This is a genomic window from Spirosoma sp. SC4-14, from assembly GCF_037201965.1.
Classification (GTDB): Bacteria; Bacteroidota; Bacteroidia; order Cytophagales; family Spirosomataceae; genus Spirosoma.
The window spans coordinates 3,594,726-3,652,131 of sequence record NZ_CP147518.1 but is presented as its reverse complement, the minus strand read 5'-3'; the positions used below and the strand labels follow the sequence as shown (position 1 = coordinate 3,652,131).

Sequence of the window (57,406 nt, the reverse complement as noted above, 5' to 3'; positions counted from 1 at the left end):
TTCAGTAGCGCATTTAACTCGCTGGCCGAATTCCGAATCTGATCGGCTAGGGCTTTCTTTTCGTCGTTTGTCATGGACTATAGCTCTCTAGTTATTGTATCTAGAATGCGAATGGACAATCGGACAGGCTTTTTATTTTCGTGTAGCCATTCACCGGGCGTGTCGTCTTGAGAAATGTCAATCAACAAATGGTTGTAGTGGGCTTCTTCAAGCAATGCGTTTAACTCAGCCAAATGATTGCGAATCTTGGCAGCCAGTTGTGCTCGTTGATTAGGGTTCATAAGGCTAGGGTAGAATAGCGTTTAACTTTTGTTCTTCTGCCATTTTTGCCATTCTCCCCTTTTCCTCCAGTTCGACAAGATTGGTTACTAAGGACTCAATATCTTTAACTGAAGGTGTTGTGCGTCCCTTAAACCAGTTGTGTAGAGTATTCTCAGATCTCCCCATTTTTTCGGCTACAGCTTTGATGCCGCCTGGCACTTTCAAGCACCGTTCGCGGACCTTTTCAAGCCGTTGGATTAATGTCTGTTGCGTCATATTGCTGGACTTAGTTTATATTGCGGTTGGTGTTGAGGTAATGATAATTGTTTGTATCAAAATTATGATACTAATATCAAAAAGTCAATACCTGTATCAAAAATACCTCCTCAAAAGTGTCATTTTATTAGTTCCGTGCCATTATGACGTATCAACATTTTCCATATGACGTATCAAAAACCCGATTTTACCTGCTAGGAATAATGACTCCGTTTCAACGTCTTGAGATAATTGCGAGAGAGGAGAAAAGAAGCGAACGCCAGATCGTGGAAATGTCTGGTCGGAATCCTTCAATTGTATCAGCTTTGAGAAATGGCAAAAAGGCCTTCACTGAAGAATTGGCTAAAGCTATTGAAGATAAGTTCGGGTATAGAAAGGAGTGGATTTTAACAGGCGAAGGAGAGAGGAAAGTAGAAGAGCCAATTATATATAATGCCCCCTATCATAATGATCGCGCAAAACTTAAGGGTATAAGGATTGCCGATAATGTCGATTTAGTACCAATTCTGAAGACCCCTCTCTATGCCAGAACAGGATACGGCTATGCAGCATACCCAACCAGACCCCCCGAAGAGCAGGAATGGGAGTTCATACCGCCCTATAAACTTTATCCCGGTATTAAGCCTGAAGATCATACGATTGTAACCATTAATGGCGATAGCATGGAGCCACGATTAAAAGCAGGATTCGAAATGTTAGCCTATAGATTACCTGATGGGGAGTTGCCTAGAGTTGGCAAGATTGTAATGTTGGATTATCGTGATGAGTTAATTATAAAAAGCCTTGTTAAGGTTGATTGGGATAATAAAGAAATAACGGTCGAATCAGATAATACGCGTGAACAAAGAATTATCAAGATGGAGGAAATTCGTCGCGTTTTTCATGTATATGACTATCATAAAGGATTACTATGATAAATTAACTCTACTTTTTTCTTAAATATTTCATAGTTCTATGTTTAATTCCATTGAAATAAATAGTTATCGCAATATAGAATTACTGCAAATTAAAAATTTGAGTAACGTTAATTTATTTGTTGGAAAAAATAATACTGGAAAAACATCTATATTAGAAGCTATATCAATTGCAGCCCTTAGTACAAAAGCAGTAGGAGATTATAATATTCTACTTGGTTGGATATTTAAGCTGATAAACAATAGAGAGGGAGACTTTTTTATTAATTTAAATCAATCATCCAGAAATGTTGTACTTTTTAACAAGGCAGCATTCGCCTCGGTAATGCATAAGAGAAAAAGTCACCCGTTTTCAAGATTAAGAATTAATGCAACCGATGAAACCTTAATAAATGAACCGTTTTATAAAAGAGTTTATGTAGATATTTATTTTACTGTTATATACGATAAAGATTTTGTTGTAAAGGATGAAAATGGAAATACCAAAATGGTTAAAGGTAAACATTCTCTTAATCCAGATCTTATTGAAACTTTAAACTTAGAAGGAACATACGGCCAAGCAACCGATATAGTTTACTACACTTCAAATGGATATGGTTTCCCAATTTATTTTGACAGAGACTATAGGGCACAAGTTCAGATCTCTGAAATTTTCGCTGCCCAAAATAAAGTTTTTTATATACGATCAAATGTTAATAATGAAAAAAATAATGCTATACTACACGAAAATATTGCATTTGATGACCAATTAAAGAAGTCAGTTACTGAGGCATTACAACTCATTGACCCCACTGTACAGCAATTTGCATTTCAAACAAATGAATTTGGGCAAAGATTAGGGATGGCCAAAGTGGTAAATGAAGAAATGCCTATCCCAATTAGTAGTATGGGAGACGGAATCAATAGAATATTGACTATAATTCTTGCTCTTGTAAACTGTAAAGATGGGTTCTTATTAATTGATGAGTTTGAAAATGGATTACATTTTTCTGTACAGGAAAACCTATGGAAAATCATTTTTTCACTTTCAATAAAACTGAATGTTCAAGTATTTGTAACAACACATAGTTCAGATACAATTCACTCATTTTCTAAGGTGTTATCCAATTTACCGCAAGGAAAACATCCTGCCAAAGCAATACGTATACAAAGGAGTGATGACAAACTATATTCAATAGAGTATAGCACTGAAGAACTTGAAACGTCAGCCAAATTCAATATAGAAATTCGCTGATATGATACTTGAAGAAAAATTCAATGCTAAGCTTCTTGTTGAAGGGCATAATGATCAGCACGTAGCATGGGCTATTTGTAGGCAACATCATATAGCGGAAACGTTTGATGTAATTGATTGTAAAAGCATTAGTAACCTTAAACAAATGTTTTCAGTTTATTTGAAGCAAGGGACTAATACTGCGGTAGGAATTATCATTGACGCCGATCAAAATCTTGACGCCAGATGGGCAAGTATATCCGGAATCCTTATTGACTCAGGTTATATGGTACCTACTACATTGCCTAACAGCGGACTGATTCTTCCTGCTCATACCATATTTCCTGTAGTAGGCATTTGGATTATGCCTGATAATACATCAATAGGTATGCTGGAAGACTTTATAACAAATCTTATTCCTGATACTGATCCACTAAAAGCCTATGTCAATGTGGCTTTGAATACACTGGAGCAAACTGGTCACCATCGCTATAATGTCATACACCGTTCAAAAGCGTATGTACATACCTTTTTATCGTGGCAGGAAGATCCAGGTACCCCAATGGGGCAGGCCATCACCAAGCATTATTTGGATCACAACGCAGCACAGTGTATAAACTTTATTGATTGGCTTAACGCATTGTTTAATCCCAACGTGGCCTAGCTCATGAGTAAACCGGCTCTAAAAGAGTTCCAATCACTTGCCATTCACCTATTGACTACATTGCCTATTAAGTAAAAAAACAAAATTATGGGATTTCGCTACCGTCCACGCATTAAGATAGGCAATGCCACATTTGGGAAAACAGGAGTATCCTTTCGGACAGGGATACCTGGTCTGACTTTTCGACATGACTATAAACGTTCGTCAAAATCACGCTCAGCCCCAATAATAGAATCAGAACCATCACCACCAACAGTAGTTAAGGCAGTTCTGAATACGATTGGCTTTGTTTTCATGTTGACGCTTGCAGCCTTCTTTTGGTCCGCTATAGCAGGGGCAATATTCAATGATACTATTGGTCGTATAATGGGAATCGGTATTATCGGCTTTATGTGCTGGGTAACTGTAAAACCTGGAATAGAAGGTTATAGAACTGGTGAATACAAGGGGAGATATCTAAGCGATCACCACAGAACGATTATTGGGGTTGAGTCAGGCATAAAGACTTTATTTAGCCTGGCTCTAGGCTTAGCAATCTTATTCGTTCTCAGATAAAAACATTTTATGTATAATTTTTCTAATTGAAAAATTGACTTTTTTAATTAGAAAACGATCACTAACTATATTATTATGTCGAAGGATAAAGAAATAGCTGGTCTTTTTAATGAAAAGCTCAATGAGTTAGCATCGGCGCGGCTTGCGGAATTAGTTAAAGAGCGAATTATGGAACAGGATCCAACTATAGATTGGACTAAAATAAGAACAATAGCTGATTTAAAGACTCAGGATTTTCATTTTGAGACCGATGACTCCGAAACTGAAGATAAATTACAGAGCGCTATAAATAAGCTAAAGGAGAATTCGACCGAGGGTTAATCAAGTATCTACATCGGTCTGTATTTAAAGTAGTGTTTAAAAGTAAACGTTATTTATTTCAGTATCCTACAATCCTATTTTAATGAAGAAGCCTAAACCTATTGACGATGCTATAGCCGTTCATTTTTATGAACAGGTATTGCCTGCTTATCAGGAATACTTAACCGCAATAGATAGAGGAGAAGGAGGAGGCATAAAGATAATGGGCCCAGCAAAAGTTTTAACAGAGTATTTATTTCATCTCAGAGATAGACTTGAGCCTTATCATCAGGAAAAAACATTTACACGCAAAAAGGTTGCGTTGCTTTTCCCTGAATTTGATCTGATTGGCGATATCGCAAATGCGATGAAGCACGGTCAACTGACTTTTAATCCCAATAAGCAAATTGAAGATATAACGTCAATTCAGGAGAAGTTTGTTACCGTATTCTTTCGCAATTCGCCACAACCAATGTATGGCTATAGCCAGCTTCGCATCTTAGTAACCTTATTGACAGGGGAAGTAAAAGATCTATTAGAAATATGCATAAATGTTCTTAACTTTTGGGCTGACTATTTAAAAGCTAATGGATTTATCAAATACACACATCGATTCACTTATAAAGGAGATGACGTATTAGATAGAATACAAGTAACCTCTTTCAAGAGCCTTAGAATAAATGTTCATTTTCCTGGAGACTTTAATGTATATATATCAGAGAGGAGCTACAGTTTTAAATCTAAAAAATGGCTTCCATATCGATAGCAATCTGATCCAAGGCTTCCAATTCCTGATTTGAAAATACTACTATCGAACTATCAGAATCGCTAGAACATTCACTGACAAAATTTATTCCTTCTACATAGGTGATGACAGCCATATATTTGGTTAACAGTAATTTGTAGTCTATTTGCTGGTTGAAATTTATATGTTCCATGTGGGATAAGGGTTAAGCAAATTTCTATAAAATTTATCTTTGGGTAAATATAATGACCGCTTTTAACACATCCATCGCTGGAATAAACCATTATGCTGGTCCTTACATACTAGATTCGATCTCTATCGATGAACCGCTCACTCTGGTTCGGGAGCCAGATAACTCTGTTGACCCAGACGCCGTTCAGATTTTTTACAAGAAACACAAGTTGGGCTATATACCGGCTTATCGGGCCCAGACTATAGCACGAATAATTGACAGGGGAGGCTATGTAGCGGCTAAACTTATACGAAGTGGCTCTGATGGAAAGCATTTGTATGCCGCAATCCGTGTGTTTGAATCTGAGCTGCCTACCTCGACTCCTAACGCTGCGAGCTCTAAGAGCGGCTGTATGGGGGCTTTGTTATTCACAATCATACTGATTACTTCTACGGCCTTCTGGTTAATTACAGGCTAGTTATTCACCTTTACCCTCAGTCTCCTATAAAGAGCAAAGACTACTTCTTCCAACCGGTCGAGCACTCCGCCTGCCGTATTAAATGCGCACCGGACTGATCGGTATATTGGTAAAGAGGCAATCTTTTAGCAGTAATAAACAAACATGCACATGAAGAGACTAGTTTACCTTGCCCTATTACTTTTCCCATCTGCTTTACTGGCGCAAACGGTTAATGGTGTACCGCTAAAGAACATCAACGTCGAATACGTACAGATCGTCGGTACGTCGAAGCTATTGAGCAACAAACTGACCATTGAGATTGATTTTGGCCAGGAGAATAGCTACTGGTCCCAGCGGGATACTCAACTCCGGGATGCCAATGACAAGTTGCTGACGTTTAACTCCATGATCGATGCGTTGAATTTCATGACCAGCCACGGATATGAATTCATACAGGCCTATGCTTTCAGCGTTAGTAGCCAGAACGTTTACCACTATCTGCTCAGGAAGAGAAGAGGATAGTAATAGCATTGGGAAAGGAGCCACTTTTCGTAAGCACAAAAAACAATTTCTAAATTGCCTTGTAGTGGCTACAGGAGATGTAGCCTTCTACAACTTTGTCCAGGTGATTGTTGGTAAGACGGTAGGAATCAGGCCAACTGAGGATATGTTTACCAATTCCAGTCAGGCTTTCATCAACGTATTAGAACACCTCAAACCAGATTAGTCGTTGTGCTCGGTACACAACTAAGTGGACACTTAAGTAAGCACAGGAATGAATTTGCGCCCTTAATAACTAATATAGAATTCTGCCAATGGACTCACCCGTCGGCTAGGCGTCATTTCAAAGTCCAGTTGGCCAGAGATGCGTTTGTACGCACAGAGCAGAAATGGCGTTAAGGAAACGTATACACATAAAAGTAATGTCTACCGAATAATAGATTATGGTATTTACTTTTTGGTACTAGCACCTATTAATAAGTAAAATAGAAGTTACTTAGACTTTGCTCTATATCTCAACCACACCTTTATGGACGTTCTCATCTTTACCTTTCTGGGTATAGTCGCCCTTGTTATACTGGTCAACGTACAACGTGGCCGCAAAGAAGCCGAACTGAAAGCCATTTATGATGATGCGCTTCGAAGCGGCAACAAAAGTCGTGCACTAGCCGCTGGTCGCGCGTACTACTCTCATCTCCGCAAAGGAAAGCTAACGATCTACGACGAACAGGCCATTACCAATGATCTGAGTACGATGTAATATTGATTCACATTATCCGATCATTTCCTATTTAATCTCAAAAATCAATTAATACCGTAATGAAGTACCTTTCTCTATTTGTGATTGGCCTTTTCTTGTCAAGTTGTGGCGGCTTTATTCCCAATGAAATTCAAAACGGTAAAGTACTAGGGGTAATGCCACTACAGTACGGCCGCGTTAGTTATCAAACATCCAACCGGCTACCTAGTGAGCGAGAGGATATCTTCCGGCAAGCTCGTCGGTGGGCGGCTTTTCATGTAGGCAACCCATCTCATGCCCTGGCTATCAGTGACAATTTAATAGGCGATATTATTGCTACCGGGCGCATTGACAAACAGTACATTAAAACGAGAAGCGGCCCGCAGTTAATACCAGCACTGGATTATGCAGCCAGTATAGAATGCTACGATCGCTATTACCGGGTGACACTGACCAACTTTCGTTATGATCTGGGTCCGCAGGGGTCTTATGGGGTTGAGCTGCGACCTAAGGGTATGAACAAAAACCGGGTTAAGCAACAGTTGGAGATTATCCATGAACAGGTGAATCAGATCATAAATAGCCTTCAGGAGTTCATTGACGCTGAGGCTAAACGAACCCAATAATCGAGGGTCAGGACGACTACTTGATCGATTAAGTCTTACATGAAAAAACGACCCAGATAGATTTTTCATACCTAAACCATGCTAAACTAAAAATTGAAATTATGTCACCAAAGAATTACTTGGATGCAAACAAATATTTAAAGGAAGCAAAAAAACTTTCTTATGAAAAATTGCTAGAGTACACCCAACATGAAGCTAATGTCGCTATACGGCTTATTGAAATTTCATGCCCTAAAAACACTACTGATCCTGAAAATAATACCGATTTAAATATTGCTTTAATGGCAGAAGGTTATTTACACTTTATCAGTAACTCATACACATACTTTTCAGAACGGGTACGACCTGCTAATTGGAAACCTGAATTGTTCAATTTTTTAAAACCTATAGTTGAACACTTGGTCGAGTCTGGAGAATGGCCGAAGAAAATGCTTTATGATTTTAATAATTAGACGCCGAAAGAAATGACCGAAGAAGAATATAGCAACATGAAAACAGATTTAGAATCTAAAGGTTGTGTCTTTTTTGAAAATGTAGAAGTCCCAAAAGGTAAAGTTGCTGTGGCCATACCTTTTTCAGCACTTAAGGATACGCCGGGTGTTGTAGCGCCTATTTTGCCAAGCATTTCCGTGCCCGAACTGCGAAAAATGTTAGAGCAATATAATATTTCGGTAAAGCCGATGGAAATTTTCATTACAGGTGATAATAAGGCATGGATGCCTGAAGATAGTTATCTTGTATATTTTACTTTGCCTGATAAAGAGATGGCAATGCCATTAAAAACTATTTTTGAGACTAACATTCGTTTATTCAGAGCATACGTAAACGTTACTCAAAAAGACTTTGGAAATTTATTGGGATTAAGCGAAAGTGATATTGCGTCAATAGAATCAGGCCGAGACCCGCAACAGGCTATGACAGTTTTTTCTATAATTACACTGGTATCAATGGGCTGTAATCCTAATTGGTTATTTCTTAATGAAGGCCCTATGTTAATTCAGAAATAGTTAAAGCGTATAAAGATCTAAGTTTATCCCTTTTCACTCATAACTAAACCCTTGTAATATGAATCCGTTTATCAGCTTAACTAGGTCATTAAACTATACTGAGGATGAAAAGGTCTTAGTGAATGTTAACCAAATTGTCAGAATTGAATTATCATCAGGCGATGGAAGTAAAATTATAACTACATCGGATACTTTTTACTGTGATGAAACCCTAGCGCAAACCCAGTAGTTAATTGATTGAAGGCGCTTTCAAGTGAATTTGTTAACACCTTTTTACGTTTATAATGTCCACAATTTTAATCTTTTAATCATGCCATCCATCAAGATAGGAGACAAAGTCCGGCTTAAGTCGGGAGGGCCAATTATGACAGTTACGCATTTTAACGACTTAACAGGTATTTTTACATGTCAATGGTTTATGAATGGAAAGTTGGAATTAGGATATTTCCCAGAAGAATCACTAGAAAAAGTCGTGGATGATTCGTCAGCTTCTCCAGGTATTTTTGTTGGTTAATACCTTATACCTTCATAAAATCTTGAAAAGCATAAGGCATAAATCTAGTTTAAAATTACGGTGGTTACAGAATGGCCAGGGCAATGCTACTGGCCATTTTTATTTCCATAGCTCATCCATCGCGTCGTTTACGTCTGACTGCCGTAGGTCGGCTAGATATACCTCAGTTGTTGAGAACTTACTATGGCCTAATGCAGCACTGATCTTACGCTTATCGCTGATCATCTTATCGGCTAGCGTCGCAAAGCTATGCCGGGCAATGTGCGTTGTCAGATTGACTGGAATACCCGCTTGTTCGGCTATTTCCTTTAGTAGCACATTAATCATCTGGGTTTTGCTTTCAATCTGAGCAATCAACCGGGCTTTATTCTCCAGTGCCGATTTACCCGGTATCTCTTCAAACTTCGCCAGCCAGGGTAATAAAAATTTGCCAGGCACGGTTCGTAAGTAATGGTCGATTAATACCCGGGCTTTTTCACTGAGCCGTACATCGATCAGATCTCCGGTTTTCATACTAGTGTAGTGTAGATACCAGCTATCGCCCTCTTTCCGAATATCTTCCTTTTTCCACGTCAGCGCGTCGCTGATCCGGCTGCCATAAGCATAGAACTGAAGCATGAAGGTGTTCCGAGCGTCGGCTTTCCTACCCTCCAGGGGCAGCTCCTCCAGCGCTCTTAATTGTTCCTGCGTTAGTTTAGGTTTACGAACCTTAGCCTCTTTGAACTCAAGAAAAGCCATTGGGTCCGCTTTGGTGAAGCCCCGCTTACGGGCATCGTTAAACAGGGTATTCAAAAAAGCCATGCGTCGGTGAAGCGTGTTGTCTGATTTGCTTCCATGGGAACGGAGCCAAATCGACCAGGCCAATACCCAGTCTTCATCAATATCGTCCATATGCACATCGATCTGATTGCCGAACCGATCCTTACCCAGGTATTCAGCTAGCTTATTCATATGGCTGCTGTACTTTTCGGCCGTATGAATCTGACCTTTGTGCATACAACGTTCAATATACTTTCGGCAACTGGCCAGCAGGGAAGCCCCTGGATTGGAAACAACCACTTCTTCAGCAATAATCTGTTCAGGGTCAATTTTGCGCCCTTCCAATAAGGCTGTGTGTAGCTTTTTTTCTGCCAGGGTGAATGCGTCGGCAATCCGCACATTCAATACGATAAGATTAGGATGCTTAATGATTCGGCATGTCGATTTATCAAATTGATTTGCCTTTACTTTGCAAAGTGTTCGACGTTTCCAGATAGTACCCGATGCCGACACGACTTTACATTGGAGCATTACGGCATGTGTGCCATCAGTATATTTCTTGCTGTGGAGAATAATTTTGACGGAAGCGGACATGGTCAACTGGTTGCTCAATAGTTGCCACGAATATAATATAGTTTAAATACTCCCAGCCGCTATCAAGATAGATTTTGCCTCAAAAAGTGCTTTTACGACTCACAATGGCCGATTGCGACTATATTTTACTTATATTGAGGTTCCTCGCTCTCTGCAACCCCTAGTGGAAATCAAAAGCCAGAATGCCTGAAAAAGCAGACTGGCTTTTTTGTTTTTAGTCAGTACTTTCGCAAAGAGCGGGCAGCATACCGGGCCGAAAAAATGGCTACTGCTCCTCTTTCCAACTTCGCCCTTTCGAATGTCGTAAACACCAGCTACGTATGGAAACAACTTCGGTCGAACAGTTTTATAAGCAATTGTCGGGTACCGTTGATGGTGAACTACGATCTATCTTACCCGATGGTATCAATAAAGAAATAGGGCATTTCAATGTCTTCAGCATGACCGAGCTATTGCAGAAAGCCAAAGGAAAGCCTCTGATGCCCTACAACCGAAGATCCTATTACAAAATAAGTCTGATGATCGGCCGAAACCGCGCCGAATATGCCGATAAGGTTATCGACATTGAAAAAAATGGGCTTTTGTTTGCCACACCTAAAGTTCCTTATCACTACCTGCCCCAGGATATGGACCAGACCGGGCATTTCTGCATTTTTACCGACGAGTTTCTGGTTCCATCCAAAAGTGGAGTCGTACTCGACGAGTTGCCTATTTTCAAAGCCGGAGGCTACCCTGTTTTCCAGTTAACAGACGAGTTAGCAACCGAACTCACGCAGCTTTTTCAGAAGATGCACCGTGAGCTTGCATCGGACTATGCCTATAAATACGATCTATTGCGAACTTATGTGCTCGAACTGATTCATTACGGCCAAAAACTACAACCCGCAACGGCTTTGTATCCAACCCATACCGCGTCGGCCCGTGTCACCTCTCTGTTTATCGAACTACTGGAGCGACAGTTCCCCATCGAATCGCCCAACCAAAAATTAGCCCTTCGCTCTGCTAAAGATTATGCCGATCGCCTGTCAATACACGTGAACCATCTGAACAAAGTGTTGAAAGAAAATACGGGCAAAACAACAACCAGCCTGATTAGCAGTCGCCTGATTCAGGAGTCGAAAATTTTACTGAAACAAACGGACTGGAGCATTTCAGAGATAGCCTATTGCCTGGGATTTGAAGAGATAGCGCATTTTTCCAATTTTTTCCGAAAACAGACTTCACTCTCCCCAGCAGCCTTCCGGTCCTGACGACATACTCAGGACTCGTGCAATGTTGTGTTCACAGCAGCCTGCGCTCACGAGTCTAATGAAAAGACAACGGGTTGCTCTGTTTAACCGTGTCTTCACCTATGCCTAACCGCTGGCAGTCAAATTCGCCCATTTATGTAATTTGTATTGCATGATACCTTGCAATACAAATATCTTAGAATATGGTATCTCAAACAGAACTGATCGTGCCAAACCCCTATTGGTTTCCAGGTCGCTGGGTAGGTGGATTTTCGTTACTGATTGCGCCACTGCTGCTGTTAGGGGCCGAAATTCTCCGCGTGCAATTCAACTTTTTCTTTCCTCAGCAACTGGCTGCCTTTGCCCAATATCCGCTGCTGATTCAGACTGCGTACAGCTTATTTCTAGCCGGGACTATTCTGCTCTGGCCCGCCATTCTTACGTTGGCTCATCTGATTGGTCGAACAAAACCAGCCTGGGCAACCTGGGGTTGCACCTTCGTAATGCTGGGTTTGTTTGCCCGTACATTTCACTACGGAATCAACCATCTGGCTTTTCAGTTGGTTAAGAGTCAAAATTTGCAACAGGCAACCAAAGCCGTGGCCGAATCCTACGGTGCTTTTCATATCGTATCTGTTCTTTCAGGAACAATTTTATTCGGCTGGATCATTCTGGCAATTGGTGCTTATGTATCAGGAACATTATCACTCTTCCGTTCGCTGTCCCTCGGACTCATGTCGGCCCTAATGCTTGGTGTGTTGAAAGGCAGCACACCTTTTTCAATTCTGGCTACATCGGGTTTGTGCGTTGCACTGGTACCACTCGGATTTGTCGTATTAAAAACCGGTCCAGCACCGGAATGGAGAGCCACCCTATTCTGGACCGGTTTGCTAATTGGGTTACTGGCACTGCTGTATTTTCTGGGGCAGGCAGGATAAACAAAGCCTGCTTAGTTGGTTAGCTGGCTGGCTCGCTGATCTTCCCGAACCACAACGCGCTCTATTTTTCCAACCAGAAAAATATAGGAGCAGGCACCTACAAAACCCAATGCACCAATGAACACTAGCGCAGGCTGAAAGTTGCCCCCTTTGGCCAGATAGCCAATTACAATAGGAACAACAATCGAGGCCAGATTACCCATGAAATTAAATACGCCCCCCGTAAGCCCAATCAGGTGTTTGGGCGATAATATTGACACGAAGACCCACGAAATCAGGGCCATTCCTGATCCAAAAAAGGCTAAGGCCATAAAGAAGATAATCAGGGCCGTATCATTGGTATAGTTGGCACCAATGATACTTACCGATAACAAAAGCCCAATAATGATTGGCGTTTTACGCGCCATTCCTACCGATCTGCCTTTTTTAACCAGCGAGTCTGAAATAAAACCCGAAAGCAGAAGTCCTGCGCAAGCCGCCAGAAACGGTACTGAAGCCAGATAACCCGATTTAATAAAATCCAGGCCACGATAGGTTACCAGATACGTTGGAAACCAGGTCAGGAAAAACCAGAGTGTAGCATTAACCGCAAATTGGCCAATATATACCCCCCAAAGCGTACGGCTTGAAAAAACCTGCCGCAGGTTGCTGAGGCTCCAGGTCGATGGTTGCCCAGGCTCATTTTTTTTTCCTCTGAAGAGCCCTCCACCTTCTTCGATGTATGTCAATTCGGCCTGATTTACCCGGGCATGGTCGAGCGGGTCGCGATAAAATAAATACCAGATAATGCCCCACAGCAAACCAATCACACCGGTCCCGATAAACAACCCTTTCCAGCCTGCATAATATTGCACCGTCACCAGCACCGGGGTCAGAAACGCCAGCCCAATAAACTGTCCCGATACATACATAGCAATGGCCGATGCCCGCTCATGATCGGGAAACCAGCTCGTTACAATCCGGTTGTTGATTGGATACGAAGGAGCTTCGAAAGCCCCGGTTGCTAAACGCAGGGAAAACAAACCGGCAAAACCACGAACAAACCCCTGTGCCAGTGTTGCCAGCGACCAGGTCATCAGGCAAAAGGCATATAAGACCCGTGGGCCGAATCGGTCGGCAATGAGTCCGCCAGGAATTTGCAGAATGGCATAGGTCCAGCCAAAGGCCGAAAAAATAAGCCCCAATTCAACCGACGACAACGCTAAATCTTTACTTAGGGTAGCCCCGGCCACCGAAATATTGCTTCGATCCAGGTAGTTGATGACGACGTTGATGAAGACAAGCGCCAGCATTCCGTAGCGAACCTTCGTACGTGGTTGTTCCATGGGTTGAGGGATTGATTTAGATCAAAAATTAGTCGGCCAGGTAGATTTGGTTTAGCGGGCTGTCCAGCCACCATCGACCGTGAGCATCGAACCCACCATATAGCTGGCGGCATCGCTGGCCAGGAAGATGGCAGCGCCCTGAATTTCGCGCAGTAAACCCCAGCGCCCCAGTACGGTGGCACCCACCACAAAGTTTTTCGCTTCGGGTGTGTCGGCAATGGGGGCGTTCATCTCGGTCAGAAATGGGCCGGGACAGATGGCATTTACGTTAATATTGAAGGGAGCCAGTTCAATTGCCAAAGCACGGGTCATGTTCACAATGGCCCCTTTGCTGGCCGTATAGGGCGTACGATTGGCCAATCCAACCAGACCGAGCGTGCTGGCAAGGTTGATAATACTGCCCCGTCCCCGTTGTTTCATGTGAGGCACTACCGCCCTCGATGCCAGCCATGTACCGTTGACATTCACATTAAAAACGTTGTTAAAATCATCGGGCGTTACTTCGTCGATAGCCCCCCGAATGTTGATTCCGGCACTATTGATCAGAATATCAATTTGACCAAACGTATCCAAAGCGGCCTTCGCCATTGCTTCCGTATCGGCAAGGTTAGTAATGTCGGCACTAAACGACGTGGCACGTACGCCAAAATCGCGAGCCAGTTCTTCGGCCGCTCTAGCCCCTTCGTCGGCATTTCGATTCACGAGCATCAGATTAGCTCCTGCCGACGCCAGGCCCGCTGCCATTGCCAGGCCTAAGCCTTTAGAGCCACCGGTTACGATGGCCATTCTACCAGTCAAGTCAAATTGTTTAATTCCGGGAAGTGTTTCCTTTTGCATGTAAAAATCAGGTTGTTATACGCTATTTCAGACAGTAGCCAGCAGTGCGGAGAATATGCCGGCAAGACTGCTTTATTTCAGGCCCATGCGATCTTTGCTATACGTCAGACAGGCAACAATATTTCCTTCTTCGGCGGCCAGTCGATCTTCGGCCGTTAGCTGAGCTACTCGCGGTAATCCCTTTTTCGATTTATGGCCCCGAACCATTCGAAGCGTTCGGGCCAGATCAGACCCAGGCACCGTTTCAAATGTTTCCCAGTATTCTTTTTTCAGACAGGGTATTTCGAGCGGATCGCGGGTAATCATTTCCAGATTGAAAGTTACCGCCGGATTATGTTTCCGGCAAAGGGCTATCATGGCTGGTAAATCGAGGATTCCCTCCCCCAGCGGCACTTCCGACAGCAGAAAACCATCGGGATACTCCTCTACCGCCATATCTTTGATATGGGTTGTAAACACATACGGAGCCAGTGTTTGTGCCACCTCCATCGGATCTTCCAGCAACGCAATGCTATTGCCAAAATCAAGTGTAATGCCAACCCATTCGCTATTGATTTCCTTAATCAGCGCAGCCATCTCCCTTGCCCGCCAATCCTTGTGATTTTCAACCGCCAGTTTAACCTGATGCTTCCGCATAACTGGTTCAACCAGCCGCAATGTAGCCAACGCATTTTTTGTCAACTCCCGAAACGCTTCGGGCGAATGATACGCTTCATAGCGCCGACCGCCCGAGCAAACGGTTCGAATGACGTTAACGCCAGCATCTTTTGCATTTTTGACGGTCTGTTCAAATTTGGCTACGTCTTCCGGTTTCTTTGGTAACCCCATCGACCCTTCCAGATATAAGCCGAGTTGCTCCCGTTTAGCCCGCACTTGTCGGGCATAATCAGGAGTCCAGTCGCTGATGATGACCTGCGCCCCACCAGCACCGATCTGATGGCAGTGATCGAGCAAGTCGATGGCATTCGTAAAAGCGGGATAATTCTTACTGGGTGTTTTAGAATTCCAGCGGCTCCAATACGAATGCACCACAATACCCATTCCTGCCTCCTTTGCAAATGAAGGCACCTGAGGCCACGTCAGCACCATTGCTCCAGCGGCTGTTTTCTGCAAAAATTCACGTCTATACATGGGGGAGAGATTACAGTGATCGGTTTTCGGTACTCGGTTTACGGTTGCTTCGCATAAGGGGCCCGATGGGCAGAACAACCATAAACGGCAGACTATAAACTTCTTTACTTTCCACTGGCCGCGCTGGCTTCGAGGATGTATTTGTTTAATTCTTTAGCTGTCCAGGGCACTACACGCCCCTGCGACGTAACCCGGGTCATACCCACAACCCGTCTTCCCATCGGTCCGGCCTGATTGCCCCATTCATTGCGGATATAGGTCAGAATAGCCGTCAACGACGCATCGTCCATTGTCGAGTGGGCGGGCATCACGGGCAACACATCCGGCACATCGTACAGCTTTCCTGCAACCTGCACTGGCCCTTCCATTCCGTGCAAAAGAATCAGCGCCAGTCGTTTTTCGTCGCCCACAACCCAGTCAGAACCAATCAGTGTGGGTGCAAACCGGTTAAGGCCACCGCCATCGGTACCGTGGCAGCCAGCGCAGGTACTCAGGTAGAGTTGCCGTCCCTGCGCAAAGAGTTTCTGGTCGTCTTCACTCAGCAAACTTTTCTTCACTACAGCATTTTTCGCAACCACATGACCGGGCCATTCAAACATGGAAACCAGTGCCGACAGCCGGGAAGGATCGACCTTAGCCGACGACCGGGTCAGGATGGCGGGCGCTGCGGCTAGTTTAATGGGTTTTGCTTTACCAATTGACCCACCAATGGACATTCCCGTCAGGGCCGCTTTTTCCTGCCAGCCTAATGATCCGTTTTTCGTATCGAGGGCGGCAAGTAAAGCCGCCAGCTCGGTCGGCTTCCGATTACGAACCACCGACGTAGCCAGTGTTTCAATAAATATTTCTTTCGACGGATCGTGCGCCTGCCAACTGGGGGTCTTCATCAGTTTCTGCAAAAATGCATACTCCTGATGCTCCAGACTACTCATCACGGCATCCCGAATTAATGGCGAATCGCCATAGCGTTCCAGAATACCGGCCAACAGTTGGTGCGAGACATTCGGCGAAAGCGCATTGGCCGATAGCGCGATCTGAAGTACCTGATCGATGGGTGCTTTCTCCCATTCTTTCAGCAAAACAGTTTCCAGTTTTGTCCGAACCATTTTATCCGTTCGGGCAAACGGTTCAAGTAGGCGTAATGCGGTTGTACGAACCAACGGATCAACGTCGGCAACTAGCCGTAGCAGAACCGTTGGGCTGCTCAACTTCAATCCATCCAGTGTCCAGAGTGCATGAAAACGGCTCAGTTCATCTGGTCCCGTCTGCGCCAGTGCGGTTAGGGCTGGTGCAACCGATTGATCATTCCGCTCAACCAGCAGCCGCTGTGCCATGTCGCGATACCAGCCGTCGGGGTTCGATAAGGTTGCCACCAGGTCGGCAGACGCAACTGCCGAAAGCTTTTTGGGAGCAGGTAGTTTTCCATTTTCCGGGACAATCCGCCAGATTCGGCCACAATGGATCGGTTTGTCAAGCTTGCGCGACAGCGTCTGCTCTTTCAGATAGGGAGTTACATAAGCGCCATGCTGAATCAATCCTCTATACATATCGGCTACATACAACGACCCATCGGGGCCGGTTGCCAGGTAAACCGGACGAAAGCGCTCGTCGGTAGACGCCATAAATTCCCTGCCCGGATGAGGATCATGGGCTGTGAGCAACAATCCCTTTTCTTCCACGACGTTGCGTTTGATCAAATTGCCCGATGGTTCACACACAAAGGCATTTCCATAAAACTCCTTAGGTAGGGCCGCTCCCCGATAATACAGCGGTGAACAGGCGGCCGTAAATTCGAGCAGGCGCCCCTCTTTGTCGAGTGTTCCGGGAATATATCCCCTATTTACGGCGGGCGTTGGCCGGATCGGGTAAACGCGCCGATCGAGGGTTACACCATAGTCGATACCAGTTGTAGGCTTATGGTTTTTATTACGGGACAAATAATTGGGAGGAACCAGATCGGCGTGCAACTGCGACCAGTTGTAGTTGTAGTACAGATGGCCTTTATCATCGTGGCTAATGCCCCACTGCCCCCGAAACTCCGTCGAATCCCGCTGCCACTTTCCATTAACCGGTCGATAGCGAAAGCGTGATTTGGCATTATAATACCAGTTGTCCATACTCCGCCAGAGACCATTAGGAGCATGCTCGGGCAGGCCATTTTTTGCATAATCCGGATCGATCAGGGTTTTCGAATCGGCTTTCAGATCGCCATTGGTGTCTTTGGTTAGCCACAAGGCACCGTTTTCGGCAATGAGGGCGCCCCCCGGAATGAGGGCAATGGCACGTGGCATAACCAGACTATCGATGTAGATTTTACTGACATCCATCTGCCCGTCGCCATTGGTATCTTCCAGGATCGACACCCGGCCAACAGGCTGGTTCTCGCCTTCGCCTTCGACGTTGGGCATAAAGCCACGCATCTCAACCACCCAGAGTCGTCCATCTGCGTCAAATGTCATCACTATTGGTTCCTGAACCATTGGTTCGGCGGCTACCAGTTGAACTTTCAGGCCCGGTTCGATCTGAAATGTCGCTAGTTCTTCGGTTGGAGAATGAGCAGGAGATGGCCCATCGTCCAGCAGGGTTCCGAGTTTCGATTTAAAACTAACCAGCAAAAAAAGCCCGACCCCAAGCAGTGAAAAATAATATGCAGGCTTACTCATGAACTATAAGCAGCTTTACGTTTTCGTATATCAATCGCTGTTTATATAAAGCCAATAGGCAAGCACAATTACTTCAACTCTTTCTATAAATTTTACCAAAATGAATTTCGTTTGCTTTGGCCGAACGATTCGCTGTTGTCAGACAGTAAATACGGTTCCTTTTATGATTTACTATCCGATCCTTTCTTTTTCTACGTATCTATATGTCAGATCGCTTTAGTAAGCAGGTTGCCATTGTTACCGGGGGTGCCGATGGTATTGGTAAAGGGATAGCCCGCCGGTTGGCTTCAGAAGGAGCTACCGTTGCCATTTTCGATAACAATAGTGCTATGCTCGAACGTACTGTTACCGAATTCACCAATCAGGGATATGCTGCGCAAGGGTATCGTGTCGATATTTCGCAGGAAGATGAAGTGAAGCAGGCTATTCAGACTGTAGTCAATACCTATGATCGGCTCGATATTATGGTGAATTCTGCGGGCATTGTTGGCCCCACGAACACCAAAATCACGGATTATGATGTAGCTGATTACGACCGAATTTATCAGATCAATTTGCGGGGTGCTTTCCTGATGACCAAATATGCCGTTGGTGTTATGGAAAACAACAACTACGGCCGAATACTGCACATGACGTCGATTGCCGGAAAAGAAGGAAATCCGTTTATGGCAGGCTACTCGTCGATGAAAGCCGGGCTGATTGGCCTGGTAAAAGGAATTGGCAAAGAATACGCCGAAACCGGTATTACCGTAAATGGCATCGCTCCAGCCGTCGTCAGAACGGCGATGAACGAAAATACCGCTCCCGAGCAGTTAGCCTACATGACCGCCAAAATCCCAATGAAACGACTAGGAACCGTTGATGAAGTAGCCGCACTTGCCACCTGGATCGTGTCGAAAGAAGCCAGTTTCACCACTGGTTTCATCTTCGATCTGTCGGGCGGACGAGCTACGTATTAAGTCAGTTTATAGTTTACAGTGCTCTGCGGCAGGGAGGTTCTAGTAGGCAGAGCATTGTAAACTATAAACTGAAAACTTCTAATGCGGTTCGGGGTGGTCGATTGTGATCGTGGCGGGACCTGTCCGGGCGCCTTTTAGCTGCTGAGCACGGCTATAGGCCCGAAAAACAAATGGAACAATATCGGTTCCGTCGCCGGAAGGGAAAAGTCCCGTATTCGTGTTAAGCGCATTGACAAACAATACAACCGTCAGGTTATCGGGAAATTTCATCCAGATGGTGCGAAGACCAACATAGGTCAGGCTACTGTCGTAGTACGTCAGATACCACCAGCCATCGTGGTAAGCCACATTACCCAAACTGCTCGATACCCGAAAACACCCCAGATTATTCAGCAACAGCGTATCTTTATAGGCAGTTGGCAATACCGACTCATCGGTTGTCGACAGAACGCTGGCATAGAGCTTCCCGGCTTCCTGTGGAGTCATATACCAGCCATAAGCCCCTAACGTACTGGTAAAATTTCCAGGATTCCATCCGGCCCGGCCCGAGTATGGATAATTGTAACAATACGTATTGCCACTTGTGGGTTGGTGGGGTACTATGTTTTCCAACGCCACTTTTTCGAAGACATTTTTCTGAACATACGCCATATAAAGCTGCTGGGTCTGCTGGTCGTCTGTATTGTCGTTGCCTGTGAAGACATAGCCCGTCAGCGCCGGAATCAGAATGCGAAATAGCCCTACATTGGCATTCTGATAACAATACTGCCCCCGATTGGCCTTTTTTACCCCTTTGGCAATAAGTTGTTTTAGTCCCGAATAGATATTTTCGGCGTAGCTGCCATTCTGACAATTATCGCCCAGGCCAATAATGCCACTGCGGTGATTAAACAAATCCCAGAAGGTGATCTGGTCGATGTTTTCACCTTTGGGCCAGGAAGGCGGCAGATAATTGATAATTCTGTCGGTTGTTTTAAGTCCTTTCTGAACCGCCAGTTGCGTAAACGCCATTGCCGCAATGGTCTTGCTCATGCTGGCAATGTGCATTTTTGTATCAATCGTAAACGGTTTTTCACCTTCGACATCCACCGATCTTGACTTTAAACCACCGCTTCCCGATGCTTTCAATTCGCTGTTCTGGTATATGACAAAGCCATAGCCAATAGTCCGGTTCTGAAGCGAATCGGTTAGCGTTTGGGCCAGCAAATCGGTCAACGCGGGCGAAGCTGGCACCGAATCGGTGCCATGCCTACAGCTAAAACCAATCAAACCAAGTAATGCAAGAGTAGCCGTAACGCGATAAAATGACGCAGAAACAGTCATATGTTTTGTATCTCGTTCAACCTCGAAGTAACACTTATTTTGGCAAAAAAACATTCACCGCCGGGTGCATCGTATAGAGCCGAAACCGATTCCCATCGTTTACCAGAATTCCGCTCGACTGATCGCCACCAACAATTGGATTGCCGCTGTATTTTTTCCAGTGAATCAGATCATCGGACATTGCTACATTGGTGGACCATTCGCGCCAATCGGCAAATGCCGACGCATGGTAGTAGGCATAATAGTGGTTTTTATACTTAACCACCTGATTTACGGCAACAGCGTATCGATCGTAGGGTTCTGGCCCTGCCGATAGAACGGGTTCGTCCTGCACATTCGTCCAGACTTTCATATCGGTTGACGTCGCCAGCCAGATTGCCTTGTCTTCCCGTTCGTAAAAGAGATACCACTTGTCGCCTTCTTTCAGAGCCGTAGGAGTTCCATAGGCGCCTTTACTCAACGGCTGGCCAGTTGCATAGCGAATATAAATCGGTCCTTTTTCCTGCCAGTGAATTCGATCGGTTGAGGTCATCAGATGCGCAATGTCATCCCGCCCTTCAGCAAACATATAATAGGTATTGCCCGATTTCACCACAATCATGTCTTCAACCCAGGTTTGTTTATGGATTGGATTTCCGGGATAGCGGGTCCAGGAAAACCCATCCGGCGATGTTGCATAGCCGAGGTGTCTGGTCTGATCACCTGTTTTCCGATAGCCGGTATACCATAAGTGATAGGTGTTTCCCTCGTGCAGAATATAGCCCCGCTCCCGAATCGTTTCATCCCAATGGTTGCTACCGGCACCCGTAAAAACTGGATTTTTCGCATAGGGTGTAAACGACACCATTTCAGCAGGAAAATCGGGCGTCTGGGGCTTATCGGTAACTTTCAGATCAACTGCTCCCCAGCCGGTCAGCAATAGTGCTAACACCGTTAACCCTGTCAGAAAATTGGAATTAAGTGTCATGTGAGTGAATGAGAATGCTGCCCATCGGCATTGTATCGGACTGGCAGCCGGTTTATATAAAAACGCTCGACGGATTGAAAAGGGCTATCTGAAAAATAGAAAAAGCTCAACCGAACTAATTCAGTTGAGCCTCCCGGTAGTTCGTGCGGTGGCCTTCGGTTGTGGAGAAGCGGAAGCCACATTAACCGAAACTTACGCTATTTTTCTGACATTATATTCGTCATCCGAGACGATAAATAATTCCGTTCTTTGCATCGGGCTCCAATCCAGTTCCTTTGTATTTTGTATCGATGCTTACCATCAGAAAATCAACGCCGGTCGACCACGACAAAATCTGGGAGATCATTCAGGCGGTTATTACTACGGGCGACACCTATGTTTTTGCACCGGATTCGTCCCGCGAAAAAATGCTGGCCTATTGGTGCGGCTCCGACAAACATACGTATGTTGCCCTGCTGGATGACACTATTGTGGGAACCTTTGTTCTGAAAGATAACCAGCCCGATTTGGGCTCGCACATTGCCAATGGTTCATATATGACGTTACCCCAGGCTACCGGTCGGGGTATAGGTAAGGCAATGGGCGAGTTTTCATTGGTAGAAGCAAAACGACTGGGGTATAAAGCCATGCAGTTCAATATAGTAGTCAAGAGTAATCGGCGAGCCGTGAATCTCTGGCAAAAATTAGGTTTCACGATTATCGGCGAAATTCCAAATGCGTTTAATCATCAGCAACTTGGCCTTACTAATGCCTATATCATGTACCAACGTTTATAGTCCTCTTTTGAAAACAACAATTTACTATTCCAATGAACTCTGTGTATAAAAAGCGATTAGGCCTGTTTCGCACTACTGCTGTCTGGAAAGAGTTGAAACAACTCGACCCGGTCAGGGACCATCAGCGGATCGTTCATTTACTGACAGCCTATGAATTTCCGTTCGACATTACGCGGGCCCTGGAACTTGCTCTGTTTCATACGTATGCCAGTCCGCGTGTGTCGGGGCTACTGGCCCATACGGGCGAGTTCGAACAGCATGGCCAAAAACGCTACGACGACACGAGCCGGTTGATCTCTGAATTTATGGAATCGGGCTACGACAGCGAAAAAGGCCAACGCGCCATTGCCCACATGAATATGATTCATGGCCATTATAGAATCGACAATACTGATTTTCTGTTTGTGCTGGCAACATTTGTCTTCTACCCTATTAACTGGATTGCCCGCTATGGCTGGCGCAAACTGACTAAATCAGAAGAACTGGCACTGTTTTATTTTTTTAGGGAAGTAGGTCGCCGAATGAATCTGACCGACCTGCCAACTAATCTGGATGAGCTACGGTCATTTACCGAAACCTACGAAAACCAGCATTTCAGGTACACCGAAAGTAACCGGCGCATTGCCGATGCAACGGTTGCCATTGTTAAGGGCTGGTTTCCCGCGTTGCTTCACCCGCTGGTAGAGCCTGCTTTTTCGGCCCTGATTAGCGATAACCTTCGAACTGCGTTTGGTTATAAGCGCCCGCCCAACTGGTTTTCGGCCCTCGTCGAAGGGGGCCTCTGGGTTCGCAAATGGCCCCTTCGCTGGATTACGTTTAAACCCTACCCCTCCCTGATCGAAAAAACCTCATTCCGCTATTACCCCGCCGGTCCTCCCAATATCGAAGCCGTGGGACCGGAGCATATTATCAAGAAAATGGAATCATAATAAACATACCCAGTCATTAGCCATGGGTATTTTCACCCCCGATGGCTAATGACCATTGACTAATGACAAATAGCTTTGCTCATGCTCTCGTTACAACATGAAATTTTTCTGGAAGTGGCCCGGCTACTCAGTTTTACCAAAGCCAGCCAGATATTATTCTTAAGTCAGTCGGCCATTAGTAAGCACATCAAAGCACTGGAGGCCTTCTATAAAACGGCTCTTTTCGAACGGCATGGCAATAGTATAAGCCTAACCCAGGCGGGTATGTTGCTGTACCAGAAGGGTCTGGAAGCGGCTCAACTGAAGGTGGACCTCCATCAACAGCTTCAGCAGCTCAACGAAAATTTTTTACCTACAACACGACTGGCTGTTGGCTCCAGCACCACCATTAGCCTGTATGTGCTGCCGCCGGTCCTGTCGGCCTACCTCCGTACGCACCCAAATATGCAGATACAGGTACTGAACCGGAATTCAAGTAATATTCAAAAAGCCCTGATCGACCACGAGATTGACGTTGGTATTGTTGAAAGTCTCACTCAGGTTAACACCCTGACCTATACGCCGTTCATGACCGATCAGGTACTTGCGGTCTGCTCCTGCAACAGTCCACTGCGCAACCGAACCGTCTCCATCAGCGATATAGCCACTATACCTTTAGCCGTTCGCGAACCGGGGTCGGGCACACTGGCCGTAGTTGAAGATACGTTGCAAAAACATGGGATTCGCCCGGCCGACCTCCAGATTCTGATTCGGCTGGGAGGCACCGAAGCGCTCAAAAATTTCGTATTGGCCGATACCTGCCTGGCTTTTCTGCCTGAACGGGCGATTCTGAAAGAACTGGCCGCTGGTGAGTTAGTGGCGATTCCTATTGAAGGATTGGCTATTGAGCGTACGTTTCAGTTCATTCAGCGGAAAGGAACAGAAAACAATCCACTGGTCAACGCATTTATTCGGTTCACCCGACGCTATTATTCGATTCAGGAATAACTCATTCCAAAACAGCGTTTGTGGCAAAATCATTGGTCGACCAACTTGCCAAAAAGTTTACCGATCACATGAATACAGCCATCACTTCATCACTGCTCCAGTCGTTACAATGTACCCAATGCGGCCAAACCCATTCACCATTTACCAGTCAAACCCTATCGCCCTGCTGTCAGATGCCATTAGTAGCTACCTACCAGCTCGACCGGGGAGTTGATAAAGCCGAGCTGCTGACCCGCGAAAAAACGCTTTGGCGCTATGCCGAAGTGTTGCCAGTACTCGATCCGGATAACCGGGTTAGTCTTGGCGAAGGGTTTACCCCATTGCTCGCATTGCCCCGGCTGGCCAAAACGCAATCGCTCGATCGGCTTACGCTCAAAGATGAAGGGCTGAATCCAACCGGATCGTTTAAGGCACGAGGTATGAGTCTAGCCATTTCGAAAGCGAAAGAAAATGGCGAAAAAGCCTGCATTGTACCCACTGCCGGCAATGCAGGGGTTGCAATGGCGGCCTATTGTGCACGAGCCGGTATGGAAGCCGTAGTTGTGATGCCCCGCCATACACCCGACGCTTTTCGGGAAGAATGTCTGGCCTACGGTGCTACGGTTATTCTGGTTGATGGATTGATTAACGACTGCGCGGCAAAAGTGCGTGAGTTGAATCGGCATGGCGACTACTTCGATGTATCGACTCTGAAAGAGCCCTATCGACTGGAAGGTAAAAAAACCATGGGCTATGAAATTGCCGAACAACTAACCTGGCAGCTACCCGACGTTATAATGTACCCAACGGGCGGTGGCACGGGCCTCATTGGGATTTGGAAAGCTATTCGGGAAATGCAGTCACTGGGCTGGCTATTGCCTGGTCAGCCACTTCCCCGACTGGTGGCTGTGCAGGCCCAGAACTGCTGTCCTATTGTCGATACATTTTGGGGAATTCAGGCCAATAGCAAACAATATATTGGCAAACCCACGCTGGCCAACGGTCTGGCAGTACCCCGCCCCATTGGAGAACCGCTCATTCTTGAGGCCCTTCAGGAATCAAAAGGAACAGCCATTGCTGTTTCGGACGAAGAGATGCTGGAAGGCGTGTCGGAACTGGGTCGGCACGAAGGTATTTTCGCGGCTCCAGAAGGTGGCGCTCTCTGGGCTGCAACCAAACAGTTGTTACACGAAGGTTGGTTACAGCCCAATGAACACATCCTGTTATTGAATACGGGGTCAGGTCAAAAATACCTCGACAATCTGAAAGGAATCTGGCCACGCTAATGACCTTTTCCGTCCTTTGTTTGGTTTAGGTATTACGGTTTACGGTTGTGCTGCATGGACCGAATGCGTGCCATTAAGCGGAGCAATCGTAAACCATAATACCTAAACCACCCTGGCTCAATATAGCTGTCATGCAACCTGCTACTGAACAATTTTCTCCTCTCGATCATATCGCCAAAGACCCTGTAATGGCCCGGTTGATCGATGAAACACCTGCTCCCAAAGTATTCAACGATTATGCAGACGATGTCTATCTGGCGCTCCTCGAAAGCATCGTCTCGCAACAGATTTCAGTCAAGGCAGCCGATGCTATTTTTGGTCGGTTCCGCCAGCTTTTTCCCGATGGCTATCCGCATCCTGAGGCCCTGTTACTAAAAACAACCGAAGAATTACGCAGCGCCGGGCTGTCGTTCCAGAAAATAAAATACCTGCAGAGTGTAGCCGGGTTTTCACTGGCCAATCCAATGGACCGGGCCCACCTCGATGGCATGACCGATGAAGAAATTGTACAATACCTGCTTCCTATCAAGGGGGTCGGTCGCTGGACGGTGGAGATGCTGCTGATGTTTGTACTGAACCGCCCCGATGTGTTTCCGATCGACGATCTGGTAATTCGCCAGCGAATGATTCGGGCCTACCCCGAACACACGAACGGGCTTAATGGCAAAGCTCTTTATACGGTGTTGCATCAGATTGCCGACGCCTGGCGGCCACACCGCACAACTGCCTGCCAGTATCTATGGCGCTGGAAACCAGTTTAACTAGAGCTTTTTAATCTTAACGGCTACTTTCGAATCGACTTTAATCAGCACCTGAACTCCTTCCGGACGAACCACCAGCCGTTCGGGTACCAGTCGAAAAGCATTGATATCGAGATCCGTTTTTCGTCCTGCTTTGCCGCGGGCAAATGCCGTCTCGATTTTTTCGGGAATTTCGTCGATCTCATGCCGAAGCGGCACCACAACAACCGACTGAAGCGTATCGCGCAGGTTATCGTGGAGAAGCCAGTCGGCGGTGGCAAACAAACGTTCTTTGGTATCTACGTCGAAATCGAGGTTTTTGATGCGTAGCGTATTGGTTAAGGTATCATAGGCAGGTTGTCCATGAAAATAAAGGGTTCCGTTTACTGCACCGGCAACTTCGGTTTTCATAATCAGCGATTTTCCGCTGCCGTAAACCGTGGCTTCCTTGATCTTGATTTTTCCACCTATCAAATGAAGCTTTTGTTGCGCCAATGCAACTGCCAGCACCCGATTCATGTCTTCGTATGGAATAAAGGCCCTGACTTGTAACCGGGCAGCTTCGGGCATTGTAGCCCGTTTCAACAGTCGGGGTAATCGCTCAAGCTCCGTTTGTTCTGGCCGAGGCCCAATTTTGGTATCAACCCGGAAAGCAATCTGAAGTGGAACCGTTATTTGCTTTTTGTTGCCATAAACCGGTGCAGCCGCCACGCTAAATGGTTTCGGAATGATCCAGATTTCTTCCGGTTTTTTTGTGATGCGCAACGGTTTCTGGATATCGCGCCAAACCTTGCTTACGTGCTTATCGAGCCGAAGCTCACTGTGGACGGCTTTGTCAATTGCAGCCTCGATATCAGCTTTTCGTTTGTTCAGTATATTTTCGGCCAGTTTAGTAACTCCAATTTTCAGGCCAAGCAATTTTACCGTTGGCTGCTCAATCCACTTATAATCCTCAAATCGCGAACGGGTTGTTAATCGCCAGTTCGACGAAATGCCCAGTGGACTCACAAAATTTACTGACAGTGCGCACAATGGCCGACGTTTCCGAACCTTCTTCAAACCAATAGGATTTGTATAATAAACCTGCAATGGAGCAGAAAAAGATACCTGCCGGTTGGCATAGTTAATCTTAACGGGGCCAGTCCGTTCAACCCGCAGATGCCAGGCTTCTCCTTTTTTCCCTTCAAACGTTTCTTCTGGCACAAGTACAATACCAAGCGACTTGTTGATCTTTTGTTCCAGGTCGTTGAGTTTAAACGTTACGTCGCCCGCAACGTAGGATATAGGATCGGGGATTGACGGTTCAAAATCCTGAGGAACAGGAGGTTTAGGGCGCACACGATGGCAACTTACGGATACTGTAAGGGCCGCGATGATAAAAAATAATCCGATGATTCGTTGAATGTTCACTTCAACAAAAACCACCGGATCAGGAAAATGTTAAGCCAGCCGATAGATATTCATTTCGCGGTAGTGGTTACCGGCCGATTTACGTCAGCAGCACACCCGCATCCTTTGCCACAGCCAGCCTGCTTTTTCGAAAAACTCCGGTAAGCCCGGCTCGCCAGATACCCTATCGCAGCGATAAAAACCAGTATGATGATGATTTCCTGCATGACTTTGTTTGTGGCGAGTGAAGACTAATTGCCTAAGGGGCTATTCTTCACCCGTCACTTTATTATACATTTTTCCCGAGCCATCCGTTCCGAATGGCCAGTTGATAAACATGCTGATAGTGATGCTCGCCATGCCAGGCATAGAGCCCAATTACTTCCGATAATGGAAAGCTACGCTTCAATCCCGGATGAAAATAGGTCCGCTGAAGTTGCGGTTCTGTTAATGAATTTAGTACTGCCACCCATCGATGGTGCAAATTACTTAGAATAACCAGCGATGGCGCTACATCGAGCTGATAGTCGGGCAGTTTAGCCCATTCACCTTCTCCATAAGGCGAAATTGTTGGGTTCTCTTCCGTCAGAGCCAATTTTGTCCGAACGTAGGCATTGATATGGCTATCAACAACATGGTGGGCAACCTGCCGAACTGTCCAGCCTTCAGGCCGATAGGGAGTACCAAGCCGGTCGTCGCCCCACTTCCCAATCAGTTCGGTCAGTTTCTTTGGAAGCCCAGCAATTTCGGCGATGTGTGCCTGGGTCTGTTCGGGCGTAAACACGCTACCATAAGCAAAATCGCCAATCGGGTAGCGTAGCGAATATAAATCCTGATCGTTCATGTGCTTGCGGTTTTTGGTTTACGGTTGCTCCGTCTGGGCTGAATGCCTGCCAATAAGCAGAGCAACCGAAAAGCGAATATTATTCCCAATATTTCTGAATCACGTTTAACAGTTCAGGTTGCATCCCCGAACCGGCAATAATGTCGCCCCGAAAGAGGTACTCGCTTCCGCCCTCGAAGTCCGATACGATTCCGCCCGCTTCCTGAACCAGCAGCACACCAGCGGCCATATCCCAGGAATTAAGATTATATTCATAAAACGCTTCAAAACGTCCACAGGCTACATAAGCCAGATCGATAGCCGCCGACCCCAGCCGACGTAATCCATGCGATTGCTTGATGAGTGTTTCCAGAATCTGGAGATAGGTTGGCATTTTATCAAAAATCCGGTAGGGAAAGCCCGTAGCAATCAGGCTTTCGGAAAGGTGCATGACCGGCGAAACCGAAATTTTTGTTCCATTGCAATAAGCCCCTCCACCCTGCCAGGCCGAAAAACATTCGTCGCGGTTAGGATCATAAATGACGCCGGCAATGGGCGTTTTTCCCTGCGCCAGCCCGATACTTACCGAAAAAACGGGCAACCCATGAATAAAATTGGTTGTGCCATCGAGCGGGTCAATTATCCAGTTCAGTGCCGTCTGATCGGCTTCCTGCCCTGTTGTGCCTTCTTCGGTTATAAAACCAGCTTCGGGAAGTAGATCGCGTAAGCGGCTCACCAGTTGTTTCTCCGTTTCTTTATCGACGTAAGAAACCAGGTTATTAAGTCCTTTATACTCAATAGCTTCAGGCTGAAACCGGTTTCGCTCCTGAAGTAGAAAAGTACCAGCATCGGTGGCAATCGTGCAAATGTCGCGGGTAATGTCTGCTAAGTCGTATGTCACAAAAAGAAAGTTTAATTATGGTCATTCATTGGCCGGAAGTTCGGCTCCATGTCGAGGCAGTATAAACTTCTCGCAGGCTGTATTCATGCATTCGCCTTTATAAAACGCATGGCAAATTCGCGGTGTTCGTCCAGAGGCCAATAGCTGTCAACAGCTAACAGGGCTTGCCTGTTTTCGGCAGGCATCCTGTCCGTAGCGGTTAGTCGATTCACAAAACTACTATTTTCGGCCTCTTTCCGAAGCTAAAAACTATAAAATGGGGTTAAATCCGGGCATCGGTCATTGTCCGCAAATCCATTCTGTACGACCTTTGCTATATGACGATTGACCTACGCAGCGACACTGTTACTCAACCCACGCCCGCCATGCGCGAGGCTATGTTTTCGGCCCAGTTGGGCGATGATGTTCTCGGCGACGACCCTACTGTTAACGCCCTCGAAGCCAAAGCCGCAGCCATGTTTGGCATGGAAGCTTCGTTGTTCTGTACCTCCGGTACTATGACGAATCAACTGGCCATCCGCACTCATACCCGCCCCGGCGACGATGTGATCTGCGATTACCTCTCGCACGTGTATCAATATGAAGGTGGGGGTATTTCGGTGAATGCGCTGGCATCGGCCAGCCTGGCCCATGGCGAGCGGGGTAAACTGACCCCCGACCTTATTCGGGAACATATCTATAATCCATCGGACCCGCACAAGCCACTATCCCGATTAGTCGTTCTCGAAAATACCGTCAATAAAGGTGGTGGCTGTTACTATACCGTTCCTGAAATTGCAGCTATCCGTCGGGTTTGTGACGAATATGGTCTGATTCTCCACCTGGACGGTGCCCGGCTTTTCAACGCCCTTGTCGAAACCGGCGAACCAACCCAAGCGTATGGTAATCTGTTCGATTCGATCAGTATTTGCCTCTCGAAGGGGTTAGGCTGTCCGGTAGGGTCGCTCCTGCTCGGAAAAGCCGACATGATTCGGCAGGCCCGGCGGTTCCGCAAGCTTATGGGAGGAGGCTGGCGACAGGCTGGCTTTCTGGCAGCAGCGGGTATCTACGCTCTCGACCATCACATCGACCGCTTAAAAATAGACCATTCCCGCGCCCGAAAAATTGGTGCACTACTCGAACGGCTACCGGAAATCGAAGAAATTCTGCCTATCGATACCAATATCATAATTTTCAGGCTGTCGGCAAACCTCTTAGCTACCGATTATGTTGCTCAATTAGAATCCAAAGGAATCCGAAGCGTAGTATTTGGCAAACATCTGGTACGCTTTGTCACGCACCTGGACCTGACTGATGAAATGGTGGAAAGTATCGACCAACGATTATGATGTCTGAACCAGGATTTATGGGATTTTGCGGAATGGCTTTGATTTTGAACTATAAAAGCGCTTCAAAGAAGCGAAATCAAACAAAAGCAAAGTCGGTCAATAAAATCAACTAAATCCCGGTTCAGACCGATTTTTATGCACATACAAACCAGAAACTTACAGAAAGAAGATTATCACGACCTCAAAGAAGCCATGATTGAGGTCTATAGTGGCATTGGCGGTGACTACTGGCCCAAAAGCTCAATTAACAAGCTACTTACGATTTTTCCCGAAGGGCAATTCTGCGTTGAAGTCGACGGGAAGGTGGTTGCCAGCGCGCTGGCCATTCGAATCCAATACGATCTCTTTGGCGACAATCATACTTATGCTGAAATTACCGGCGGCTATACGTTTAAAACACATAGCGACACGGGTGATTATCTTTATGGTATTGAAGTATTCGTGCACCCCGACTACCGCGACCTGCGGCTGGGGCGACGCCTGTACGATGCCCGGAAGGAACTCTGCGAACAGTTGAATTTAAAAGGGATTCTGGCTGGCGGACGAATTCCGAACTACAACAAATTTTCTGACGAGCTTTCGCCCCGCGAGTACATTGCAAAGGTGAAGCAAAAAGAAATCTACGACCCAACGCTTACCTTCCAGCTTTCTAATGACTTCCACGTGAAGAAAGTGCTGAGGGGGTATCTGCCCGGCGATTCGGAGTCGAAAGAATACGCAACGCTGCTGGAATGGAACAACATCTATTACGTTGTTGAAAAAGATAAGAAACCCCATACCGACTCCATTATCCGGCTGGGAGTGATTCAGTGGCAGATGCGTCTGTTCAAGAATCTCACGTCGTTTCTGGATCAGGTCGAATTCTTCGTCAATGCGGTCAGCGATTACCGGGCCGACTTTATGGTGTTGCCTGAGTTTTTCAATACGCCACTGATGGCCGACTTCAACGACCTGCCCGAACCAGTAGCCATTCGAAAACTCGCCGACTTTACGGAGCCCGTCCGCGAAAAACTCTGCGAACTGGCAATTTCCTACAATGTCAATATCGTGGGCGGCAGTATGCCACTGGTCGACGAGGATGGCAAACTCTACAACGTCGCTTACCTCTGTCGTCGCGATGGTTCGTGGGAAGAGTATCGTAAAATCCACATCACACCCAATGAAGTAAAACACTATGGCATGGTGGGTGGCTACGAAATTCGGGCATTTGATACCGACTGTGGTAAAATTGGTATGCTCATCTGTTACGATGTCGAATTTCCCGAACTGAGCCGGATTCTGGCCCAGCAGGGTATGCAGATTCTGTTTGTGCCGTTTCTGACCGACACCCAGAATGGCTACTCACGTGTACGCCATTGTGCCCAGGCCCGCGCCATCGAAAACGAATGTTATGTTGCTATTTCGGGCTGCGTGGGCAACCTGCCCAAAGTTCACAACATGGATATCAACTACGCACAATCGGCGGTATTTACGCCATCTGATTTCCAGTTCCCCACAAATGCCGTAAAAGCCGAGGCCACTACCAACACCGAAATGGTGCTGATTGCCGACATCGACCTGAGTCTGCTGAAAGAATTACACGAACATGGCTCGGTTCAGGTACTCAAGGATCGCCGGACGGATTTATACGATGTGACGCTGAAAAAAGCAGGCCGAAAAGCCCTGAAACAGAAAAAAGAGTCGCCTGACAACGACCCGGAAGCAGTAGCGCCGGTCGTTGTAGTGGCCGACAATCACTCGTAGTCGGTTACAGCGTAGCGCTAAATGATTTTGGAAACCTTTTAGCGCTACAAGCCTCCAACGGGTACCCGTTGGAGGCTTTGTTATTTCAGAGCTTCGGCCACAAAAATGCCCAGATACGTTCCGATAGCATTGCCCAGCGTACCCACCAGCACGGCTGGAAGCTGTAGATCAGGACGGTTCAGGCTTTTTGCCAGAGCCAGTGCAGACGTTCCTCCGCCGATGTTTGCCTGCGATGCAATAGCCAGTACGGCCCAATCCTGACGTAACAAAGCACCGACTCCAAACAAAATGACGGCATGAATAAAAACCATCAGCAGAATCATGCCGAAGAGAATGAATGCTAACTGACCATCGCGAATCAATGCAGCCACATCGCAATAGGCTCCTATAACCGCCAGAAAAATATAGACGCCAAACAACCCTATCAATCGGCTACCACGCAGTTTATTGATAAACCGGAACTGAGCAAGCGCCAGGGCTATTGTTGTCAGAATCAGCACAAAAGGAATAGCAGGAATGAAACCAGCCAGCATCTTCGATAGAAAAATTGCGCCAAATCCCAACGCCAGCAACGATGCCAGATCGTTTGGATTTATGGTTTCTGAATCGGCAAATGGATCATCGACCATAGCATTGGCAGTTGTGGGTGCCCCAGCGGGTTTATGGGCATTGATCAACCGAGGATACCGTCGTTGTAGCATAGGAGGGAACAAGATGGTAACGACCATCCAGAGAGCCGTCATGATATTATCGGCCGCCGTTGCCGCCACAAACAGATTTCCCGCTTTCGAGATGTTATAGTGCAGGGCCACCGCATGGTAGTTGATACTTCCACCTATGTAAGTACCGGCAAACATGCCAGCCAGTGCATAAAACAATTTCCCGACTGTCTGCGGAGCCGAAAATGCCCAGACGCTGATAAAAACACCAATCAGCGTTCCAGCCGACCCGATCAGGAACATGGTTAGCATGGGCAAACCGGCCTGCCGCAAATCTTTCAGATTAACACTGAGCAACAGCAGAAATAGCGAAAATGGAGCCAGATAGCTAAAAATACCTTCGTAGACTGGCGTTTCGGTGGCAGAGATAATACGAAGATTAGCTTCAATGGCCGTGACAATAATTACCAGCAAAGCCGTTCCAATATGTCGGAAACCCGGTTTTTTGATAAGCCATTCGCAGATAATTACATTCAGACAAAGAACGAAGAGAATAAAGATTGAGTCGGCCACAGTGAAAGCAAGGCAGGTTGAAGTAATCAACCCTAATCTACTAAATTTTCGGCTACTAACCTCATCTCCCGATGGCCTTCGGTCATTTAAATAGCCTTGTCTCGCTTCAGAAAAGGGGGATAAAACAAACGCGAACCCCAGAATACACCTACTGTCCGCGTTTTTTCTTTCCAAAGCAAAGCGATTATTCCCCGGCCATCGGATCAGGCGTTCCGTCGGGATCGCCCGTAACAGCTCCGTGGGTGGGTAGGTTATTTCCTCGTATCAACAATAATCCGGCTACGTGAGGAGCCGCCATTGATGTACCACTCAGGGTTGCATAGGTGCCATTTTTATAGGTCGATGTAATTTTCACGCCATAGGCACACACATCGACACTACTACCATAATTAGAAAACGAAGCGAACTGATTGGCGCTATTCATGGCCGATACCGTAAACACATTGGCATTATTCACATGGGCAGGCGAATAGCTATCGGCACTTTTGCTATCGTTTCCGGCTGCAATCGCAAACAAAATTCCAGCTTTGGCGGCTTTCAAAATCGCCTGATCGAGCGAAGTAGAGGTCGTTTCGCCACCCAGACTTAAATTGACGACATCGCCCGCTTTACCGTTCTGATACACATAGTTTACCGCCTGAATAATTCCCGATAGCCGACCTTCGCCCTCATCGTCCAGCACTCTCAGCGATACCAGCGTGGCCCCCGACGCAATTCCGGTGACACCAATGCTGTTATTCTTCGCTCCAATAATACCGGCAACGTGGGTTCCGTGTCCATTTTCATCATCGGCCGAAGTAGTACCGCTAATAAACGATTTACTCCGACTCACATCGACATTCAGATCCGGATGATCCAGATCAATACCGGTGTCGATAATCCAGGCGGTTTTATCGGCCTGTAAATCACCCCGACCATACCCCGTTTGCTTCACATTCCAGGTCAGCGTGGTTGTGGTTGCCACATCGACACAACTGCACATTGCCACAATGCGGTCGGGTTCAACCAGCATTACCGACGGGTCTAGCGTCAATCGTTTTGATTCGGTTTCGGTCAGATGCGCCAGAAAACTGGTCTGTTCGCCGGTGGCCAGAATTTCGGCATTGGCATTGGCCACCAAATGCGTTGCCAACAGATTTTCGGCGAGAGCTTCGGCAGCCGCAACCCGCGCACCGGGAGCAACGGGCAGCGCTTGCGCTGGCTGGTAGGTAATGATATAGTCTCCGGCAATGGCCACGCCATTGTTCGATGACGCTTTTACGAGGCAGTCGGTAGCTACGGCATTGGGGTCGACACTGCTATTGGTCTGGCAGCTAAACACGCTAAACCCGATCAACACTACGTTGGTCAACGTTGCAAACGGAAGTAAACGTCGCATGAAATAAATAGTAGTTACTAGTCAGTTGCGTAGACGGTTTACTCATGCGGCATTGGGAGTGCGTTCTGTATTTGTCTGTACGCATTCCCAATGCTTAACGTGTCAATTTGGTTTTAATTTTTTGAAACTTTTCGTAAGGGGGATAAAAACAACCCGACCAGCCGCCGGGAACCGTGTTTCGGCAACGGGCTGGCCAAAATGAGCATAGAAGCCGCCAATCTGGTCAGGAGTTAACAAATCGAGGTAGAGATTTATACCGGCAAAATTATGTTGTTGAAAAAAACGGGTCAGAAACTGCCATTCCTGTTCAGTAAATGAGCGTTTGGGTGTCAACAACCGGGGCCAGCCATGGCGCAGAAACGGTTGGATCTGGTCGGGATGCAATCGACCAAAATACTGCCCGACGACGCTTTTATCGTAAAAGCGCCGGAATGTAAAATTAGCATTTTGCTGATCGTAATACGGGCAAAGCCCTTCCAGATCACCAACACCATTGGCTCCAACTACACAGAAAGGCCAATCGAACACCGCTTCTCCGGGTTGCTTTTTAATTTTCGAACAATACAGCAGTAAATTTTCAGAGGCCAGATTTACTGGCATCCGAAGCCGCTGCCGATAGCCCGTATACCACTCCAATCCCATCAGTATGAATAGTGACCCCATCAGGAGCTGAACCGATAATTGACGCGGCCACGAAACCCATAAGGCCAATAGTCCCAGCAAAACCGGATATACCAGACTGGCCCGCCCACCGTGCCGGTTAAAACTAAACCACGGAAACAGTTTCAGCGTCGGCAGTACTACCGGATGGTAGAGCAGACACAGGATCAGCATTAACACCAACGGTAGCCAAACGGCTACCCGCCGACGAATCTGCCACCAGCCAATAGCCGCCAGCACGACCAGATATAATCCCGGACTGCCCTGGCCGTAGCTTTCAAACGTATCGTGCAGATAGGGCTTGTAATCGAACGCGAACGTGTGCAGACCGGGCAGGTGCGGAATCAGCAGGCGCAACGGGTGCGACCACGCCCGCAATTCGGGCACAATACCAAAATCAAACTCCCAGGCCGTAAAAGCAATCTGAAACGTTAAGGGCAAATAGAGCCAGCAACTGATTAGAATCAGGAAAAAATTGACAGCTATCCAGTGAGGTTTTTGGGCAAACTGCTCAATCAGATACGAGCGGATCAGTGTCGGCCAGGTCTGAGCCTTCGGAAATCGGCGAATCAATACCACAAGCAGCACCGGTACGGTAAGCGTTGTGAGTGTCAGCGCAAAGCCAGCTACGTAAGCCAGTTCCTGACTTAACACCTGCACATGCAACCAACCCCAAAGCAGTATGAATACCAGCGAGACATTCCTGTGCTCCGCCACATCAAGCAGTATCCGAAAGGTTGCCACCATGCACAGCACCGTCCAGTGATCGACGCAAACGTTCATGTGAACCGGAAATTTCCAGATGGCATATACGTTGAATACCGATACCACAAGCCCAAGCCCAAATGCTTTAATAGCCCCAAAGCGGGGAGCTATCAGAATAAACGATCCTATAGCAGCTACGATAAGGCTGTATACGTAGTAGTATTGCAGATACGGACCGGCACCATGAAACCACTGGTAGCAGAGCGCATACCAATAGTCCCGCTCAAAACCCCAGTCCAGAAAAACCTGATTCGTACCGTATGGATAAAAGGTCTGGGTATTGATCAGATTGAGGTGCGGATAAGGCCAGAGGCTGATATTCTTCCAGAAAAAATAACCTACATATTCATACTGATCAGTATCATTACCGTCGGAAAGCGGCAAACTAAAATCGCCAACAATAAGGCTGCCCAAACCAGCCACCAGCGTCAAAAGTGTACTAATCCAGATTGTATTCTTAGGCATCTAAAACAGAACCAGTTGCAGCTAAATGTTGCACAAAGTAACAGGAAGGTTTTGTCAGTACAATAGCGACCAGCAGCGGTCAGCAGCACTAGCGAAAACCTACAGGCATACTTCTTTTTAAAAAGTGAGTATCCATAGACAATCATTTCGTCTATTCCAGAAAGCGTCATTCGGTTAATCAGCGAATAAAACGGGTAAAAGCGGTATCTTTGCGCATTCTTTTCCAGCAATTTTATCTGTTCACATGGAGTACAATCACCGCCAGACCGAACAAAAATGGCAACGGTTCTGGGACGATCACCATACCTACCAACCAGAAACCCACACAAATAAGCCAAAGTATTATGTGCTCGACATGTTTCCGTATCCGTCGGGTGCGGGCCTGCACGTGGGGCATCCGCTGGGTTATATTGCTTCCGACATCGTATCGCGCTACAAGCGTCTGAAAGGCTACAACGTGCTGCACCCAATGGGATTCGACTCGTTTGGCCTGCCAGCCGAACAGTATGCAATTCAGACGGGTCAGCATCCGGCGGCCTTTACGGAGCAGAACCTGGTTCGCTATATCCACCAGCTCAAAAACATTGGTTTCAGCTACGACTGGACCCGTGAAGTGCGCACCTCCGATCCATCATTTTATAAGTGGACGCAGTGGATTTTCATGGAGCTATTCCGCAGTTGGTACAATAAAGAAACCGACAGAGCCGAACCCATCGAAACGCTGACGGCTAAGTTTGCGGCCAACGGCACTACGGGCGTTCTGGCCGCCTGCGACGACGATGCACCCGCTTTTACGGCCGACGAATGGAACGCCATGAGTGAGCAGGAGCAGTATGCCATGACCTTAAAATACCGGCTGACGTTTCTGGCCGATGCGGTCGTGAACTGGTGCCCCGCTCTGGGAACGGTTCTGGCCAACGACGAAGTAAAAGATGGTGTTTCGGAACGCGGGGGCTATCCGGTTGAGCAAAAATTGATGCGGCAGTGGATGATGCGCATCACTGCCTATGCCGACCGCTTGCTAACCGGCCTCGACACTATCGACTGGACCGAATCGCTGAAAGAGCAACAACGCAACTGGATCGGAAAATCGGTTGGCGCTTCAGTGAAGTTCCCATTAGCCCCCCCCGCCCCCAAAGGGGGAGCCTCTGGCGCAAAAGTTGCTGACGCATTAGCTGTTGTAGCGGCAAACATGACTCCCCCTTTGGGGACGGGGGGGGCTATCGAAGTGTTCACTACCCGCATCGACACCATCTATGGTGTTACGTTCATGGTGCTCGCTCCCGAACATGAACTGGTAAGCGAGCTGACCACGCCTGAACAACGTGAAGCGGTTGAGGCTTATGTGAACGCAGCTAAAATGCGCTCCGAACGCGACCGTATGGCCGATACCAAAACGGTGTCGGGTGTGTTTACGGGTAGCTATTGCATCAATCCGGTGAGTGGCGATGAGGTACCGATTTATCTGGCCGACTATGTGCTGGCGGGCTATGGTACTGGCGCGGTGATGGCCGTTCCATCGGGCGACCAGCGCGACTGGACTTTTGCCACGCACTTTGGCCTGCCAATTATTCCGATTCTGGATGCGCAAAAAGACATCGACAAACAAGCCGATAATACCAAAGAAGGCCATTACATCAACTCAGGCATTATCAACGGGCTTACCTACAAAGAAGCTACCGCAACGCTGATTGCGTGGCTGGAAGAACGGGGTCTTGGACGTGGTAAAGTCAATTTCCGAATGCGCGACGCGGTGTTTAGCCGTCAGCGTTACTGGGGCGAGCCCGTACCGGTCTATTTCAAACCAAGCCCCCCTGCCCCCAAAGGGGGAGTTTCTGGCGTTCCTTCTTTGAACCAGTTACCCTATCTGATCGACGAAAGCGATTTGCCGCTGGAGTTGCCCTCCGTCGATAAATACCTGCCAACCGAAACCGGTGAGCCTCCACTGGCCCGCGCCGAAGGCTGGAAATACAGCCCCCCTGCCCCCAAAGGGGGAGATGATCTACAGGGGCCATACGAGTATGAACTGAGTACCATGCCCGGCTGGGCAGGTTCGTCGTGGTACTGGTACCGCTATATGGACCCACACAACGACCAGGCGTTTGCGTCGAAACAAGCCATCGACTACTGGCAGAATGTGGATTTGTACATCGGCGGAACCGAGCACGCTACCGGGCACCTGTTGTATAGCCGGTTCTGGAACAAATTCCTGAAAGACCGGGGCTATGTGCCGCAGGAAGAGCCGTTCAAAAAACTGATCAACCAGGGAATGATTCAGGGACGGTCGAATTTTCTGTATCGGCTGAAAGGTACTGGCACGGCGGAGAAAGCGCCAGTTTTCATCTCTCTCAATCTGGTAGGCGATCAGGAAGTAACTCCAATTCACGTAGACGTCAACATTGTTGAAAATGACGTGTTAGACATCGAAGCCTTCAAAAAGCAACGTCCTGATCTGGCAGAAAACGCTGAGTTTATCCTGGAGCCAGACGGTCGGTATGTCGTTGGAGCGGAGGTCGAAAAGATGTCGAAGTCGAAATTCAACGTCGTTAATCCCGACGACATTGTCGATAAATACGGGGCCGACGTATTGCGGCTGTACGAAATGTTTCTGGGGCCGCTCGAACAGGCAAAACCCTGGAACACCAACGGTATCGACGGTGTGCATCGGTTTATCCGTAAGTTCTGGCGGTTGTTCTACAAAGACAATGCGGCTGGCGAAAGCGAGTGGATCGTAACCAACGAACAGCCAACCCCGGCCGAACTGAAGGTTCTGCACCGAACTATCCAGAAAGCCGAGAGCGATATTGAGGCCTATTCGTTCAATACATCGGTTAGCGCGTTTATGGTCTGCGTGAACGAGTTAACAGCGTTAAATTGTCATAAACGCGCCATTTTGCAGGATCTGGTGCTGATTCTGTCGCCTTATGCTCCGCATATCACCGAGGAACTCTGGGCCGCACTGGGCAACGAACCCGGCACGATCTCGAAAGCATCGTTTCCGGTTTTCAATCCAAATTATCTGGTAGAAGATGCATTCGAGTACCCGATTCAGATCAACGGTAAAGTCCGCACAACGATCAGCTTTGCCATTGACCGAGCTCCTTCCGAAATTGAAAAGGAAGTGCTGGCCGATGAGATTGTCCAGAAATGGCTGGATGGCAAATCGCCCAAGAAAGTAGTTGTTGTTCCGAAACGGATCGTAAACGTGGTTATTTAGTGATTGGTCATTGGTTAATTGGTCATTGGGAACTCAACTATGACCAATTAACCAATGGCTTCTGCGCAGCCATCGTTTCACGGACTTGAGCCGCTATCGACAGCGAATGTTTTCGGGCTTTGTGGTCATAAATGGGAACCGTCATAATCAGTTCATCAGCTTTCGTCTGGTCGATTAGCTTTGCCAGATTACGCCGTACAGTATCGGGCGATCCAACCGCCGAACAACTCAGTACCGGCTCAATTCCAACTAGTTCATAGTCGGGCCAATGAGCCGTAAGGTCATCGACAGGGGGCTGCATTTGCCGGGCCTTTCCGCGCCGGATGTGCAGAAACTGCTGTTGCACGGATGTAAACAATCGTTCAGCTTCCCGATCGGTATCGGCCGCTACTACATTTACGGCAACCATTGCATACGGCTCTTCAAGATAAGGAGATGGCTTAAATCGGCTTCGATAGATGTCGAGAGCCCGCATTAGTTGGGCTGGGGCAAAATGCGACGCAAAAGCATAGGGCAAACCTAATACTGCCGCCAATTGGGCTCCAAACAGACTTGATCCCAGAATCCAGACCGGAATGTTCAGGCCAGTGCCCGGCACCGCCTGTACAAATTGATTGGTATCGTCGGCGGGCTGAAAATAATTCAGCAATTCAACCACATCCTGCGGAAACGTATCGGCATCGGTAGCATCCCGGCGCAGGGCACGAGCGGTAACCTGATCGGACCCCGGAGCGCGACCAAGTCCCAGATCGATACGCCCTGGATAGAGCGATTCCAGCGTACCAAACTGCTCGGCAATGACCAGTGGCGAATGATTAGGCAACATAATACCGCCTGCTCCTACCCGAATCGTTTTCGTACCACCGGCCACATACCCGATCACAACCGACGTAGCCGCACTGGCAATCCCCGGCATGTTGTGGTGTTCGGCCAGCCAATAGCGGTTGAACCCTAGCTGTTCGGCGTGTTGTGCCAGATCGAGCGTATTATGCAAAGCCTGCGATGCGGTATTGCCGTCGACAATCGGCGAAAGATCTAAAACGGAAAAGGGAATCATTGTACGTTGGTATTTTTTAACACATGCCCAGACTATCAACAGCTTACTTCAGGCAACGGCCAGCGTTCCTTTTTCTGGTTATGAATTCTGAGGCTGACCTTCTAATTTCACAGCGTCAGGAAAAGACTCATTGACCTGTTCCGGGCTTCGTTTAAATAACCGAACGGTTCCCAATGAAAGTTCAATGATCATCGAACAAACAAAAATAACGCCATACGAACTCATCCGAAAAGCTGGCATACTGGCTTGGTTTCGGCAATTTTTCCATCAGTTATGATCAAACGATATGTTTTACTCATTGGACTAGGCGTTAGTCTGGCAACCTGTTCTCCAAAAACATACACAAAAATTCCGGCTGGCCATGGGCCTGACTTTTTTCGTTACAAAGCCAGCAAAACCACTGGGCAACCGATGGCCAAAATATCGGCTCACCGCGGTGGTGGCGACCTGAAAGGCTATCCCGAAAACTGCATCGAATCTTTCGCCTATCTGGCTAAGACAATGCCTGTTATTATCGAATGCGACATCGACCTTACCAAAGACAGCGTGATGGTGATGATGCACGATGCCACGCTCGACCGGACAACGACCGGTACTGGCAAACTGATCGACAAAACCTACAACGAGCTTGCACAGTATCGTCTGGAAGATAATATGGGGAATGTGACTCCCTATAAAATTCCGACACTGGAGCAGGTGCTAACCTGGGGAAAAGGAAAAGTAACCTTTACGCTCGACGTAAAACGGAACGTTTCGTTCGGGAAGGTGGTCGATATGGTGCGCAAAACGGGTATGGAAGATTATGCCGCCATTATCACCTACAATGCACAGGATGCCGCAAAACTCAATAAACTCGATCCGAAGCTTATGATTTCGGTGACGATTCGCAACCGGGCCGAATATGACCGTTTGCACGAACTGGGCATCCCCGACAACCGAATGGTTGCCTTTGTGGGTGTTAAAGAACCCGATACGGAGTTATACCAGTTTCTGCACCAGAAAGGCATTGCCTGCATTCTGGGAACGCTCGGCAACCTCGATAAACAAGCCGCTGCCAAAGGCGATCAGGTTTATAGAAAGTTTGCCGAAAACGGGGCCGATATTATGTCGACCGACCGGCCGCTGGAGGTATGGCAGGTGGTTCGTCAATAAGCGCCCAACTACTTCCGGATTAATCTATTACCGCTTCGCTTGCAACTCTAAAACTATTTTCTGTACATTTGTACGTTCAAACGTCATCAGACAAAGCGGCACTTCATTGTGCCGCTTTTCGCAAGAACATAAATCTATTTATTCGATAGAATATAGTCACTATGAGTATTCATGGCGAGTCAGAACTGGCATCAACAGGAGAAAGGGCAACGGTATCGGCACTACCTTTTGATCTTAATGGTCTGAAAATAAGCCTACAAGGTGATACAAACCGAACAACCGAACAGGCCAGTATGCTACGGGAACTGTTTCCTGATGCGCAGATTGTAACGTCCGAAATGGTTTCTAACCCCCTGTTAAGGCGTCGAAACCGTACCGAAATTGCGATTTATGTCTTTGCCGCACTGGCCCTGATGATTGTTGGGCATCTGCTGTTCAGTTATTTAACCCTGGATCGACTGACCGAGCTGACCCAAACCATTAAAATTACTCCCGACGTTTTTTATTTCATTATGGCTGGTTTTGTGGCCCAGATGATCGACGGGGCACTGGGTATGGCCTATGGTGTTACGGCCACTACGTTTTTGACCAGTGTAGGCATCAGTCCGGTTTTTGCCACAGCTAGTGTCCACAGCTCCGAGATTTTCACCTCGGGTGTGTCGGGCTATATGCACCTCAAATTTGGCAATGTAAACAGTCGTCTGTTCAAAGCCGTTCTGATTCCGGGCGTCATTGGTGCGGCATTGGGCGCTTTTCTAATCACCTCCCTTTCTGATCTGGAAGCTGTCAACAACTATTTAACGCCTGCCATTTCCGTTTATACGGCCATTCTGGGCATTTTAATCATCAAAAAAGCGCTGGTGAAACGGGCTAAGAAAAAGCCCGTAAAACGAATTGGCCTCCTGGCCTGGTTCGGTGGTTTTGTCGATGCCATTGGCGGTGGCGGCTGGGGCCCCATTGTCAACTCAACGCTCATTGCCGCTGGTCGGCATCCTCGTTACACAATCGGTTCGGTCAATCTGGCCGAGTTCTTCGTTTCATTTGCGTCTTCCGTCGTTTTCGCGCTTTATGCCGGTCTGGACAACTATGGCCTGGTTATTCTGGGACTGATTCTGGGCGGCATGATTGCGGCACCAATTGCAGCCCATCTGTCGCGAAAGCTTCCCGTCAAAAGCATGATGGTACTGGTCGGAATTGTAGTAATACTCGTAAGTTTGCGAAAGATTATCAAGTTTTTCTGACAGGATAAGCCGGGTTTATAGAACTGCCTCCAGCACGTTAATCCTGTACATCCTGTTAACCCTGTCAAAATAAGTCTATGAAAAAACAAACCAAAGCGATCCGTACGCAGGCAAAAAAATCGCAGAATCGTGAGCATTCTGTGCCCTTGTATCTGACATCGAGCTTTACCTTCGAAAGTGCCGAACAGGGAAAAGCTTTATTCGATGAAACCGAAGAAGGTAATATCTATTCGCGTTTCTCGAATCCCAATGTTACAGAATTTGTCGAAAAAGTCTGTATGCTGGAAAATGCCGAAGATGGTATCGCTACGGGAACAGGTATGGCAGCGGTGTTTGCCAGTATGGCGGCTCTGCTGAAATCGGGCGACCATCTGGTTGCCAGCCGGGCACTGTTTGGTTCTGCTCACCAGATTATCACCCAGATTCTTAGCAAATGGGGCATTACGCATACGTATGTCGATGCTACTGCTACCGAAGCCGAGTGGGAAGCCGCTATGCAGCCCAACACCCGAATGGTCTATCTGGAAACCCCGTCGAACCCTGGCCTCGAACTGGTCGATCTGGAGATGCTCGTTCGGCTCAAGAAAAAACACGGTTTCATTCTGAACGTCGACAACTGCTTCGCCACCCCGATACTGCAAACGCCTATCGATTTCGGCGCCGACCTGTCGGTTCACTCGGCTACGAAGTTTATGGATGGTCAGGGACGGGTACTAGGCGGTATTGTGGTTGGTTCGAAAGAACTGATTCAGCCAATTCGGTTCTTTGCGCGACATACTGGGCCCTCGCTGTCGCCTTTCAATGCCTGGGTGCTGTCGAAAAGTCTGGAAACGCTGGATCTGCGCATGGAACGCCACTGCCGCAATGCCCTGCAACTGGCCGAAGCTCTGGACGCGCACACCGACATTGAACGCGTGTTATATCCGTTTCTTCCCTCCCATCCGCAATATGATCTGGCAAAGCGTCAGATGAAAGCCGGAGGAGCCATTATTACTATTGAGCTGGAAGGCGGTTTTGAACGGGTTAAAGCCTTTTTCGATGCGCTGACGATTCCAAGTCTTTCGTCAAACCTGGGCGACTCGCGAACGATTGTCACAAACCCGAATACAACGACTCATGCCAAGCTTAAGCCAGAAGAGAAAGCAGCTCTGGGTATTACGCCGGGCCTGATTCGGATTTCGGTAGGTCTGGAAGCCATCGACGATCTGATCGAAGATTTTACCCAGGCTGTAGAAAAGTCGGCGGAGGTATTACAGGCAACGAATTAATCGGTTTAGTGTTGGCGCAATGAACTGATTTACAAGGAAAAGTTTTATTACAACAAACTCACACTTACCTTGAAAACGCTGACGATAGACATACCAGATTCGCTCGATCCTGCGCAGGCTCGCTGGGAGATTGCACAGGCACTCTATGAAAAAGGGACCCTAACCCTGGAACAGGCAGCCTCATTAGCCGAGTTGGCTCCCACGTATTTTAAAATGCGGCTTAACGGCATATTGACGGGAGTGCCTCCCAAAACGAATGGGCCGATTCGTGAGGGATTCGACAGTAAACGTATTGAGGAAATTGCGAAGCAAATGGATATACAGGAGTCGTGGGAAGAACTTGTTGCTATGATTGGCAAATGAGGTACTTCCTGGATACTAATATCATACTGGGGTTTATTCGTCGAAATGTTGTTGCACAAGCAGTAGCCAAGATTCTTAGATTAACCGACGATAATGAAATTTATGTCTCGGTCGTCTCAGAAGGTGAAATCTGGTCTATAGCCCGGCAAAGTAACTGGGGCGTTTCCCGGCGGAATAATTTACTAAATCTCTTAGCCGAATACCAGCGAGCTGATATTAATGATGACGAGCTTATCCAGCGTTACGCCGATATTGATGCATTTAGCCAGAACAAATTAACTGACCGTCCGCTGGGCGTTTCGGCCCGAAATATGGGCAAAAATGACCTTTGGATAGCTGCTTCTACTTCATTAGCCGGAGCTTCACTCATTAAACGGATAAAGATTTCGACCACCTACATGGTGAATTTGTTGACGTGATCTGGGTCAATCCTAATCTATAAAAACAATGGTGCCCAACTGGCAAACACTTGTATCTATACTGCTTCTCACTCACCTGGTGAATGCCCAAAGCCCTAAAAAACCGCTTCGGGTTGGCATTGTTAGCCTTGTTCATGACCATGTGAATGGCATCATGAATAAGGCATTTAAGCAAAAAGGACAGACCGATATAGAAATCGTAGGCATCGCCGAACCCAACCGTGAACTGGCCGAAAAGCTGGCCAAACGGTTTGGCTTCAGTCTGGATCTGGTGTACCCGACAGTGGCCGAAATGCTCGACAAAACAAAACCCGAAGCTGTTACGGATTTTGGCCGCATTGTCGATCATAAAAAAACGGTCGAAGCCTGTGCACCACGCGGTATTCATGTGATGGTTGAAAAACCGCTGGCAACCAGCTTTGCCGATGCAAAGCAGATGGAAGCACTGGCGAAAAAGCATAACATCCAACTCCTTACCAATTACGAAACGACCTGGTATGGCAGCAATCATAAAGCCTATGCCATTGCCAATACGGATAAATCGATTGGCGACATTCGGAAAATTGTTGTTCATGATGGTCACGAAGGACCAAAGGAAATTGGCGTCAGTAACGAGTTTCTGGAATGGCTGACCGATCCGGTTACGAATGGAGCCGGAGCCTTGTTCGACTTTGGCTGCTATGGTGCCAACCTCTCGACCTGGCTCATGCATAATCAGCGCCCAACGTCGGTACTGGCCGTAACGCAGCAGATCAAACCCAACATCTATCCGAAAGTCGACGACGAAGCGACTATTATTCTGACCTATCCTAAAACGCAAACCATTATTCAGGGCTCGTGGAACTGGCCCTTTGGCCGGAAAGACATGGAGGTGTATGGGCAAACGGGCTATGCCATTACAATCGATGGTTCCCGAATGCGCGTTCGGCTCAAAGGTGAGAAGAGCGAGCAGGCCACCGAAGCACCTCAATCCGACGCGCCGGCGGCTGATCCGTTTGCTTATCTGGCCAGGCTCATCCACGGCGAAACTAAACCCGACGAACTGACGTCTTTAAAAAATAACATGATTGTAGTTGAAATTCTGGACGCGGCCCGTCAATCGGCCAAAACCGGAAAAAAAGTTGAGTTAAAGTAGAATTTATGACAGCGGAACCTACCTCCTATACACTCGACAGTCTGAGCGAGCGACTGAACGGTTTGAGCAATATAGATGCCCTGCGCACTCTGGCTGAACTGTTTCCGGGCGAAGTAATTTTTTCGACCAGCCTGGGCTATGAAGATCAGGTCATTACAGACATGATTCTGGCCAACGACATCCCCATAAAGATCTTCACGCTCGATACAGGACGGATGTTTTCAGAAACGTATTCGGTCTGGAAAAAAACGAACGATCGCTATGCTACAACGATAGAAACCTATTTTCCGAAAGCCGACGCCGTCGAAAAGCTGATGACTGAGAAAGGTCCCTATAGCTTTTACGATTCCGTCGAAAATCGGAAAGAGTGCTGTGGCATTCGGAAGGTAGAGCCACTAAACCGGGCGCTGAAAGGCAACAAGATCTGGATCACTGGCATCCGCGCCGATCAGTCGGCCAACCGCCAGGCCATGACCCAACTGGAATGGGACGAATCGCACCAGCTTTTCAAGTTCCACCCACTAATGGACTGGACCTTTGAGCAGGTAACCCAATACGTAAAAGATCATCATGTGCCCTACAATCCGCTCCACGACCGTGGTTTTGTGAGCATTGGTTGCCAGCCCTGCACCCGCGCCATCCAACCCGGCGAAGATTTCCGCGCTGGCCGCTGGTGGTGGGAAGACAATTCCAAAAAAGAATGCGGATTGCATACGCACGAAGAAGTGTTTAAAGCCTAATGATTGAATTGTTGCATGATCGAATTGAGGATAATAGCCAACAAGTCAATCATTCAACAATTCAACAAGTCAATCATTCAAATGAAACTCGATTATTTAGATCAGCTCGAATCAGAAGCCATCCACATCATGCGGGAAGTGGCTGGTCAGTTTGAGCGTCCTGCTCTGTTGTTTTCGGGCGGGAAAGATTCCATTACGCTTGTACACCTGGCCTTAAAGGCGTTTCGGCCCGGTAAATTGCCATTCCCACTCGTTCATATCGACACGGGGCACAACTTTCAGGAAGCCCTTGACTTTCGCGATAATCTGGCTGCCAGCATTGGCGAAAGACTTATCGTTCGCTACGTAGAAGACACCATTCGTGAAAAGAAATTAAAGGAACCTACAGGCCGCAATGCCACCCGGAACGGTCTGCAAACCTTTACACTACTCGACACCATCGAAGAGTTTGAGTTCGATGCCTGTATTGGTGGCGCTCGTCGGGATGAAGAAAAAGCCCGCGCCAAGGAACGAGTCTTTTCGGTACGCGACGAATTTGGCTCGTGGGACCCCAAACGGCAACGCCCTGAACTCTGGAATCTCTATAACGGTCGTATTCATAAAGGCGAAAACGTTCGTGTGTTCCCGATTTCGAACTGGACCGAACTCGATGTCTGGAACTATATCCGTCGCGAAAAAATCGAATTGCCGAGCATCTACTTTGCGCACGAGCGCGAACTGCTTGTACGAGATGGCAAACTGATGGCTACAGCCGGAGGAGTGATCAAACCAGAACCGGATGATCAGCTCGTAACCCGCCGGGTTCGTTTCCGCACGGTTGGTGATATTTCCTGTACCGCTGCCTCCGAGTCGGGAGCCGACACACTTGACGCCGTGATTGCCGAAATTCAGGCCACCCGCATCTCCGAACGGGGCGAAACCCGCATGGACGATCAGCTCAGCGAAGCCGCCATGGAAGACCGTAAGAAAGGCGGATATTTTTAATGAGTGAAAGAGCGAAAGAGTGAATGAGCGCTGGTAGCTAATCACTCTTTCGCTCTTTCACTCTTTCACTCATTAATAATGGATCTTTTACGATTTATAACCGCCGGATCGGTTGACGACGGCAAAAGCACGCTGATTGGGCGGCTTCTTTACGATTCCAAGTCTATTCTGGCCGATCAGCTTGAAGCCATCGAACGGGCCAGCAAAAGCCGCGATGACGGCGAAATTGATCTGGCACTGCTGACAGACGGACTCCGCTCCGAACGCGAGCAGGGTATTACCATCGATGTGGCTTATCGCTACTTCCAGACACCCGTACGCAAGTTTATTATTGTCGATGCGCCGGGGCATATTCAATACACACGAAACATGGTCACGGGTGCGTCGAACTGCCAACTGGCCATTGTGCTGGTCGATGCCCGGCATGGCGTGGTCGAACAAACGCGTCGACACTCGCTAATTGCCTCGTTGCTGGGTATCCCGCATATTGTGGTGGCGGTCAACAAGATGGATTTGGTTAACTATTCGCAGGATGTCTTTTCGGACATCTGCATTCAGTATGCCGAACTGGCCAAAAAGCTGAATGTACATCAGGTGACCTACATCCCAATGAGCGCCCTGAACGGCGACAATGTCGTAGATAAATCATCGGCTATGTCCTGGTACGAAGGTGCCACACTGCTGGAACATCTGGAAACAGTGGCTATTGACGATGACACGGAAGGCATAACGGAAGATCATCATCCGGCCTGGCCTGGATTGGCCCGTTTCCCGGTTCAATATGTAATCCGCCCACAAACGGCTGAACTACACGACTATCGCGGTTATGCCGGTAAAATCACAAGTGGGCTGTTCCGCAAAGGCGACACCATTACGGTATTCCCTTCGGGCGAAACCTCAACCATCGATGCCATTGAAATCGCCGAAAAGCACCTGGACGAAGCGGCTTCGCCCATGTCGGTTGTGCTACATCTGGCTACCGACATCGACATTAGCCGTGGCGATCTGATTGTTCGTTCAGACAACCAGCCCATCAGCAGCCAGACCGTCGAAGCTATGCTGTGCTGGATGGACACTAAAGAGTTTAAGGTTGGCAACAAATACCTGCTTCAGGTTGGCACATTCCGTACCCGCTGTTCTGTTCGCGAAATTGCCTACCAGCTCAATGTGAATACCTACGAAGAGACCCCGGACGTTGACAATCTAAAACTCAACGACCTGGCAAAAGTCGTTTTACGGACCGCCCAGCCGGTTAGTTTCGATCCATATCAGAAAAATCGGGCAACTGGCGGAGCTATTCTTATTGACGAAACATCCAATGTAACCGTAGGTGCGCTAATGCTACTTGGCGAGGCTTGATAACTTCTGTTTATCGACCATAACCAAAAGTTGGCTAAATTCTGAACCGATTAGCGGCTAAATTCATTTATCATTGTATAACAAATTAAACAAAACGCCGGATTGCTTCGGCGTTTTGTTTAAAGATATTAGACGATTAACTCTATAGAGAATACTCACTATGCCTATTCATCTAACCGATAATGTAAGCGAGGCCGCTCGACGCGACATTCTGGATCTGGAACAGAAAATCAATTCGTTTCAATCGGGAAGCATTGCTGACGAAGCTTTCCGTAAGTTTCGGCTTACACGGGGAGTTTATGGCCAGCGGCAACCGGGCGTACAAATGATTCGGATTAAACTGCCACACGGTCGGATAACAGCCGATCAACTCACCCGGATCGCCGATCTTTCGGATCAGTATGCAACAGGCAATCTGCACGCAACGACTCGTCAGGACATTCAGTTGCACTTCGTAAAGCTGGCCGATTCGCCCCAGTTGTGGGCCGATCTGGAAGATGCGGGTATTACGCTAAAAGAAGCCTGCGGAAATACCGTTCGGAACGTAACGGGTTCAGCCCGCGCTGGTGTCGATCCGCTGGAGCCTTTCGACATCACTCCTTATGCATATTCTATTTTCGACTATTTCCTGCGCAATCCGATCTGCCAGGATATGGGCCGGAAATTTAAAATAGCCGTTTCGTCCAGCGAAAAAGACTCTGCCTATGCCTATATGCACGATGTTGGTCTGATTCCGCGCATTCAGGACGGTAAACGTGGGTTTAAAGTACTGCTGGGTGGTGGTCTGGGCGCTCAGCCATTCTCTGCACAAACGGCTTTCGAGTTTCTGGACGAAGAACGAATTATACCGTTTATTGAAGGGGTGATTCGTGTGTTCGACCGCTATGGTGAACGGCAGAAACGCCATAAAGCCCGGATGAAGTATCTGCTTAACGATATTGGTCTGGAAGAACTTCTCCGCCGGGTTGAAGAAGAAACACTGGCTCTGAAGAATAAAACGTTTACGGTCAATGACTTGCCGTTTACGGTATCGCATCCTAAACTAGCTTCTTCGGATAACCGTATACCAAAAAGCGACAACCCAAAATTCGACATCTGGCTTAAAACCAATGTTTTTGAACAGAAACAGGCTGGCTGGTATGCGGTGCAACTGCGGGTGTTGCTTGGCGATATGAGTTCCGATACGGCCCGTGCTCTGGCGCAGGTTGTGAAGCAATATGCAGCCGACGACATTCGCGTTACGGTCAATCAGGGGTATCTGCTTCGCTTTGTCCGCCCAGAAAATCTTCCCGCTTTGTTTGAAGCACTGGACACTCTCGGTTTGGCCGACCCTGGTTTCGATACAACCGCCGATATTACAACCTGTCCTGGCACCGATACCTGCAATCTGGCGATTTCGAGCAGTTACGGGATTACTCGGGCACTAGAACGCATGATGCATGATGAATTTCCGGATCTGGTCTTTAACGACGACATCAAGATCAAGATTTCGGGCTGCATGAACGGTTGTGGTCAGCACTCGGTAGCCAATATCGGTTATCATGGATCATCGCTGAAAAACGGGGCTTATGTGCTACCCGCGCTTCAGGTACTGCTAGGTGGCGGTTTCAACGGCAAAGGCGAAGGACTGATTGCCGACAAAGTCATCAAAATTCCGACCAAACGTGGTCCTGATTCGCTTCGGGTTTTATTGCGCGATTACGAAACCAACGGCTTCGATGGCGAATATTACAGCGACTACTACGCCCGGCAGGGGAAAAATTACTTCTACCAGCTACTAAAACCACTAGCCGACCTGAAAACTCTGGTCGACAGTGATTATATCGACTGGGACCATACCGAACGCTACGTTACGGAAGTGGGGATTGGCGAATGCGCCAGTGTGCTGATCGATCTGGTAGCGACTACGCTTACCGAAGCCAGCGAAAAACTTGGCTGGGCACGCGAAGCTCTTGAAGAAAGTCGCTGGGCCGACGCTCTTTATCATGCGTATAATGTGTTTATTACAGGAGCAAAGGCGGGTTTGATGAGCCGCGATGTGCCAACCAATACACAGCATGGTATTGTGAACGATTTCGACAAAACATTCCTGGGCGAAACTGATTTTCACCAGACCGAAGGCGAATTTAAAGCCCTGGTATTCAGCATTAACAAGGAAGAGCCTTCTGAAGCGTTTGCCCGTCGTTTCGTTGCTCAGGCCGACGCTTTCCTGCAAGCCGTCCAGGCTTTCCGCGAAACGCAAATCGAGTTGGAAGGTCTACCCGAACTCCAGGAACTAACCCAGGCGCAGGATAGCTAATGATTGAATGATTGAATTGTTGAATGATTGAATGCGGACCACCGTAGCGGTTGAATCATCCAACAATTCAATCATTCAACAATTCAATCATTGAACATGAAATTAACCCTCGTAGGTGCCGGTCCCGGCGATCCGGATTTAATAACCGTAAAAGGCATTCGGGCATTGCAGCAGGCCGATGTTGTGATGTATGATGCGCTGGTCCATCCCGAACTACTCGACCACTGCCGTCCTGATGCGCTGAAAGTATATGTCGGGAAACGGCGGGGTGCGTATTCCTGTATGCAGGAAGATATCAATCCACTCATCGTTCACTATGCCCGTCAGTATGGGCATGTAGTGCGACTAAAAGGTGGCGACTCATTTGTGTTCGGGCGGGGCTATGAAGAAATCGAATTTGCCCGCCAGCATGGTATTGAAACGGCCGTCGTGCCCGGTATTTCGAGCAGCTATGCAGTACCAGCCGCTGCCGGTATTCCATTAACAACGCGTGGTATTTCAGAAAGCTTTTGGGTGGTTACGGGTACTACCAAAGCCGGGCAGCTTTCGTCGGATCTTCAACTGGCGGCCCAATCGTCGGCAACGGTTGTAGTGCTCATGGGTATGCACAAGCTGGCCGAAATTATGGGCGTTTTCATTGGGCTTGGCAAAGACGAAGTGCCGGTTGCCATTATTCAGAACGGCACACTAGCCGACGAACGAACTGTTATTGGCACTGTTCAGACTATTTGCAATAGAGTTGATGAATCGGGGATCGGCAATCCAGCCATTATTGTGGTGGGTGAGGTTGCCCAACTGGGTGCTACCGACTTCGTTGCGCTGGAAAAACAGCATTCGGCCAATTGCTAAGTTCTCGTTTCCCAATCGCCCACTGACTAAGTTCTGATCTTTCTGCTGATCAATTTCAACAAACGGAGGTTATCTATTACATAGATTATTCGCTTAGCCTGGCATCGCGGCAAAACGTAAAACCGCGCTCCACGTTAAGCGAATGCTGTATTAAGCACAGAACTATTCGTTTATGAACACAGATACCCCCATTATTTTAATTGATGGAGACGAGGATGATCAACTGATGTTAAAGCCAATTCTTCAGGAAATTGCCCCTCAGTATCCGATCCTTATTTTTAACGACGGCCAGCAAGCTTTTGATTATCTGAAAACAACAACCGATCGACCGTTTATGATCATCTCTGAGATTAGTCTTCGGCTCATAGATGGACTGGAACTTCGGCGCCAAATTGAAGCCGATCAATCGCTAAAAAAGCGGGCGATTCCTTTTATCTTTTTCACCCATCCAGTTTATCAGAATCTGGTAGAAGAAGCTTACGAGCTAACCATTCAGGGCTTTTTTGAAAAGCAATCCAATCTTACCAGCATGCGCAGGCAGTTAGAAGCGATCATTGCCTATTGGTCAAACTGTCTGCATCCTAACCGTTATGTAGAAGATTAAAGGGGGGCTTATCGGCTTCCCTTTGTTCAGTGTTTCTTTAAGAACAACCTGGCGGCAACCACAAAGTAGCAGGCAAATATCACAATTGCTTTTCGTTAAAAGCCCTGTTACATTGTGTCAGTCAATCGGTTATCGTATGCTTCCGCCTTATCTACTAACTGAACTCAGCCAGGCCAAGGTTTCACCCGATCGTATCGGGCAAATTCTGAAGCAGACAACGTTTTTAGAGGTAAAAAGCCAAACGCGACTTGTTCGGCCTGGTGATGTATGCAACAACGTTTATTTTGTTCTATCGGGCGGTTTCGTGTGCCGGTATATCGATGAAAATCTGGAAATAGAGAAAACGATCAACTTTTATATGCCGGACCTGCATCCGTTCATGAGTTGTATCGACAGCTTTTTTTCGGGAGCCCAAACGAGGTGCGAACTACGGGCTATCAGCAATGCGACTGTGCTGGCCATCGCCAAAAACGATATAGAAGCAATGGCAGCGACTGATAGTAACTTTTTTACGTTTTACCATTCTATGGTTACGACGGCCTTGCAGGAAGAGAATGATTTTAAACTAAAAATTATTTCCTACTCCTCCGAGCAACTCTATCAGTACCTCATCACTACCTTTCCGAGTATTATCCAGCGGGTGCCATCGCGCTTCATAGCCGAATTTATGGGCATCTCGCCCGAATGGCTAAGCAAGCTCAAACACAAGATCTAACCATTCTGGTCGGTTTGCTACGGGTTTTCATCCAAACCATTTCTTGAATTAATTCAAGTGCTGTCCCCGTTATAGCCCATTAGTTTTGAGGTATTGCTTTAACGTCTCAAAATGATGAAAAAAGAGTACATAGGCTATCAATTACAGGATTTCCATACCGAACATGCCCGGTACTTTCAAGAAGCCATTCTACCACTGGCAACTCACATACATACTGCCTTAAGCGATTCTCCCTTTCCGCTGAGTGCCTTACCGCCATTTTCGGCAGCAAGCTATCTGGAGGCTGAGGGCCATACCGACCTGGAAAATGGCTATACGAAAGCTACCGACGGAAGTATTCATGTTGCCGTCCGAACCTATATGCCTCATGTAACTCCTCCAATGTGGGACTGGTGGTTTGGCTGGCATGGTTGCCAAAACAGCCGCTACAAACTGTGGCATCCTAAGGCCCATGTGAGCGCCCACTGGGAAGATGGCCGGGACGATATAGTCTACATTGGTCGCAATTCGATCATCAAAGAATATATTGGCGATGAGTTGCTGGATGCGGCTATCCAGTTTAAATCACCAACCGAATTTGGATTCTCTTCCGAAACCATTAATCACCCCGAAAAAGTCGTTTATATCTGCGCCCGGCTTGGGCATCCTACACTGCCAGTCGACTATGGTTACCTTGTTCATCAGATTCGTGCCGTAGAAGGCGGCTCCGAAATGCGCTCGCGTTTCTGGGTAGGTGGTCGGTATGTCAACGTCCGCAAAACCGGTGTGCTGGCTGAACTAGCCTCCGATTTCCTCCGCAAAGTCCGGTCGCTGCCCAAAAACTTCGCGCCCGATTTGTTAAAACATTGTTCGGAGGAGATGACTCATCTGGCCGCTTTTTTACCCGATCTCTACGCCGAATTCAGAACGAAACCCGAAGGGCTCCAGCTTGCAGGTACCATTACGAAACGTAACGATCCTGTATTCGACAAGTTGGTTATGAACACCTTGTTCAATAAAATCGACCCCGGCAAACGCCCCGAGATGGTAGTTGAGCCTAAAAGCGTGCAGGATATTATTGCCACGCTTACATATGCCCGAGCTACCGGCAAAAAAATCACCGTTTGTTCGGGAGGCCATAGCTTCAGCGCCAACCACCTGCGCGACAACAGTATTCTGATTTTGATGAAGCATTTTAATAGCTACGAAATCAATGCCGACACCATGACGGCCAAAGCTGGTCCGGGCGTTGGAGGCAGTGTATTGATGCTCGAACTGTATAAACACAATTTATTTTTCCCGGCTGGTCACTGCAAAGGCGTTTGTATTGGTGGCTACCTGTTGCAGGGGGGCTACGGCTGGAACGGTCGGAAGTTAGGGATTGCCTGCCAAAGCGTGATTGGTCTGGATATTATTACGGCCGATGGCGAACTTGTTCATGCCAATACCGAACAACATTCGGATCTGTTCTGGGCGGCTCGTGGTGCTGGTCCCGGCTTCTTTGGTATTGTGATCTGCTTCCACTTGAAGCTGTATCCATTGCCCAAATACCGAGCCATTATTGCCCACAACTTTAGCATAAAGCACCTCGAAGATGTGTATACTTGGGCATATGAAGTAGGCCCTACGATTCTAAAAGCCGTAGAATTTCAGATGATTATGAGCAACAATATGCTCAATTTGCTCGGACCGGGTATTGAAGCTATTGCGCCTATTTTTGCCGACACGAAGGATGAGTATGAAGAAGCGATGGCCTTTATGAAAAACAGCCCAATCAAAAATAAGGCGGTTATTGCCACGCCCGCCTTCAATCCGGGCATCGACATGCTGTATAAAACCACTATGACCCATTACCCGGAAGACCAGTATTGGGGCGTCGATAATATGTGGACACACGCTCCGCTCGACGATCTGATGCCTTTTATCAAAGAAATTGCGCGAACCCTCCCTCCCGAGCCGTCGCATTTTTTGTGGCTGAACTGGCACCCTGGTCATCTGGCGACGGACATGGCTTATTCGAACGAAGATAACATTTATCTGGCTTTATACGCTACCTGGAAAAATGCCGACGATACGGCCAGATTCGGCGACTGGGCTGCCAATATGATGCGGCAAATGGCGCATTTATCGACCGGAATTCAGCTAGCCGATGAAGGGTTACACAAACGCACGGCTCCGTTTTTGTCGGATAGTCATTTGAAAAAAGTCCAGGAAATCAGAGCTCAGCGGGATCCGAAGGGTTTGTTTTATGAGTGGCACAGCCGCCCGGCCATAACATGACAGGGTTCTTCCAACACTACCAAATCACTGTTTCAATCTTAAACAATCAGTATTCATGAAGCTAAAACTCCTTATTTTCTGTGTGTTAGTTGGTCTTACCAGCCGTTTATTTGCCCAAAAACCAACCGACAATTTCGCCGGGAATTATAAAACCGATGACGATGGTGTTCTTATTGTGATCAGCAAAACCAGCACCGGGTTTGTAGGCGTTGATCCAGCCAAACGAGTTGTTCTGAAAGATATAAAGTTTACGGACGGTCGGTGGAAAGGAATCGTTTATAATCCTAAGAAAGATATAACCGCCGAATGTGAAGTGTATCTTGTTGGAAATAAGCTGAAAATAGTAGCCCACAAAGGCATTCTGACAAAAACCGTTTATTGGGATAAAGTGTAAAAATTGAAAAGCCCGGCGAGCCATATAAGTGGCTTTGGCAGACTTTTCAATTTGGAATTTTCATTTAAAATAAGCAGACTTGGCTACAGTTAACCAAGTCTGCTTATTTATGACACCCACTAAACCCACCACAATTGACGAATACATTGCTGGCTTTCCAGAAGCGATCCAACTCCTGCTTGAGCAGATTCGGGCTACAATAAAAACAGCCGCGCCGGAGGCTGAAGAAGCGATTGCCTATGCCATGCCAACGTTCAGACTAAACGGCAATCTGGTTCATTTCGCTGCATATAAACAT

At 47.4% G+C, this 57,406-nt stretch carries 59 protein-coding genes (2 of these 59 only partly in view); 39 read left to right on the top strand and 20 right to left on the bottom strand.

Annotation, left to right across the window (positions count from 1 at the left end):
* The 3 genes in view from WBJ53_RS14870 to WBJ53_RS14860 are tightly spaced (at most 4 nt apart) and all read right to left on the bottom strand, a layout consistent with a single transcriptional unit that may run on beyond the window.
* Positions 1–74, bottom strand: partial view of a hypothetical protein gene (locus tag WBJ53_RS14870; RefSeq protein ID WP_338876936.1) — the 5' end (the start) only. 130 nt of this gene lie to the left of the window's left edge; the window shows 74 of its 204 coding nt (coding positions 1–74); it begins with the start codon at positions 72–74; its stop codon lies beyond the left edge, outside the window.
* Between the two features lie 3 nt (positions 75–77).
* Entirely contained in the window at positions 78–281 is a 204-nt protein-coding gene (locus WBJ53_RS14865; protein ID WP_338876935.1) for a hypothetical protein, read from the bottom strand.
* 4 nt (positions 282–285) lie between these two features.
* A complete protein-coding gene (locus WBJ53_RS14860; RefSeq protein ID WP_338876934.1) occupies positions 286–537 on the bottom strand; it encodes a helix-turn-helix transcriptional regulator in 252 nt (83 codons plus the stop codon).
* Positions 538–680: 143 nt separating this feature from the next.
* Here WBJ53_RS14860 and WBJ53_RS14855 point away from each other — a divergent pair, with 143 nt between their 5' ends.
* The 6 genes from WBJ53_RS14855 to WBJ53_RS14830 all read left to right on the top strand — a co-directional run bounded on the left by WBJ53_RS14855 (position 681) and on the right by WBJ53_RS14830 (position 4,949).
* Positions 681–1,451 carry a S24 family peptidase gene (locus WBJ53_RS14855; protein WP_338876933.1) on the top strand — a complete coding sequence of 257 codons (771 nt, stop codon included), beginning with the start codon at positions 681–683 and terminating at the stop codon, positions 1,449–1,451.
* A gap of 40 nt (positions 1,452–1,491) precedes the next feature.
* On the top strand, positions 1,492–2,685 hold the full coding sequence (locus WBJ53_RS14850) for an AAA family ATPase (protein WP_338876932.1): 1,194 nt from the start codon (positions 1,492–1,494) through the stop codon (positions 2,683–2,685).
* A gap of 1 nt (position 2,686) precedes the next feature.
* The gene (locus WBJ53_RS14845; protein ID WP_338876931.1) at positions 2,687–3,328 is read left to right on the top strand and encodes a DUF3226 domain-containing protein; all 642 of its coding nucleotides are present in this window, start codon (positions 2,687–2,689) and stop codon (positions 3,326–3,328) included.
* An 87-nt stretch (positions 3,329–3,415) separates the two neighbouring features.
* The gene (locus tag WBJ53_RS14840) at positions 3,416–3,883 is read left to right on the top strand and encodes a hypothetical protein (protein WP_338876930.1); all 468 of its coding nucleotides are present in this window, start codon (positions 3,416–3,418) and stop codon (positions 3,881–3,883) included.
* Positions 3,884–3,958: 75 nt separating this feature from the next.
* A complete protein-coding gene (locus WBJ53_RS14835) occupies positions 3,959–4,204 on the top strand; it encodes a hypothetical protein (protein ID WP_338876929.1) in 246 nt (81 codons plus the stop codon).
* 82 nt (positions 4,205–4,286) lie between these two features.
* A complete protein-coding gene (locus WBJ53_RS14830; RefSeq protein WP_338876928.1) occupies positions 4,287–4,949 on the top strand; it encodes a hypothetical protein in 663 nt (220 codons plus the stop codon).
* Here WBJ53_RS14830 and WBJ53_RS14825 read toward each other — a convergent pair.
* Entirely contained in the window at positions 4,924–5,121 is a 198-nt protein-coding gene (locus tag WBJ53_RS14825) for a hypothetical protein (protein ID WP_338876927.1), read from the bottom strand. The two genes, WBJ53_RS14830 and WBJ53_RS14825, sit on opposite strands and share 26 nt — an antisense overlap.
* A gap of 607 nt (positions 5,122–5,728) precedes the next feature.
* Here WBJ53_RS14825 and WBJ53_RS14820 point away from each other — a divergent pair.
* The 6 genes from WBJ53_RS14820 to WBJ53_RS14795 all read left to right on the top strand — a co-directional run bounded on the left by WBJ53_RS14820 (position 5,729) and on the right by WBJ53_RS14795 (position 8,947).
* Complete coding sequence (locus WBJ53_RS14820; RefSeq protein ID WP_338876926.1) at positions 5,729–6,082, top strand: hypothetical protein; 354 nt, start codon at positions 5,729–5,731, stop codon at positions 6,080–6,082.
* A 508-nt stretch (positions 6,083–6,590) separates the two neighbouring features.
* Positions 6,591–6,821 (top strand): hypothetical protein, encoded by a 231-nt coding sequence (locus WBJ53_RS14815; RefSeq protein WP_338876925.1) that lies wholly within the window; start codon positions 6,591–6,593, stop codon positions 6,819–6,821.
* Between the two features lie 59 nt (positions 6,822–6,880).
* Positions 6,881–7,426, top strand: coding sequence for a DUF4468 domain-containing protein (locus WBJ53_RS14810; protein WP_338876924.1), 546 nt, complete (start codon positions 6,881–6,883; stop codon positions 7,424–7,426).
* Positions 7,427–7,527: 101 nt separating this feature from the next.
* The gene (locus WBJ53_RS14805; protein WP_338876922.1) at positions 7,528–7,878 is read left to right on the top strand and encodes a hypothetical protein; all 351 of its coding nucleotides are present in this window, start codon (positions 7,528–7,530) and stop codon (positions 7,876–7,878) included.
* Positions 7,879–7,890: 12 nt separating this feature from the next.
* Complete coding sequence (locus tag WBJ53_RS14800; RefSeq protein ID WP_338876921.1) at positions 7,891–8,433, top strand: helix-turn-helix transcriptional regulator; 543 nt, start codon at positions 7,891–7,893, stop codon at positions 8,431–8,433.
* Positions 8,434–8,743: 310 nt separating this feature from the next.
* Complete coding sequence (locus WBJ53_RS14795) at positions 8,744–8,947, top strand: DUF2158 domain-containing protein (protein ID WP_338876920.1); 204 nt, start codon at positions 8,744–8,746, stop codon at positions 8,945–8,947.
* A 99-nt stretch (positions 8,948–9,046) separates the two neighbouring features.
* Here WBJ53_RS14795 and WBJ53_RS14790 read toward each other — a convergent pair whose 3' ends face one another.
* Positions 9,047–10,300 carry a site-specific integrase gene (locus WBJ53_RS14790; protein ID WP_338876919.1) on the bottom strand — a complete coding sequence of 418 codons (1,254 nt, stop codon included), beginning with the start codon at positions 10,298–10,300 and terminating at the stop codon, positions 9,047–9,049.
* Positions 10,301–10,620: 320 nt separating this feature from the next.
* On the opposite strand from WBJ53_RS14790, the gene WBJ53_RS14785 reads away from it, so the two are divergent.
* Together WBJ53_RS14785 and WBJ53_RS14780 are read left to right on the top strand one after the other, a co-directional pair.
* A complete protein-coding gene (locus WBJ53_RS14785; protein ID WP_338876918.1) occupies positions 10,621–11,550 on the top strand; it encodes a helix-turn-helix transcriptional regulator in 930 nt (309 codons plus the stop codon).
* Positions 11,551–11,732: 182 nt separating this feature from the next.
* Complete coding sequence (locus WBJ53_RS14780; RefSeq protein ID WP_338876917.1) at positions 11,733–12,467, top strand: hypothetical protein; 735 nt, start codon at positions 11,733–11,735, stop codon at positions 12,465–12,467.
* An 11-nt stretch (positions 12,468–12,478) separates the two neighbouring features.
* On the opposite strand, the gene WBJ53_RS14775 is transcribed toward WBJ53_RS14780, so the two are convergent.
* The 4 genes from WBJ53_RS14775 to WBJ53_RS14760 form a co-directional block, all read right to left on the bottom strand.
* Positions 12,479–13,792: an MFS transporter gene (locus WBJ53_RS14775; protein WP_338876916.1), complete on the bottom strand. Its 1,314-nt coding sequence runs from the start codon at positions 13,790–13,792 to the stop codon at positions 12,479–12,481.
* A gap of 51 nt (positions 13,793–13,843) precedes the next feature.
* Positions 13,844–14,629 carry a glucose 1-dehydrogenase gene (locus tag WBJ53_RS14770; protein ID WP_338876915.1) on the bottom strand — a complete coding sequence of 262 codons (786 nt, stop codon included), beginning with the start codon at positions 14,627–14,629 and terminating at the stop codon, positions 13,844–13,846.
* 72 nt (positions 14,630–14,701) lie between these two features.
* Positions 14,702–15,760: a sugar phosphate isomerase/epimerase family protein gene (locus tag WBJ53_RS14765; protein ID WP_338876914.1), complete on the bottom strand. Its 1,059-nt coding sequence runs from the start codon at positions 15,758–15,760 to the stop codon at positions 14,702–14,704.
* A gap of 104 nt (positions 15,761–15,864) precedes the next feature.
* On the bottom strand, positions 15,865–18,423 hold the full coding sequence (locus WBJ53_RS14760) for a c-type cytochrome (protein WP_338876913.1): 2,559 nt from the start codon (positions 18,421–18,423) through the stop codon (positions 15,865–15,867).
* A 203-nt stretch (positions 18,424–18,626) separates the two neighbouring features.
* Between WBJ53_RS14760 and WBJ53_RS14755 the strand changes: the two genes are divergently transcribed.
* The gene (locus tag WBJ53_RS14755) at positions 18,627–19,382 is read left to right on the top strand and encodes an SDR family NAD(P)-dependent oxidoreductase (RefSeq protein WP_338876912.1); all 756 of its coding nucleotides are present in this window, start codon (positions 18,627–18,629) and stop codon (positions 19,380–19,382) included.
* Positions 19,383–19,460: 78 nt separating this feature from the next.
* Here WBJ53_RS14755 and WBJ53_RS14750 read toward each other — a convergent pair whose 3' ends face one another.
* Both WBJ53_RS14750 and WBJ53_RS14745 read right to left on the bottom strand, forming a co-directional pair.
* Positions 19,461–20,705 carry a serine hydrolase gene (locus WBJ53_RS14750; RefSeq protein WP_338876911.1) on the bottom strand — a complete coding sequence of 415 codons (1,245 nt, stop codon included), beginning with the start codon at positions 20,703–20,705 and terminating at the stop codon, positions 19,461–19,463.
* A gap of 34 nt (positions 20,706–20,739) precedes the next feature.
* Positions 20,740–21,672, bottom strand: a complete 933-nt coding sequence (locus WBJ53_RS14745; RefSeq protein ID WP_338876910.1) for a glycosylase — start codon at positions 21,670–21,672, stop codon at positions 20,740–20,742.
* A 290-nt stretch (positions 21,673–21,962) separates the two neighbouring features.
* Between WBJ53_RS14745 and WBJ53_RS14740 the strand changes: the two genes are divergently transcribed.
* From WBJ53_RS14740 to WBJ53_RS14720, 5 genes are all read left to right on the top strand, one after another.
* Positions 21,963–22,448, top strand: a complete 486-nt coding sequence (locus tag WBJ53_RS14740) for a GNAT family N-acetyltransferase (protein ID WP_338876909.1) — start codon at positions 21,963–21,965, stop codon at positions 22,446–22,448.
* A gap of 32 nt (positions 22,449–22,480) precedes the next feature.
* Positions 22,481–23,377: an oxygenase MpaB family protein gene (locus WBJ53_RS14735; protein ID WP_338876908.1), complete on the top strand. Its 897-nt coding sequence runs from the start codon at positions 22,481–22,483 to the stop codon at positions 23,375–23,377.
* Between the two features lie 81 nt (positions 23,378–23,458).
* On the top strand, positions 23,459–24,364 hold the full coding sequence (locus WBJ53_RS14730) for a LysR family transcriptional regulator (protein WP_338876907.1): 906 nt from the start codon (positions 23,459–23,461) through the stop codon (positions 24,362–24,364).
* A gap of 20 nt (positions 24,365–24,384) precedes the next feature.
* Positions 24,385–25,629 carry a threonine synthase gene (locus WBJ53_RS14725; RefSeq protein ID WP_338876906.1) on the top strand — a complete coding sequence of 415 codons (1,245 nt, stop codon included), beginning with the start codon at positions 24,385–24,387 and terminating at the stop codon, positions 25,627–25,629.
* Between the two features lie 131 nt (positions 25,630–25,760).
* Positions 25,761–26,390 (top strand): DNA-3-methyladenine glycosylase 2 family protein, encoded by a 630-nt coding sequence (locus WBJ53_RS14720; protein ID WP_338876905.1) that lies wholly within the window; start codon positions 25,761–25,763, stop codon positions 26,388–26,390.
* Here WBJ53_RS14720 and WBJ53_RS14715 read toward each other — a convergent pair whose 3' ends face one another.
* From WBJ53_RS14715 to WBJ53_RS14695, 5 genes are all read right to left on the bottom strand, one after another.
* A complete protein-coding gene (locus WBJ53_RS14715; RefSeq protein WP_338876904.1) occupies positions 26,391–27,707 on the bottom strand; it encodes a DUF4403 family protein in 1,317 nt (438 codons plus the stop codon). It abuts the gene before it with no gap.
* Positions 27,708–27,829: 122 nt separating this feature from the next.
* Positions 27,830–27,985, bottom strand: a complete 156-nt coding sequence (locus WBJ53_RS14710) for a FeoB-associated Cys-rich membrane protein (protein ID WP_338876903.1) — start codon at positions 27,983–27,985, stop codon at positions 27,830–27,832.
* 62 nt (positions 27,986–28,047) lie between these two features.
* Positions 28,048–28,602 carry a YfiT family bacillithiol transferase gene (locus WBJ53_RS14705; protein WP_338876902.1) on the bottom strand — a complete coding sequence of 185 codons (555 nt, stop codon included), beginning with the start codon at positions 28,600–28,602 and terminating at the stop codon, positions 28,048–28,050.
* A 79-nt stretch (positions 28,603–28,681) separates the two neighbouring features.
* Positions 28,682–29,482 carry an inositol monophosphatase family protein gene (locus WBJ53_RS14700; RefSeq protein WP_338876901.1) on the bottom strand — a complete coding sequence of 267 codons (801 nt, stop codon included), beginning with the start codon at positions 29,480–29,482 and terminating at the stop codon, positions 28,682–28,684.
* Between the two features lie 83 nt (positions 29,483–29,565).
* On the bottom strand, positions 29,566–29,694 hold the full coding sequence (locus WBJ53_RS14695) for a hypothetical protein (protein WP_338876900.1): 129 nt from the start codon (positions 29,692–29,694) through the stop codon (positions 29,566–29,568).
* Positions 29,695–29,799: 105 nt separating this feature from the next.
* On the opposite strand from WBJ53_RS14695, the gene WBJ53_RS14690 reads away from it, so the two are divergent.
* Together WBJ53_RS14690 and WBJ53_RS14685 are read left to right on the top strand one after the other, a co-directional pair.
* Entirely contained in the window at positions 29,800–30,810 is a 1,011-nt protein-coding gene (locus tag WBJ53_RS14690; RefSeq protein WP_338876899.1) for a GntG family PLP-dependent aldolase, read from the top strand.
* A gap of 135 nt (positions 30,811–30,945) precedes the next feature.
* Positions 30,946–32,553 carry a bifunctional GNAT family N-acetyltransferase/carbon-nitrogen hydrolase family protein gene (locus WBJ53_RS14685; RefSeq protein WP_338876898.1) on the top strand — a complete coding sequence of 536 codons (1,608 nt, stop codon included), beginning with the start codon at positions 30,946–30,948 and terminating at the stop codon, positions 32,551–32,553.
* Between the two features lie 80 nt (positions 32,554–32,633).
* Here the strand turns inward: WBJ53_RS14685 and WBJ53_RS14680 are convergent, their stop codons facing one another.
* The 3 genes from WBJ53_RS14680 to WBJ53_RS14670 all read right to left on the bottom strand — a co-directional run bounded on the left by WBJ53_RS14680 (position 32,634) and on the right by WBJ53_RS14670 (position 37,053).
* A complete protein-coding gene (locus WBJ53_RS14680; protein WP_338876897.1) occupies positions 32,634–33,785 on the bottom strand; it encodes a DUF819 family protein in 1,152 nt (383 codons plus the stop codon).
* A gap of 184 nt (positions 33,786–33,969) precedes the next feature.
* The gene (locus WBJ53_RS14675) at positions 33,970–35,163 is read right to left on the bottom strand and encodes a S8 family serine peptidase (RefSeq protein WP_338876896.1); all 1,194 of its coding nucleotides are present in this window, start codon (positions 35,161–35,163) and stop codon (positions 33,970–33,972) included.
* Between the two features lie 102 nt (positions 35,164–35,265).
* Complete coding sequence (locus WBJ53_RS14670; protein ID WP_338876895.1) at positions 35,266–37,053, bottom strand: hypothetical protein; 1,788 nt, start codon at positions 37,051–37,053, stop codon at positions 35,266–35,268.
* A 244-nt stretch (positions 37,054–37,297) separates the two neighbouring features.
* Between WBJ53_RS14670 and leuS the strand changes: the two genes are divergently transcribed.
* A complete protein-coding gene (leuS, locus tag WBJ53_RS14665) occupies positions 37,298–40,270 on the top strand; it encodes a leucine--tRNA ligase (RefSeq protein ID WP_338876894.1) in 2,973 nt (990 codons plus the stop codon).
* 37 nt (positions 40,271–40,307) lie between these two features.
* On the opposite strand, the gene WBJ53_RS14660 is transcribed toward leuS, so the two are convergent.
* Entirely contained in the window at positions 40,308–41,327 is a 1,020-nt protein-coding gene (locus WBJ53_RS14660) for an LLM class flavin-dependent oxidoreductase (RefSeq protein WP_338876893.1), read from the bottom strand.
* 273 nt (positions 41,328–41,600) lie between these two features.
* On the opposite strand from WBJ53_RS14660, the gene WBJ53_RS14655 reads away from it, so the two are divergent.
* The 16 genes from WBJ53_RS14655 to WBJ53_RS14580 form a co-directional block, all read left to right on the top strand.
* Entirely contained in the window at positions 41,601–42,479 is an 879-nt protein-coding gene (locus WBJ53_RS14655) for a glycerophosphodiester phosphodiesterase family protein (protein ID WP_338876892.1), read from the top strand.
* Positions 42,480–42,640: 161 nt separating this feature from the next.
* Complete coding sequence (locus tag WBJ53_RS14650) at positions 42,641–43,720, top strand: sulfite exporter TauE/SafE family protein (RefSeq protein WP_338876891.1); 1,080 nt, start codon at positions 42,641–42,643, stop codon at positions 43,718–43,720.
* A gap of 77 nt (positions 43,721–43,797) precedes the next feature.
* Positions 43,798–44,988, top strand: a complete 1,191-nt coding sequence (locus tag WBJ53_RS14645; RefSeq protein ID WP_338876890.1) for an aminotransferase class I/II-fold pyridoxal phosphate-dependent enzyme — start codon at positions 43,798–43,800, stop codon at positions 44,986–44,988.
* 69 nt (positions 44,989–45,057) lie between these two features.
* A complete protein-coding gene (locus WBJ53_RS14640; RefSeq protein ID WP_338876889.1) occupies positions 45,058–45,351 on the top strand; it encodes a hypothetical protein in 294 nt (97 codons plus the stop codon).
* Positions 45,348–45,770: a type II toxin-antitoxin system VapC family toxin gene (locus WBJ53_RS14635; protein WP_338876888.1), complete on the top strand. Its 423-nt coding sequence runs from the start codon at positions 45,348–45,350 to the stop codon at positions 45,768–45,770. The genes WBJ53_RS14640 and WBJ53_RS14635 overlap by 4 nt, the downstream gene beginning before the upstream one ends.
* Positions 45,771–45,798: 28 nt before the next feature.
* Complete coding sequence (locus WBJ53_RS14630; protein WP_338876887.1) at positions 45,799–46,905, top strand: Gfo/Idh/MocA family oxidoreductase; 1,107 nt, start codon at positions 45,799–45,801, stop codon at positions 46,903–46,905.
* Between the two features lie 5 nt (positions 46,906–46,910).
* Positions 46,911–47,645 (top strand): phosphoadenylyl-sulfate reductase, encoded by a 735-nt coding sequence (locus WBJ53_RS14625; RefSeq protein ID WP_338876886.1) that lies wholly within the window; start codon positions 46,911–46,913, stop codon positions 47,643–47,645.
* 81 nt (positions 47,646–47,726) lie between these two features.
* Positions 47,727–48,629, top strand: a complete 903-nt coding sequence (gene cysD / locus WBJ53_RS14620) for a sulfate adenylyltransferase subunit CysD (protein WP_338876885.1) — start codon at positions 47,727–47,729, stop codon at positions 48,627–48,629.
* 78 nt (positions 48,630–48,707) lie between these two features.
* Positions 48,708–49,988: a GTP-binding protein gene (locus tag WBJ53_RS14615; RefSeq protein ID WP_338876884.1), complete on the top strand. Its 1,281-nt coding sequence runs from the start codon at positions 48,708–48,710 to the stop codon at positions 49,986–49,988.
* Positions 49,989–50,148: 160 nt separating this feature from the next.
* Positions 50,149–52,287, top strand: a complete 2,139-nt coding sequence (locus tag WBJ53_RS14610; protein ID WP_338876883.1) for a nitrite/sulfite reductase — start codon at positions 50,149–50,151, stop codon at positions 52,285–52,287.
* A gap of 96 nt (positions 52,288–52,383) precedes the next feature.
* On the top strand, positions 52,384–53,136 hold the full coding sequence (cobA, locus tag WBJ53_RS14605) for a uroporphyrinogen-III C-methyltransferase (protein ID WP_338876882.1): 753 nt from the start codon (positions 52,384–52,386) through the stop codon (positions 53,134–53,136).
* 172 nt (positions 53,137–53,308) lie between these two features.
* Positions 53,309–53,740, top strand: a complete 432-nt coding sequence (locus WBJ53_RS14600) for a response regulator (RefSeq protein WP_338876881.1) — start codon at positions 53,309–53,311, stop codon at positions 53,738–53,740.
* A gap of 136 nt (positions 53,741–53,876) precedes the next feature.
* Entirely contained in the window at positions 53,877–54,455 is a 579-nt protein-coding gene (locus tag WBJ53_RS14595; RefSeq protein ID WP_338876880.1) for a hypothetical protein, read from the top strand.
* A gap of 111 nt (positions 54,456–54,566) precedes the next feature.
* The gene (locus tag WBJ53_RS14590) at positions 54,567–56,714 is read left to right on the top strand and encodes an FAD-binding protein (protein ID WP_338876879.1); all 2,148 of its coding nucleotides are present in this window, start codon (positions 54,567–54,569) and stop codon (positions 56,712–56,714) included.
* A gap of 55 nt (positions 56,715–56,769) precedes the next feature.
* A complete protein-coding gene (locus WBJ53_RS14585) occupies positions 56,770–57,108 on the top strand; it encodes a hypothetical protein (protein ID WP_338876878.1) in 339 nt (112 codons plus the stop codon).
* 109 nt (positions 57,109–57,217) lie between these two features.
* Positions 57,218–57,406 carry the 5' portion of a DUF1801 domain-containing protein gene (locus tag WBJ53_RS14580; RefSeq protein WP_338876877.1) on the top strand. Its footprint extends 183 nt past the window's final position, so 189 of the gene's 372 nt are visible here — the first part of the coding sequence; the start codon lies at positions 57,218–57,220; the stop codon falls past the right edge of the window.

Bases quoted from the DNA above. Each gene is read 5' to 3' on its own strand.
- WBJ53_RS14845 (WP_338876931.1), top strand. From the start codon at position 2,687: ATGATACTTGAAGAAAAATTCAATGCTAAGCTTCTTGTTGAAGGGCAT.
- WBJ53_RS14590 (WP_338876879.1), top strand. From the start codon at position 54,567: ATGATGAAAAAAGAGTACATAGGCTATCAATTACAGGATTTCCATACC.
- WBJ53_RS14615 (WP_338876884.1), top strand. From the start codon at position 48,708: ATGGATCTTTTACGATTTATAACCGCCGGATCGGTTGACGACGGCAAA.
- WBJ53_RS14720 (WP_338876905.1), top strand. From the start codon at position 25,761: ATGCAACCTGCTACTGAACAATTTTCTCCTCTCGATCATATCGCCAAA.
- WBJ53_RS14770 (WP_338876915.1), bottom strand. From the start codon at position 14,629: ATGCAAAAGGAAACACTTCCCGGAATTAAACAATTTGACTTGACTGGT.
- WBJ53_RS14780 (WP_338876917.1), top strand. From the start codon at position 11,733: ATGGTATCTCAAACAGAACTGATCGTGCCAAACCCCTATTGGTTTCCA.
- WBJ53_RS14635 (WP_338876888.1), top strand. From the start codon at position 45,348: ATGAGGTACTTCCTGGATACTAATATCATACTGGGGTTTATTCGTCGA.
- WBJ53_RS14835 (WP_338876929.1), top strand. From the start codon at position 3,959: ATGTCGAAGGATAAAGAAATAGCTGGTCTTTTTAATGAAAAGCTCAAT.
- WBJ53_RS14670 (WP_338876895.1), bottom strand. From the start codon at position 37,053: ATGCCTAAGAATACAATCTGGATTAGTACACTTTTGACGCTGGTGGCT.
- WBJ53_RS14740 (WP_338876909.1), top strand. From the start codon at position 21,963: ATGCTTACCATCAGAAAATCAACGCCGGTCGACCACGACAAAATCTGG.
- WBJ53_RS14660 (WP_338876893.1), bottom strand. From the start codon at position 41,327: ATGATTCCCTTTTCCGTTTTAGATCTTTCGCCGATTGTCGACGGCAAT.
- WBJ53_RS14865 (WP_338876935.1), bottom strand. From the start codon at position 281: ATGAACCCTAATCAACGAGCACAACTGGCTGCCAAGATTCGCAATCAT.
- WBJ53_RS14820 (WP_338876926.1), top strand. From the start codon at position 5,729: ATGAAGAGACTAGTTTACCTTGCCCTATTACTTTTCCCATCTGCTTTA.
- WBJ53_RS14675 (WP_338876896.1), bottom strand. From the start codon at position 35,163: ATGCGACGTTTACTTCCGTTTGCAACGTTGACCAACGTAGTGTTGATC.
- WBJ53_RS14645 (WP_338876890.1), top strand. From the start codon at position 43,798: ATGAAAAAACAAACCAAAGCGATCCGTACGCAGGCAAAAAAATCGCAG.
- WBJ53_RS14750 (WP_338876911.1), bottom strand. From the start codon at position 20,705: ATGACTGTTTCTGCGTCATTTTATCGCGTTACGGCTACTCTTGCATTA.
- WBJ53_RS14625 (WP_338876886.1), top strand. From the start codon at position 46,911: ATGACAGCGGAACCTACCTCCTATACACTCGACAGTCTGAGCGAGCGA.
- WBJ53_RS14795 (WP_338876920.1), top strand. From the start codon at position 8,744: ATGCCATCCATCAAGATAGGAGACAAAGTCCGGCTTAAGTCGGGAGGG.
- cysD (WP_338876885.1), top strand. From the start codon at position 47,727: ATGAAACTCGATTATTTAGATCAGCTCGAATCAGAAGCCATCCACATC.
- WBJ53_RS14850 (WP_338876932.1), top strand. From the start codon at position 1,492: ATGTTTAATTCCATTGAAATAAATAGTTATCGCAATATAGAATTACTG.
- WBJ53_RS14685 (WP_338876898.1), top strand. From the start codon at position 30,946: ATGCACATACAAACCAGAAACTTACAGAAAGAAGATTATCACGACCTC.
- WBJ53_RS14650 (WP_338876891.1), top strand. From the start codon at position 42,641: ATGAGTATTCATGGCGAGTCAGAACTGGCATCAACAGGAGAAAGGGCA.
- WBJ53_RS14765 (WP_338876914.1), bottom strand. From the start codon at position 15,760: ATGTATAGACGTGAATTTTTGCAGAAAACAGCCGCTGGAGCAATGGTG.
- WBJ53_RS14600 (WP_338876881.1), top strand. From the start codon at position 53,309: ATGAACACAGATACCCCCATTATTTTAATTGATGGAGACGAGGATGAT.
- WBJ53_RS14830 (WP_338876928.1), top strand. From the start codon at position 4,287: ATGAAGAAGCCTAAACCTATTGACGATGCTATAGCCGTTCATTTTTAT.
- cobA (WP_338876882.1), top strand. From the start codon at position 52,384: ATGAAATTAACCCTCGTAGGTGCCGGTCCCGGCGATCCGGATTTAATA.
- WBJ53_RS14610 (WP_338876883.1), top strand. From the start codon at position 50,149: ATGCCTATTCATCTAACCGATAATGTAAGCGAGGCCGCTCGACGCGAC.
- WBJ53_RS14815 (WP_338876925.1), top strand. From the start codon at position 6,591: ATGGACGTTCTCATCTTTACCTTTCTGGGTATAGTCGCCCTTGTTATA.
- WBJ53_RS14710 (WP_338876903.1), bottom strand. From the start codon at position 27,985: ATGCAGGAAATCATCATCATACTGGTTTTTATCGCTGCGATAGGGTAT.
- WBJ53_RS14855 (WP_338876933.1), top strand. From the start codon at position 681: ATGACGTATCAACATTTTCCATATGACGTATCAAAAACCCGATTTTAC.
- WBJ53_RS14860 (WP_338876934.1), bottom strand. From the start codon at position 537: ATGACGCAACAGACATTAATCCAACGGCTTGAAAAGGTCCGCGAACGG.
- leuS (WP_338876894.1), top strand. From the start codon at position 37,298: ATGGAGTACAATCACCGCCAGACCGAACAAAAATGGCAACGGTTCTGG.
- WBJ53_RS14760 (WP_338876913.1), bottom strand. From the start codon at position 18,423: ATGAGTAAGCCTGCATATTATTTTTCACTGCTTGGGGTCGGGCTTTTT.
- WBJ53_RS14630 (WP_338876887.1), top strand. From the start codon at position 45,799: ATGGTGCCCAACTGGCAAACACTTGTATCTATACTGCTTCTCACTCAC.
- WBJ53_RS14585 (WP_338876878.1), top strand. From the start codon at position 56,770: ATGAAGCTAAAACTCCTTATTTTCTGTGTGTTAGTTGGTCTTACCAGC.
- WBJ53_RS14690 (WP_338876899.1), top strand. From the start codon at position 29,800: ATGACGATTGACCTACGCAGCGACACTGTTACTCAACCCACGCCCGCC.
- WBJ53_RS14595 (WP_338876880.1), top strand. From the start codon at position 53,877: ATGCTTCCGCCTTATCTACTAACTGAACTCAGCCAGGCCAAGGTTTCA.
- WBJ53_RS14825 (WP_338876927.1), bottom strand. From the start codon at position 5,121: ATGGAACATATAAATTTCAACCAGCAAATAGACTACAAATTACTGTTA.
- WBJ53_RS14755 (WP_338876912.1), top strand. From the start codon at position 18,627: ATGTCAGATCGCTTTAGTAAGCAGGTTGCCATTGTTACCGGGGGTGCC.
- WBJ53_RS14705 (WP_338876902.1), bottom strand. From the start codon at position 28,602: ATGAACGATCAGGATTTATATTCGCTACGCTACCCGATTGGCGATTTT.
- WBJ53_RS14745 (WP_338876910.1), bottom strand. From the start codon at position 21,672: ATGACACTTAATTCCAATTTTCTGACAGGGTTAACGGTGTTAGCACTA.
- WBJ53_RS14655 (WP_338876892.1), top strand. From the start codon at position 41,601: ATGATCAAACGATATGTTTTACTCATTGGACTAGGCGTTAGTCTGGCA.
- WBJ53_RS14775 (WP_338876916.1), bottom strand. From the start codon at position 13,792: ATGGAACAACCACGTACGAAGGTTCGCTACGGAATGCTGGCGCTTGTC.
- WBJ53_RS14800 (WP_338876921.1), top strand. From the start codon at position 7,891: ATGACCGAAGAAGAATATAGCAACATGAAAACAGATTTAGAATCTAAA.
- WBJ53_RS14730 (WP_338876907.1), top strand. From the start codon at position 23,459: ATGCTCTCGTTACAACATGAAATTTTTCTGGAAGTGGCCCGGCTACTC.
- WBJ53_RS14735 (WP_338876908.1), top strand. From the start codon at position 22,481: ATGAACTCTGTGTATAAAAAGCGATTAGGCCTGTTTCGCACTACTGCT.
- WBJ53_RS14785 (WP_338876918.1), top strand. From the start codon at position 10,621: ATGGAAACAACTTCGGTCGAACAGTTTTATAAGCAATTGTCGGGTACC.
- WBJ53_RS14810 (WP_338876924.1), top strand. From the start codon at position 6,881: ATGAAGTACCTTTCTCTATTTGTGATTGGCCTTTTCTTGTCAAGTTGT.
- WBJ53_RS14790 (WP_338876919.1), bottom strand. From the start codon at position 10,300: ATGTCCGCTTCCGTCAAAATTATTCTCCACAGCAAGAAATATACTGAT.
- WBJ53_RS14805 (WP_338876922.1), top strand. From the start codon at position 7,528: ATGTCACCAAAGAATTACTTGGATGCAAACAAATATTTAAAGGAAGCA.
- WBJ53_RS14840 (WP_338876930.1), top strand. From the start codon at position 3,416: ATGGGATTTCGCTACCGTCCACGCATTAAGATAGGCAATGCCACATTT.